42 protein-coding genes and 1 riboswitch (1 of these 43 only partly in view) are annotated in these 57,671 nt (G+C 42.5%); of the genes, 26 read left to right on the forward strand and 16 right to left on the reverse strand.

Translation table 11 applies throughout. The features are described 5' to 3' along the window. From BLU80_RS12590 to BLU80_RS12655, 14 genes are all read left to right on the forward strand, one after another. Nucleotides 1-850 carry the 3' portion of a glycosyltransferase family 4 protein gene (locus tag BLU80_RS12590; RefSeq protein ID WP_091398919.1) on the forward strand. Its footprint begins 206 nt before the window's first position, so 850 of the gene's 1,056 nt are visible here — the last part of the coding sequence; the start codon falls outside the window, past its left edge; its stop codon occupies nucleotides 848-850. A gap of 165 nt (nucleotides 851-1,015) precedes the next feature. Continuing rightward, nucleotides 1,016-1,789, forward strand: coding sequence for a polysaccharide lyase family 20 protein (locus tag BLU80_RS12595; protein WP_091398920.1), 774 nt, complete (start codon nucleotides 1,016-1,018; stop codon nucleotides 1,787-1,789). A 1,258-nt stretch (nucleotides 1,790-3,047) separates the two neighbouring features. Further along, the gene (locus BLU80_RS12600) at nucleotides 3,048-4,883 is read left to right on the forward strand and encodes an exopolysaccharide biosynthesis polyprenyl glycosylphosphotransferase (protein ID WP_091398925.1); all 1,836 of its coding nucleotides are present in this window, start codon (nucleotides 3,048-3,050) and stop codon (nucleotides 4,881-4,883) included. Nucleotides 4,884-5,205: 322 nt separating this feature from the next. After that, complete coding sequence (locus tag BLU80_RS12605) at nucleotides 5,206-5,973, forward strand: polysaccharide biosynthesis/export family protein (RefSeq protein WP_170831232.1); 768 nt, start codon at nucleotides 5,206-5,208, stop codon at nucleotides 5,971-5,973. A 157-nt stretch (nucleotides 5,974-6,130) separates the two neighbouring features. Next, nucleotides 6,131-8,476, forward strand: coding sequence for a GumC family protein (locus BLU80_RS12610; RefSeq protein WP_091398929.1), 2,346 nt, complete (start codon nucleotides 6,131-6,133; stop codon nucleotides 8,474-8,476). Nucleotides 8,477-8,566: 90 nt separating this feature from the next. After that, nucleotides 8,567-9,853, forward strand: coding sequence for a glycosyltransferase (locus tag BLU80_RS12615; protein WP_091398932.1), 1,287 nt, complete (start codon nucleotides 8,567-8,569; stop codon nucleotides 9,851-9,853). Between the two features lie 6 nt (nucleotides 9,854-9,859). Then, nucleotides 9,860-11,155, forward strand: a complete 1,296-nt coding sequence (locus BLU80_RS12620) for a phenylacetate--CoA ligase family protein (RefSeq protein ID WP_091398935.1) — start codon at nucleotides 9,860-9,862, stop codon at nucleotides 11,153-11,155. Next, nucleotides 11,142-12,368 carry a delta-aminolevulinic acid dehydratase gene (locus tag BLU80_RS12625; RefSeq protein ID WP_091398938.1) on the forward strand — a complete coding sequence of 409 codons (1,227 nt, stop codon included), beginning with the start codon at nucleotides 11,142-11,144 and terminating at the stop codon, nucleotides 12,366-12,368. Before BLU80_RS12620 ends, BLU80_RS12625 begins: the two co-directional genes overlap by 14 nt. Before the next feature lie 53 nt (nucleotides 12,369-12,421). Beyond that, nucleotides 12,422-13,183, forward strand: a complete 762-nt coding sequence (locus tag BLU80_RS12630) for a WecB/TagA/CpsF family glycosyltransferase (protein ID WP_091398942.1) — start codon at nucleotides 12,422-12,424, stop codon at nucleotides 13,181-13,183. A gap of 435 nt (nucleotides 13,184-13,618) precedes the next feature. Further along, the gene (wecB, locus tag BLU80_RS12635) at nucleotides 13,619-14,782 is read left to right on the forward strand and encodes a non-hydrolyzing UDP-N-acetylglucosamine 2-epimerase (RefSeq protein ID WP_091399085.1); all 1,164 of its coding nucleotides are present in this window, start codon (nucleotides 13,619-13,621) and stop codon (nucleotides 14,780-14,782) included. Between the two features lie 112 nt (nucleotides 14,783-14,894). Then, nucleotides 14,895-16,097 (forward strand): UDP-N-acetyl-D-mannosamine dehydrogenase, encoded by a 1,203-nt coding sequence (gene wecC, locus BLU80_RS12640; RefSeq protein ID WP_091398947.1) that lies wholly within the window; start codon nucleotides 14,895-14,897, stop codon nucleotides 16,095-16,097. Nucleotides 16,098-16,120: 23 nt separating this feature from the next. Further along, entirely contained in the window at nucleotides 16,121-16,573 is a 453-nt protein-coding gene (locus tag BLU80_RS12645) for a VanZ family protein (RefSeq protein WP_091398971.1), read from the forward strand. Nucleotides 16,574-16,696: 123 nt separating this feature from the next. Beyond that, nucleotides 16,697-16,900 carry a hypothetical protein gene (locus BLU80_RS12650; RefSeq protein WP_091398974.1) on the forward strand — a complete coding sequence of 68 codons (204 nt, stop codon included), beginning with the start codon at nucleotides 16,697-16,699 and terminating at the stop codon, nucleotides 16,898-16,900. Nucleotides 16,901-17,007: 107 nt separating this feature from the next. Beyond that, nucleotides 17,008-18,729 carry a tetratricopeptide repeat protein gene (locus tag BLU80_RS12655; protein WP_091398976.1) on the forward strand — a complete coding sequence of 574 codons (1,722 nt, stop codon included), beginning with the start codon at nucleotides 17,008-17,010 and terminating at the stop codon, nucleotides 18,727-18,729. A gap of 5 nt (nucleotides 18,730-18,734) precedes the next feature. On the opposite strand, the gene BLU80_RS12660 is transcribed toward BLU80_RS12655, so the two are convergent. Further along, nucleotides 18,735-19,718: an energy transducer TonB gene (locus BLU80_RS12660; protein ID WP_091398979.1), complete on the reverse strand. Its 984-nt coding sequence runs from the start codon at nucleotides 19,716-19,718 to the stop codon at nucleotides 18,735-18,737. A 729-nt stretch (nucleotides 19,719-20,447) separates the two neighbouring features. Here BLU80_RS12660 and BLU80_RS12670 point away from each other — a divergent pair. After that, entirely contained in the window at nucleotides 20,448-21,275 is an 828-nt protein-coding gene (locus tag BLU80_RS12670; protein WP_091398984.1) for an SCO family protein, read from the forward strand. A 45-nt stretch (nucleotides 21,276-21,320) separates the two neighbouring features. Then, a complete protein-coding gene (locus BLU80_RS12675) occupies nucleotides 21,321-21,890 on the forward strand; it encodes a DUF420 domain-containing protein (RefSeq protein WP_091398988.1) in 570 nt (189 codons plus the stop codon). Here the strand turns inward: BLU80_RS12675 and BLU80_RS12680 are convergent. From BLU80_RS12680 to BLU80_RS12690, 3 genes are all read right to left on the reverse strand, one after another. Beyond that, on the reverse strand, nucleotides 21,881-23,812 hold the full coding sequence (locus BLU80_RS12680; protein WP_091398991.1) for a TlpA family protein disulfide reductase: 1,932 nt from the start codon (nucleotides 23,810-23,812) through the stop codon (nucleotides 21,881-21,883). The genes BLU80_RS12675 and BLU80_RS12680 overlap by 10 nt on opposite strands. 274 nt (nucleotides 23,813-24,086) lie before the next feature. Further along, nucleotides 24,087-24,842 (reverse strand): polyprenol monophosphomannose synthase, encoded by a 756-nt coding sequence (locus tag BLU80_RS12685; protein WP_091398994.1) that lies wholly within the window; start codon nucleotides 24,840-24,842, stop codon nucleotides 24,087-24,089. 72 nt (nucleotides 24,843-24,914) lie between these two features. Beyond that, a complete protein-coding gene (locus tag BLU80_RS12690; protein ID WP_091398997.1) occupies nucleotides 24,915-25,685 on the reverse strand; it encodes a 3'-5' exonuclease in 771 nt (256 codons plus the stop codon). 16 nt (nucleotides 25,686-25,701) lie between these two features. Here BLU80_RS12690 and BLU80_RS19565 point away from each other — a divergent pair, with 16 nt between their 5' ends. Next, on the forward strand, nucleotides 25,702-25,848 hold the full coding sequence (locus tag BLU80_RS19565) for a hypothetical protein (protein ID WP_170831233.1): 147 nt from the start codon (nucleotides 25,702-25,704) through the stop codon (nucleotides 25,846-25,848). Here BLU80_RS19565 and BLU80_RS12695 read toward each other — a convergent pair. Continuing rightward, nucleotides 25,845-27,206 (reverse strand): UDP-N-acetylmuramate--L-alanine ligase, encoded by a 1,362-nt coding sequence (locus BLU80_RS12695; protein WP_091399000.1) that lies wholly within the window; start codon nucleotides 27,204-27,206, stop codon nucleotides 25,845-25,847. The genes BLU80_RS19565 and BLU80_RS12695 overlap by 4 nt on opposite strands. Before the next feature lie 160 nt (nucleotides 27,207-27,366). Continuing rightward, on the reverse strand, nucleotides 27,367-28,674 hold the full coding sequence (dctA, locus tag BLU80_RS12700) for a C4-dicarboxylate transporter DctA (protein ID WP_091399003.1): 1,308 nt from the start codon (nucleotides 28,672-28,674) through the stop codon (nucleotides 27,367-27,369). A gap of 420 nt (nucleotides 28,675-29,094) precedes the next feature. On the opposite strand from dctA, the gene ytxJ reads away from it, so the two are divergent. Next, nucleotides 29,095-29,451: a bacillithiol system redox-active protein YtxJ gene (ytxJ, locus tag BLU80_RS12705; protein WP_091399008.1), complete on the forward strand. Its 357-nt coding sequence runs from the start codon at nucleotides 29,095-29,097 to the stop codon at nucleotides 29,449-29,451. Here the strand turns inward: ytxJ and dnaG are convergent. The 3 genes from dnaG to BLU80_RS12720 all read right to left on the reverse strand — a co-directional run bounded on the left by dnaG (nucleotide 29,444) and on the right by BLU80_RS12720 (nucleotide 32,492). Continuing rightward, nucleotides 29,444-31,417: a DNA primase gene (gene dnaG, locus BLU80_RS12710; RefSeq protein ID WP_091399011.1), complete on the reverse strand. Its 1,974-nt coding sequence runs from the start codon at nucleotides 31,415-31,417 to the stop codon at nucleotides 29,444-29,446. The two genes, ytxJ and dnaG, sit on opposite strands and share 8 nt — an antisense overlap. Nucleotides 31,418-31,474: 57 nt before the next feature. Then, nucleotides 31,475-31,891, reverse strand: a complete 417-nt coding sequence (locus BLU80_RS12715) for a DUF423 domain-containing protein (RefSeq protein ID WP_244518900.1) — start codon at nucleotides 31,889-31,891, stop codon at nucleotides 31,475-31,477. A 91-nt stretch (nucleotides 31,892-31,982) separates the two neighbouring features. After that, nucleotides 31,983-32,492: a shikimate kinase gene (locus BLU80_RS12720; protein WP_091399015.1), complete on the reverse strand. Its 510-nt coding sequence runs from the start codon at nucleotides 32,490-32,492 to the stop codon at nucleotides 31,983-31,985. Between the two features lie 351 nt (nucleotides 32,493-32,843). On the opposite strand from BLU80_RS12720, the gene BLU80_RS12725 reads away from it, so the two are divergent. The 3 genes from BLU80_RS12725 to BLU80_RS12735 all read left to right on the forward strand — a co-directional run bounded on the left by BLU80_RS12725 (nucleotide 32,844) and on the right by BLU80_RS12735 (nucleotide 38,871). Next, entirely contained in the window at nucleotides 32,844-34,655 is a 1,812-nt protein-coding gene (locus BLU80_RS12725; protein ID WP_170831234.1) for a beta-N-acetylhexosaminidase, read from the forward strand. A 115-nt stretch (nucleotides 34,656-34,770) separates the two neighbouring features. After that, the gene (gene alaS / locus BLU80_RS12730) at nucleotides 34,771-37,404 is read left to right on the forward strand and encodes an alanine--tRNA ligase (RefSeq protein WP_091399021.1); all 2,634 of its coding nucleotides are present in this window, start codon (nucleotides 34,771-34,773) and stop codon (nucleotides 37,402-37,404) included. A 465-nt stretch (nucleotides 37,405-37,869) separates the two neighbouring features. Beyond that, nucleotides 37,870-38,871: a hypothetical protein gene (locus BLU80_RS12735; RefSeq protein ID WP_091399024.1), complete on the forward strand. Its 1,002-nt coding sequence runs from the start codon at nucleotides 37,870-37,872 to the stop codon at nucleotides 38,869-38,871. Between the two features lie 285 nt (nucleotides 38,872-39,156). On the opposite strand, the gene BLU80_RS12740 is transcribed toward BLU80_RS12735, so the two are convergent. Together BLU80_RS12740 and BLU80_RS12745 are read right to left on the reverse strand one after the other, a co-directional pair. Continuing rightward, nucleotides 39,157-39,921, reverse strand: coding sequence for a class I SAM-dependent methyltransferase (locus BLU80_RS12740; protein ID WP_091399028.1), 765 nt, complete (start codon nucleotides 39,919-39,921; stop codon nucleotides 39,157-39,159). Nucleotides 39,922-40,195: 274 nt separating this feature from the next. After that, nucleotides 40,196-40,414, reverse strand: coding sequence for a type II toxin-antitoxin system Y4mF family antitoxin (locus BLU80_RS12745; RefSeq protein WP_091399031.1), 219 nt, complete (start codon nucleotides 40,412-40,414; stop codon nucleotides 40,196-40,198). A gap of 539 nt (nucleotides 40,415-40,953) precedes the next feature. On the opposite strand from BLU80_RS12745, the gene recN reads away from it, so the two are divergent. Further along, on the forward strand, nucleotides 40,954-42,618 hold the full coding sequence (recN, locus tag BLU80_RS12750) for a DNA repair protein RecN (RefSeq protein ID WP_091399034.1): 1,665 nt from the start codon (nucleotides 40,954-40,956) through the stop codon (nucleotides 42,616-42,618). Nucleotides 42,619-42,716: 98 nt separating this feature from the next. Here the strand turns inward: recN and BLU80_RS12755 are convergent, their stop codons facing one another. The 4 genes from BLU80_RS12755 to BLU80_RS12770 all read right to left on the reverse strand — a co-directional run bounded on the left by BLU80_RS12755 (nucleotide 42,717) and on the right by BLU80_RS12770 (nucleotide 47,492). Beyond that, entirely contained in the window at nucleotides 42,717-44,111 is a 1,395-nt protein-coding gene (locus BLU80_RS12755; RefSeq protein ID WP_091399037.1) for a sialate O-acetylesterase, read from the reverse strand. Nucleotides 44,112-44,217: 106 nt separating this feature from the next. Next, nucleotides 44,218-44,838, reverse strand: a complete 621-nt coding sequence (gene pnuC / locus BLU80_RS12760; protein WP_091399041.1) for a nicotinamide riboside transporter PnuC — start codon at nucleotides 44,836-44,838, stop codon at nucleotides 44,218-44,220. Nucleotides 44,839-44,992: 154 nt separating this feature from the next. Continuing rightward, nucleotides 44,993-45,091: riboswitch (TPP riboswitch) on the reverse strand. 362 nt (nucleotides 45,092-45,453) lie between these two features. Then, nucleotides 45,454-46,593 (reverse strand): T9SS type A sorting domain-containing protein, encoded by a 1,140-nt coding sequence (locus BLU80_RS12765; RefSeq protein WP_091399044.1) that lies wholly within the window; start codon nucleotides 46,591-46,593, stop codon nucleotides 45,454-45,456. 125 nt (nucleotides 46,594-46,718) lie between these two features. Beyond that, the gene (locus BLU80_RS12770; protein ID WP_170831235.1) at nucleotides 46,719-47,492 is read right to left on the reverse strand and encodes a polysaccharide lyase family 20 protein; all 774 of its coding nucleotides are present in this window, start codon (nucleotides 47,490-47,492) and stop codon (nucleotides 46,719-46,721) included. Between the two features lie 1,508 nt (nucleotides 47,493-49,000). On the opposite strand from BLU80_RS12770, the gene BLU80_RS12780 reads away from it, so the two are divergent. Then, complete coding sequence (locus tag BLU80_RS12780; RefSeq protein WP_091399057.1) at nucleotides 49,001-49,816, forward strand: enoyl-ACP reductase FabI; 816 nt, start codon at nucleotides 49,001-49,003, stop codon at nucleotides 49,814-49,816. Nucleotides 49,817-50,018: 202 nt separating this feature from the next. On the opposite strand, the gene asnS is transcribed toward BLU80_RS12780, so the two are convergent. Further along, on the reverse strand, nucleotides 50,019-51,455 hold the full coding sequence (gene asnS / locus BLU80_RS12785; RefSeq protein ID WP_091399059.1) for an asparagine--tRNA ligase: 1,437 nt from the start codon (nucleotides 51,453-51,455) through the stop codon (nucleotides 50,019-50,021). Between the two features lie 333 nt (nucleotides 51,456-51,788). On the opposite strand from asnS, the gene BLU80_RS12790 reads away from it, so the two are divergent. From BLU80_RS12790 to BLU80_RS12800, 3 genes are all read left to right on the forward strand, one after another. Next, nucleotides 51,789-54,845, forward strand: a complete 3,057-nt coding sequence (locus tag BLU80_RS12790) for a glycoside hydrolase domain-containing protein (protein WP_244518902.1) — start codon at nucleotides 51,789-51,791, stop codon at nucleotides 54,843-54,845. A 253-nt stretch (nucleotides 54,846-55,098) separates the two neighbouring features. Continuing rightward, a complete protein-coding gene (locus BLU80_RS12795) occupies nucleotides 55,099-56,016 on the forward strand; it encodes a helix-turn-helix domain-containing protein (protein ID WP_091399062.1) in 918 nt (305 codons plus the stop codon). Nucleotides 56,017-56,094: 78 nt separating this feature from the next. Continuing rightward, on the forward strand, nucleotides 56,095-57,309 hold the full coding sequence (locus tag BLU80_RS12800) for an MFS transporter (RefSeq protein WP_091399066.1): 1,215 nt from the start codon (nucleotides 56,095-56,097) through the stop codon (nucleotides 57,307-57,309). Nucleotides 57,310-57,671 lie beyond the last annotated feature (362 nt).

Consider the following 57,671-nt stretch of genomic DNA (forward strand, 5'->3'; position numbering starts at 1 on the left):
AATTAAGATTGTACATATTCACGGTTCCACCAAAGGCAGCTTTTATCGTAAATATCTTCTATTTTTAATGGCAAAATATATTTTTGGAAAAAAGGTTGCCTACCATATGCATGGTGGTTCATTTGACCGATTTTATGAACGGTCTAATAAAGCACAAAGAAGGTTTATAGAACATTTTGTCAATAGGGCGGATGCCCTGATTTGCTTATCCAATAGCTGGGAGGCCTATTTTAAAAGTCATTTTAATGCTAAACGCCTATTGGTGCTTAATAATCCCATCGAACAAAACAAGAATATTAAAATTGAAAAAATTATTACCGTTGAATTTTTATTCTTAGGAAAAATATGTGATGCTAAAGGTGTATTTGATTTGTTAGAAGTAATAAGAGATAACCGGGAACTGTACAAACAAAAAGCTAAGTTCAGGTTTGGTGGTAATGGAGAAACGATTCGGCTGGAGTCTTTTATAAAAGAGAACCAATTAAGTTCCTTTGTCTTTTTTGAAGGTTGGGTTTCTGGATTAAAGAAACATCAGCTTTTGTTAGAGGCGAATGTATATTTACTGCCTTCTTACATAGAAGGATTGCCAATGTCTATTTTGGAGGCGATGAATTATTGTTTACCTGTAATCTCGACTAATATTGGAGGGATTCCAGAAATTCTTGCTACAGACGTAAATGGGTTCTTAATAGAGCCAGGTGATAAATCTGCCCTAAAAAGAGGTATTGACCATTTTATTGACTCTCCAAGTGATATTCTTAAAATGGGACATAGGGGAAAGGTAAGAAGCACAGCTTTTGATATTCAAAGTATTTTGCCCAAGCTAAATGCATTGTATGAATCTTTGTAGGAATTGCGGAAGATGTATTTGGCTGGAGTATTTTGACTATCTGAAATTCTACGGATAAACAATAAGTCAGTAGGCGCCACATTAGTTATAAGAATGTATTTCATCGTGAGTCCTTTAAACGTATTGAATAAAAATTATTTGTATTTCCTTTAAGTTCAATGACTGATGCTGAAGATTGTTGCAGTTATGGTTTTGTTTTATTGCGGGGTAATGTGTGTTCAGGCACAGGTGTACTCATTTGAGCTACATGATAAAAATAGTTCTATTCAGGCTCCTTCCAGTAGATCAATAGAACTTTCAAATGATGTAAAATTTAAGGGAAAGCCATCCATTCGTTTTGAATTACAAAGATTTGATACCGCTGTCGCAAATGGCAAAAGAGCGGAAATTATGTTTCGCCCGGAGAAAAGCCTACCTGTGGATAGGTGGTATGTCTTTAGTATCTGGCTGCCTAAAGATTACGCAGTTGATTCCTTACCGGAAATTGTAGCACAATGGCATGCGGTTCCGGATTTTTCTTTAGGAGAAACCTGGCGCTCTCCGCCTATTGCGCTTACCATTCAAAATGGGATGTGGCTCTTAGTGACAAGGTGGGCTTCAGAGGCCGTCAATTCAAATAATACCCTTTCTGGCCTGGAAACTGTCTGTTTAGGTAATGCGGTTGATATGAGATGGACAGACTGGGTTTTTCATATAAAATTTAATTATAAGAATACGGGTATTCTGGAAGTCTGGAGAGATGGCGTTAAATGCTATTACAGACGAGGACCCAATTATTATAATGATCAGACGGGGCCATTTTTTAAATTCGGCATTTATAAATGGGATTGGAATAATAATCAAATCCAGACTTCAATTGATAAACGCGTTCTTTATTTCGGAGGGGTAAAACTGGGTGAAAGTAATATGAAAATCGGTGATTTTTTGAAAGAAAAATGACGTGTTGCACCAAATTCTACATTGATGTTGTGGTACTATAGATTTTTTATGTGAATGAGTTTGTTTTGCATTATTAATAGGGTGTTGAAATTCAAGTTTGTAGATAGAATAAAAAAGATTATGCGATATAAATTGTAAGAGATGAAAAATAAATTGAATAAAAATGCATAAAAACTTGTTTATTATTAAAACCTGACTTAAATTTGCTCTAACATACAGGACGTGATAATTGAACTGTTGAAAACTAATATGAGGATTTAATTATTTACAGATAATTAAAGAAAGATGGATTTATGAAACTTATCTCGTTTATTTTAGAGATATGAACCAAAACAATTAATTGCAATAGCCCCCATAAGATTTAATAGCGGAAATAAACAAAGGCAAGCGCAATGAGAAGAATAATTTTCAATGATGAACGGGTTCATATCGCCCGGTTTGAAAGTATAAGTTATTTTTCCTTTTATAGACCAAGTAAGACTATAAGGCTCTTAATGATTCGTGGAACAGTTAAGATGATAACGTGCTTATATTGAATAGTTTTAAGGCCTGGGTGTAATGGCCCTTAGGAAGTCATCGGGATACCAAAAACCTGATTTTCAAAATGGTAATTATTGGAATTAGAAGAATACTGCAATTTGTGAAGCGTGATATAGAAGGACTATTACATTAAATATTTCTAGATTTTGTTTGATTGGTATTTCTGCTTGTGGATTTAGGTATTTGTACACTGAGACTGATGGTTGACAAAGGGTCTGCTGTTTTTGTTTCTAAATCTGAAACAAACCTTTATGATTCTACGGGAATTGTTGTTTAGGCTGAGGCTTAGATTTTGTTTGTGAAAAAATTAGCCGATAACATGACCGTTACTTTAATTGTAAACCATTGGTAGTTGATGTGTAAAGTGAACATCAATTTGAGTAAGGTTATTATACCAATCAAGGATTTATTTTACCGAGATAAGAATAAAGAATATGCGTGTCCCTATAATTTAAAAATTTAATGTCTTGACGATTAACGAGTCAGACGAATATAATGCTGAAATTATAATCGTTGGAAAGTTCAACCTATATGAGGGGTTTGACTTACCGGCTTTCAACAGTGGCTGCAACCAAAACTAACAACTTATCCGTAATGAGAAACGGGTGAGGGATCATTCACAAATGGAGTGCTTTAACCGAAACATTTGAAATTAAGGAACTAAGAATTTTTATAGCAACTATTTCAAATAATTGCATTTCATTCAAAGTCGTATGCTATGAGTATAGGTGTAAAAAATATTGAACAAACTGCCTCCTTTGACTTTTCTTCAAAAATAGAGTCGCGGGTAATAGTTGAAAGATTATTTACGAGCCTGCTTGGGTACGGAAAAATAGTCATGCTTCTTTTAGATCTAGCATTATTGAATATTTGCCTATGTATTACCGGATTGCTTTTAATGGGCATGGATCTGACTTTCTCCGAGACCTATTTATCAGGCATGGTATATTTTTCTGTTCTCTGGATTTTTTTAAGTTATTTAAGAGGGATCCATAAAAATTTATTGCTTATTGACACAGTTGAAATCTTCCAGACATTAGCTAAGGTCTTCTTTGTTTTTGTCGTCTGTTCCTGGTTTTTTATCCTTATTTTATTAGATGGATTTAAAAACATTGATTTGTTTGTCTATTTTATTTGTATGTTTTATCTCTTATATGGAGCTGCTCTAGCCGGGAATCGAGTTCTGCTTTTAAGCATCAGAAAACACTTTAAAGATAAAATCCGCAAGAAAAAGAACGTATTTATTATAGGAGACAGTTCCAGTTGTGAATTGCTGGAAAGTTATATAGAAGAAAATCAATGTGATTTAAGGTTATGTGGGTTTTTTTATGATGGGTTTAATCAACCCTCCGATTTAGAACAGTTTGCTGCTGAAGTTGGAAAAGGGATTTCTGTTTCAAAGGTGATAGACGAACCCATCTCATTGGGTTCACATATAGAAAATATGAATGGTAAGCAAACAGAGGCAGTTGAAGAAATGATAGGGGAAATTCCCGAGGTTGGTGCAGAATTCAGGGTTTACCAGGGGGCAGGCTCTTCCCCGGTCAAAAAAAGGAACGATTTGGCAAATTGGCCACCGGCTGGTGTTCCGGATTCCGTTTCAAATGGAACGACTAACAAGGATATTAATGCGTCTACAATTAATGCTATTCTAAAGGGCCAATTAAAGCCCGTAGCTAAGGCAGCTTTTAATACAAGCGCCTGGAGTAAAGTTATTCGTGGCCGAATAATGGATTGCGTTAAATACTTTGGGAAAATGCCTATTGATGAAATTTACTGCTCTATGCAAAGTATGGAGGAAAAGACGGTCAGATTGCTAATTAAAGAGGCTGACAATCATATGATCAGAATTAAATTTTTGCCTGATTTTTACCAGATCTTAAGAAGACGTTCTACCATTCATTATATGGGAACTGTTCCGGTTCTTTCAATTAGGCAAGAACCTTTGACTGTGGATAGCAATATTATCATAAAACGTGTTTTCGATTTTTGTTTTTCTGTTTTGGTGGTGATTTTAATTCTAAGTTGGCTTGCCCCCATTATCGGATTACTTATTAAGTTAGAATCAAAAGGTCCGGTATTTTTTAAACAAGAGCGTTCCGGGATTAATAATAAACCTTTTAAAGTCTATAAGTTCAGAAGTATGCGGACGGTAAAAGGCATAGGTGAGGATCGTCAGGCAGTTAAAGATGATGTCCGTCTGACTAAACTAGGTGCCTTTTTGCGCAGGACGAGCTTAGACGAGTTGCCACAGTTTTTTAATGTGTTATTGGGCAATATGACAGTCGTAGGACCTCGGCCTCATATGGTGTCTCATACAGATAAGTTTAGCAAAGAAGTGGATGCTTATATGGTGCGTCATTTTGCCAAGCCAGGCATTACCGGTTGGGCTCAGGTAAATGGCTGCAGGGGTGAGACAAAAACAAGAGAGGCTATTGAAGAGAGGGTATTACACGACGTATGGTATATTGAAAACTGGTCACTTATGCTGGATTTGAAAATTATATTTTTAACCGTATGGAATATCCTGCGTGGCGAAGAAAATGCTTATTGATCCGGCAAATTATTATTCCATTATATATGCTATTACTTTATTTATATAATATGGATTTTCAATTGAAAATTATTGTATTACAACTCAACTTTTGATTTTTTAACTGCTTTCAAACCGAATTTTTATGGATAAGAGACGTTATCTTGGAACTTCTAAGGGTACTAAAACTAACTGCAAATTTTTGTTATCCTTCTGTCACAACCTGCGTGACAATTGCTCTGATTGGAGCAAATTTATTATGCGTTGCATAAATTTCTTCGCCTGCTGCAAAGGGCAGATTAGAGGCTCACATACCTTGATTGGTATAACCACAATATGTTGTGTGTTATCTGTGGGCCTCTTTTCCTGTTCTAGCTATAAACAGATTAGCTATTTTAAAGATCTGGATGATAGTAGTAAAATGTATACTCAGGGGCGTAGCATTCAAACTGCAGTTTACCATCCAATTACCATTCAGCCAGATGATATACTTCAGGTAGTAGTTTCTACAATTGATCCTCAGACCAATGAAGCTTTTAATGTTAGTCAGGATGATAAAACAACAACTACTTCCGATGTATTAAATGCGCCCAAAAATTTGAACGGTTATCTGGTGGATAAGAATGGTGATATTGAGTTACCCGTTCTTGGGCGCTTTCATGTTGAAGGCCAAACGACAGAGCAAATTAAGGATTCGGTCACTGCTGCAGCGTCCAAGCTGTTACGTCAACCCGTTGTGAATGTTCGATTGGCGAACTTTACGGTTAATGTATTAGGGGAAGTTACCCATCCGGGCTCTTATAATATAGCCGGGGAGAAGGCAAGTGTGTTGGATGCGCTTTCTCTAGCCGGAGATATGACTATTTATGGTAAAAGAGATAATGTAATACTTATGCGTTCGGACAATGGCATTCAGAAAAAGGTTGCTCGTTTTAACTTAAACAATACACAGATGATGAGCTCGCCTTATTTTTATTTAAGACAAGGTGATGTTATATATGTGGAACCAACCAAATCTAAAGCTGCTTCGACCGATAATAGAGCTACAAGGACTTACGCTATTGCCGGATCTGTTCTCTCGGTCATTCTTATTGTGATCAGCAGATTATAGATTTATATGAACCGTTCTGCTGCGAGTTGAGAATACTTTACAAAGGGATGGCTAACTCTTTTCTCTCTGCTCAAATAATATTCATTCATTTTTAATAATACGTCACAGTCTTTATTTGATTTTTCTTCCAATACTTCATCTCTAATTTCTTTAAAATATGCAAACGACTACTTTAGATCAACTGGTTCCGGTAAAGGAGACCAAATTTGATTTTACCAAAATCTTCCACCGTATTAGAGCAAACTGGTATTATTGTGTGATTTGTGCCATTGTAATGGTGGGACTCGCCGGGATTTATCTGTATGTGGCCAATCCGACCTATAAGGCTATGGCCACCGTTCTTATTAAGGATAATACAGGGCAAAACAACTCGCCACAAAGTAATGGTATTTCCTCCTTGCAAAGTTTAGGACTTTTTCCAGGAGCTAGTAACGTGGATAATGAGAGAGATATTCTTGTAAGTTATCCCCTGATCCACCAAGTAGTATCGGATTTACAGTTATATTTAAACTTCAGTACTTATAAGGACTTTAGAAGTAAGCCGCTGTACAAAAAGAGCCTTCCATTTACTACTTCAATAACGGGATTCTCGACAGATAATCTGGATCCTAGTCAACTCAGTTATGAATTTACTTTAAATGGAAAAAGTGGATTCACCGTTTCTTCCGACAAGCATGTATGGAAAGGTAAATGGTCTGTACCTGTCGTTTTGCCTATCGGTCAGCTCACCTTAGAGAAAAATGAATTAACCAATGACTGGGACGGTTCTCAGAATATAAAAATGGATGTTTCTAGTATTAATGCGGTGGCTGATGGATTTAAGGAAAATATTAATGCAGAGATTTCTGATAAACAGACGAGTATTATCAATTTGTCTTTGAATACAACTATTCCTGAACAAGGGATAGATATCATGAATGGGCTTATTCATGTGTACCAGTTGTCTAACATTGAAGATAACAACCGTATTACTGATAGCACCATTGAATTTTTAAATAACAGGCTGTTTACAGTAGGTGCAGAACTCGATTCGATAGAAGGTAACATTCAGCACTTTAAACAACATAATGAATTGGCTGATCTGCCTACCCAGTCCCAGTCTTTGATTGCGAATGCAGGAGAGAATGCAAAGGAGCTGGCTGCGCAGCAGGTGCAGTTAAGTATAACAAATTCTTTAATAGAATACATGCATTCGCAAAATGGCAATGATCGGGTGGTTCCAGCGTCACTGACCATTAACGATGGTTCCTTATCCGCCATAATTGATAATTATAATAAGCTTTTACTGCAAAAGGAAAGAGTGTTATTAAGCGCAACTCCTGATCATCCTGTGGTTAAAAACCTGGATAATCAAATTAAAGGACTCAGAAGCGATATGCTCTCTGGCTTAAATTCTATCAAGTATTCTTTGGAAGCGGGCATCGGCAGCATGCAGCAAAATGAAGGGGCCCTAAATAATAAGATAAGAAGAGTGCCTGCCCAGGAGAGGACTTTTACAGAGTACAGTCGTCAACAGGCCATTAAACAAGAACTTTTTTTATTCCTGCTTCAAAAGCGTGAGGAATCATTAATCGCCAAGTCCTCTACTGTATCCAATGCAAGGATCATTGTCCCTGGTCGTGTGGCGACCCAACCTGTTGCGCCCAATAAAAAGTTAGTATTGTCCTTTGCTATGGTCCTGGGGCTAATTTTTCCATTTATCATTTCCTTTTTTCGGAACCTGACCAATCTAAAAGTTGAAACAAAAGAGGATATTGCAAATAATACGCAAACACCTGTACTGGCTGAGATTTTGCATAATGGCAAGCCGGCAGATGGAGCCATCGTAGTTACGCATAGCTCAAGGGATCCTGTTGCTGAACAGTTCAGAATATTAAGGACCGATTTAAGTTATTTGTTGCCATCCCAGCATCAAAAAGTAATATTGTTTACTTCCTCCATGCCGAATGAAGGGAAATCCTATGTAGCTCTGAACCTCAGCGCAATGCTGGCCTTTTCGGGTAAAAAAGTGGTGATTATTGATTTTGATCTGAGGAAACCTAAACTAGCGGAGAGATTAGGCCTCAATTATGAAAATGGCTTTAGTCAGTATGCAATTGGTAAAGCGACTTTGGATGATATTATCTATTGTGTAGACGGAATACCGAATCTTTCCTTTATTCCCAGTGGCGCAATTCCGCCAAATCCTGCAGAACTGTTAATAACTGATCGTACCACACATCTTTTCGATCAGCTCAAACAAAGGTTTGACTATATTCTCATTGACTCGGCTCCCTGCATTGTTACAGACGCTCGTTTATTGTCCAGATATGCTGATTTGACGCTGTTTTTAGTCCGATTAGGCACTACCTATAAAGAGTTGCTAAAACAAATTCAGGAATTCTACCAACAGGAGAAATTCCCCAATTTGAACCTGGTTATCAATGATTTGAATCGTAAAAGAGGCAAATATTATAATGGTTATCAAAACTATGGTGCAGACTATGGATATTTTGAAAATTAGTCTTGAGGATCAGAAAGATGATCAAGCAATCATTTGACACCGCCCTGTGAGTGTATATGAAATTTTTTCTAATCAACAAGATGACCATACATGTGTTTTAATCAAGTTTTATTTATCGGCCCTGCCTTTGCAATGCCACGTGATGCCGGTTCTGCCCCTGCTGCTGAGAACGGGGAAGGGGTGGACCATGTTATAAGTGATTATGCAAAGCATATACGTCCATTTAAATATGTTGGATGTATTCGGCAGGAAGGGAGTATTTTGAGACGCCTGTTTCTTTTTTTGATTGGATTCAGTAAGATGTTTTATACCCTGTTGATTGACCAGGAGGTTCGGGTAGTACATATTCTGGATGAGGTAAAATTGCAGACACGAAACAATGCTTTTCAAAGGTTTTTATTGGATGGACTTATTGAGAAAATACTGCTTTGCATACTAGCAAGAATTCTATTTAAGAAGAAACTGGTTTATCATATGAACAGCGATGATTTTGAACAGTATTTTTTAAGCCGGAACCGGCTCGGCCAAAATGTCATCAAATGGCTACTTTGTAGAATGGATATGCTTCTTTGCCCTTGCGAATCAGATCTGGCATTTTTTAAGAGCCATTTTAGTTGTAAGCTGGTTTTTATTGTTCCCGAAGGTATTGAACTGGTGGAGGATACTGCTGGTTCTTTTATTGATGGTGATCTGATTAAATTTTTGTACTGGGGGGATCAAAGCTTGTCGGAGGTGCAGCCATCTGGTGGCAAAACTGATGCTTGGAATGAGGCTCAAAACTACAGCGAGCAAACGCTTAAAGGGATTCTGGATTTAATGGAGCGTAACAGATCCGTTTATCAGGGAAAAGTAGTGCTTTTAATTGGAGGTATACAAAATGGAGTGGAGGCGTTTGCAGATAGTGGTAATCATGACAATACACCTGGTAAAGAGAGTAAAGCTCTTAGAGACAAAGGGTTGCAATTCTCAGGTTGTATTTCCAGGTTGATTCGCCAAAAACATCTGGAAGAGTTGGTGACTTATGTGGATTGTAGTAAACCAGGATTAAAGGCAAGGTTATTTAAAACAGCTAACGTGTGTTTACTGCCTGCCGTTGAAAGGCGGGATAATACCAGTTTTTTAGAAGCACTGAATTTTGGATTACCGATAATCGCGCCTTATAGGGGCAGAAGAGGTGACATGGTTTTAAATGGAATAAATGGGTTTTTGATTCAGCCTGAAGACCGGAAAGGAATGCAAAAAGCAATTCAACATTTCTTTTTACACCCGACAGATACAAAGGTTATGGGGGCTGCTTCCAAGGAGATTGTTCAAAAATTTGACATACAGAAGGTATTGATAAAGCTAAAATTCATTTATTCAAATCTTTTAAATTAAATAAAGATGCTGGACTATATAAGGTATAAGGCTAGGCATAATTTTTTACTGGACCAGAAAATTAGAGAGGTTCGTTCGTTCCATGAGATGGATTCACATCAATTGCGGGAGTATGAAAATAAAAAGTTCCTAAAGATCTTTAACCAGGCCTGTAAGCATAGCCCGTTTTATAAAAAGTATTACGCTGATTTTGGGGTGAATGTCAAATCAATACAATCGATGGATGATATGTACTTATTACCCCAGATTGACAGAAATATGGTTAGGAATTTTAAAAAAGATATTTTAACAGGATCGGCTTTTTATATGTTTAAAGGATGCACGAGCGGAACCAGCGGCTCGTCTTTAACTGTTTATCGTTCTTTTGATTCAATACTTACAGAGAATGCCTATATATGGAATTTTAGAAATATGCACGGGGTCCATCAAGGCGATAAGATTGTGATGCTCAGAGGGGATTTGAATCGTGATCAATTGTCAAGGTTTGATAAGAATAGCAATATCCTTTATTTATCCAGTTATAATATTAACAAGAATAATATATATAAATATATAAAATTATTACTTGACTTTAATCCCAAGTTTATTTCCGGGTATCCCAGTTCCCTGGAAATATTGTCAAATGAGCTTTGCAGAATAAATATCAATCTGAATATTCCTATAGCTATAACTTCTTCAGAAACCCTCTATGGGTTTCAAAGGGAGAAAATAAAAAATTATATAGGTGCGGACATCTATGACTGGTATGGGAATGCAGAACGCACAGTCGCAATTGAAGAATGCCCCGGCGGGCAATATCATTTTGCCCCTGGGTACTCCATAAACGAAGTATTTGACAACCACATGCTGACCACTAGCTTATTTAATGATTCTTTTCCTTTGATTCGGTACAGGGTGGATGATGTGATTGAGCTTTCCCCTTTTGATAAAGAATCGGCAGGTTCGGTTAAGGGTCCTGCTACTGCCAAAATTGAAAAAATACATGGTCGTGAAGATGATTATATTCATCTGCCAGATGGAACGAAGATTGGCCGGGTAAGCAAGGTGTTTAAAGGGGTAGATGATGTGCTGTTTGCCCAGGTTTTGCAGGATCATCCTGATTATATTTTCATAAATATAGTATCGGATAATCCAAGTTTTGATAATAGAGAGGTGTTAAAAAGAATGCGTTTGCTGGTGGGAGATCAGGTTGCGATTAAACTACAAATGGTCACTGAAGATAAAATAATAAAAACAGGTGCCGGAAAATATAGAATGGTCATTAATTCTCTAATTAAAAACAGAAATCATGATAAGCAGTAATGATATAATTATGGCTAGTTTTTTAAAACTAAAATCCTACTGCGAACGGGAGCAGTTTAAGGGTTGGGATCCATATGACGGTCTGAATAGCACTTTATTTGCCAAAATACCTTTCCTGTCTGAGAATAGAACAGCAAGATTATTCTGGATTCAGTTCTTCAAGCGAAGTCCTGTAAATTTTCGCTCCATAGCCAGGGTGGAAAAAGGACTAAACCCGAAGGGACTTGGTTTGTTTTTAAGTGGATATTGTAATCTTTATTACCAACACCCGGATGAAGCTACCTTAGAGAACATCAATTTTCTGGCTGAAGCTTTACTGTCTTTAAGATCAACGGGCTTTTCGGGTAATTGCTGGGGGTATAATTTTGACTGGCAGGCAAGAGCCTTTTTTCAGGCCAAGAATACGCCGACCGTTGTTGCCACCTGTTTTATTGCCAATGCTTTAATAGATGCTTACGAGGTTACAGGCACAGGTCATTTTCTGGATGCTGCTGTCGATAGTGCTAATTTTATCATGAAGGATCTGAACCGGACTTATAATAAATGTGGGGATTTTTGTTTTTCCTATTCACCAAAGGATTCTACCCAGGTTTTTAACGCTTCATTGTTGGGAAGTAAATTATTGGGACGTATCTATAAATATACCGGAAATACCAAACTTTTCTCAGCAGCTAAATCTTCGATTCGTTATTGTTGTGATGCCCAAAATGAGGACGGTTCCTGGTCATATGGAACACTTCCCTTTCATCAGTGGGTGGATAATTTTCATACAGGTTTTAATCTGGAAGCGTTAATGTCCTTTCAGCAAGATACAGGTGAGACCGCTTTTGAACCTTATATTAAAAAAGGCGTTGCTTACTATCTGGATAATTTTTTTACCAAGGAAGGCGCCCCCAAATATTTTGATGATAAATTATATCCGATTGATATACACTGCACGGCACAGCTAATTATAACCCTTTCTAAGTTAAATAAATTTAATGAGCAGAAGGTGCTAATAGATAAGGTGCTGAAATGGACTATAACCAATATGCAGGATAAAGAAGGTTTCTTTTATTATCAGCTCAGAAAGCATTTTAGTAATAAAATTCCTTATATGCGTTGGGCACAGGCCTGGATGTTCTTTGCCATGTCCGAGTATCTGACCTGCTCAGAATTGGGCAGGAATTCGAGCAAGATAAAAAAACTCTTTATTGAGAAAAGTAATTTTTAGATGTGACCTATTTGTGCTCATTATACAATTGTTCTATTTTTTAATATTTTTATATGTGTAACAATATAGCTTCTATTCAGTTATTAAATTGTCCGATTCATGCTATAACCATGGATGAAACGGTTAAGATTATAGATAATTCCATCAGGCGGCGTAAGCAGATTCACCACGTCGTTGTTAATGCGGCCAAATTAGTGAAAATGAAATCTGATCCCTCCCTAAGGGAGTCAGTAATCAATTGCGATATCATCAATGCAGATGGCCAGAGTCTGGTATGGGCTGCCAAATTGCTCGGCATGCATTTACCGGAAAGGGTAGCAGGGATTGATCTTATGGAAAGGCTGGTGATGCTTGCCTATTACAAGGGATATAAAATATTTTTTTTGGGTGCAAAGATGGATGTCGTCTCTGCTGTGGTAGAAAAATATGCGGGAGAATATGACGCTTCTATTATTGCGGGATTTAGAGACGGTTATTTTAAAAAGGATGAAGAGGCTGAGGTGGCTAAAGAAATTGCGGCTAGTAAGGCAGATATCTTATTTGTTGCCATGAGCTCACCTAAGAAAGAGATTTTTCTAAATGAATATAAAAATGTGATTAATACCTCTTTTATTATGGGGGTGGGCGGATCATTTGATGTTGTTTCGGGGAAAGTCAAAAGAGCCCCTCTTTGGATGCAAAAAAGTGGTCTTGAATGGTTTTACCGGGTAGTTCAGGAGCCCAAAAGAATGTGGAAACGTTATCTTATTACAAATACACTTTTTATAGCGCGAGTTTTAAATGCTGTTTTTAAAAAAAAAGTCGGCTTTTCTTAAAATATTTTACAGAATTAAATTATTGATATCTATTCATTTGTGTTTTTTAAGATGACTTTTTATTTTTTATTAAAAAAAATAAAACGATAAAAAATGCTTAGGTAATGTAAAATGTCTATATTTGTCCGAAGGAAAATTATTAGAGCCCTTACCAATTAAACTTAACTGCTCAAAGACCAACAACAGACTCAAGAATTCCTCAACACTACCAAACATTAACTATACATTGATTGAGAATTTCCGGGGTACGCTTTAATGATTTTTTAAAATAATATCGGATTAAATAGAATTAATGGATTTAGCGCGGAACTAAATTTATAATGTTGATCGTTTTTACGTCCCTATGGATGTGTCTTGATGCAGTACATCGGCATGCAAGTACTGGCAAGTAATGTCCATGTGCGACTATTTTTTTCCAATTTTATTTTGTTTATTATGAAACCAAAAATATTACTGGCTTTTGGGACACGCCCGGAAGCGATCAAAATGGCGCCGCTTGCCATAATGTTCCAAAACCTGCATGAAAGTTTTGAAATGCGGATTTGTGTTACGGGTCAACACCGGGAAATGCTGGATCAGATTATGCAGTTCTTCGAATTATCTGCCCATTACGATTTAAATGTAATGCGTCCAGGTCAGAATTTGTTTAGCCTTACCAGCAGGATAATTAATGATATGCGTCCGGTGCTGGAAGATTTTAAACCTGATTATGTTTTTGTCCATGGAGACACGACTACTTCAACTGCCGTTGCGCTCGCCGCATTTTACAGTGGATGCAAGGTGGCTCATGTAGAGGCCGGACTCAGAACTTTTGATAAATGGGCACCCTTCCCTGAAGAAATGAATCGAAATCTTACCAGTAAGCTGGCAGACATACATTTTGCACCAACCAGGCTTGCAAGAAAAAATCTTTTAAACGAAGCAATCAACCCTGCAAGTATAGCTGTGACTGGTAATACCGTCATTGATGCGCTTCATTTAGGTCTTGAAATTATTGACAATCGCCCTTCCGAGTATATCGATAAGCTTAAAGGGGTAATAGATCTCCAAAAACCTGTTATATTGGTAACCGGACATAGAAGAGAAAATCACGGAGATGGTTTTTTGCATATTTGCGCGGCATTAAGAGAAGTTGCCTTAACCGAAGATGTAAATATTATCTATCCTGTGCATCTAAATCCTAATGTTCAAAAACCAGTTTACGAGCTGCTTTCAGATTTGCCGAATGTACTTTTAATTGAGCCGCAGCCTTATGAGTCTTTTATCTGGCTGATGAGCATCGCCACCGTGATCATAACGGACAGTGGTGGCGTACAGGAAGAGGCACCGGCCCTTGGAAAGCCGGTGCTTGTGATGCGTGACACAACGGAAAGGCCAGAGGCAGTGGACGCCGGAACCGTGATTCTGGTGGGTACGCATCAGAAGAAAATCGTTGACTGTACGCGCGAACTTTTGCATGATAAAGAATTAAGATTAAGTTACAGTGCCATCTCCAATCCTTACGGGGACGGGCATGCTTCAGAGAAAATTATTCAATTTTTGTTTCCCGATGCGTACAATGCCTACTTGAAAAAGAAACTGACACGTATCGCGGATTGATATACTGACCAATTCTAAATAGATATATACCTTAAACAACTCAATAGATTTCTAATTTAAATTCTCCAACCAAACTCTCTTTATTTTTTCTAACAAAAAACTATTGTTTAAAATGAAAGCTGTATTTATGGGTCTGGGTTATATCGGTTTGCCAACTGCGGCCGTTGTAGCCAGTAATGGTATTGATGTTTTAGGCGTTGACACCAATGCACTAGTGGTAGACACGATTAATGACGGGAAAATTCATATTGTCGAACCTAACCTGGCGGCAGTGGTGAGTGACGTAGTCGCATGCGGGAAATTAAGGGCCTCTACGGTGCCTGAAGAGGCAGATGCCTTTTTTATTGTAGTTCCGACACCATTTAAGCAAAATCACAGAGCGGATATTTCCTTTGTGGAAGCGGCTACGCAAGCTGTTATCCCCTATTTAAAAGAAGGGTCCTTATTTGTTATAGAGAGTACATCTCCTGTTAGGACCACGGAAAGGATGGCGGATCTGATTTTTAAGACAAGGCCTGAACTGAAAGATAAAATCTATATCGCTTATTGCCCGGAAAGAGTCCTTCCGGGTAATGTCTTATATGAACTGGTCAATAATGACCGCGTTATCGGGGGTATAAACAGGGAAAGTACCTTAAAGGCAATGGAGTTTTATAGAATTTTCACGAATGGGGAACTGCATCCAACCAACGACCGCACCGCAGAAATGTGTAAGTTGACCGAAAACTCATCCAGAGATGCTCAAATCGCATTTGCCAATGAGCTATCTATGATTTGTGACAAGATGGATGTAAATGTATGGGAATTAATCCATCTGGCGAATAAACATCCCAGGGTCAATATTTTAAAGCCTGGTTGCGGCGTAGGGGGCCATTGTATCGCCGTGGATCCCTGGTTTATTGTTTCTGATTTTCCCGAACAGGCCATGCTTATAAAAAGGGTAAGGGAAACCAATGATTACAAATCGGACTGGTGTGCCAATAAAATCATTGAATCCTGTATGCAATTTGAGAAATTCCACCAAAAAGAACCTGTAGTAGCTTGTATGGGGCTCGCTTTTAAACCCAATATTGACGATCTCAGAGAATCTCCGGCTAAGTATATCACTTCCAGGGTAATCAGTGAATGTCGGGCGGAGGTACTGGTCGTAGAGCCTAATATTGATTCCCATGTCAGTTTTAATCTCGTAAAGACCCAAGATGCTTATAAAAAAGCAGATATCATTGTCTGGTTGGTAAAACATGACGCATTTTTGGATATTCAGGTAGACGTCTCAAAAATCGAACTTGATTTTTGCGGAATCCGTACAAACTAACTAGAAAATTCTAAATTGAAATAATGCTGGATAGAAATACCCTGCTTAAAAAGGCCTTTGGGGTGGGCTATTTTATGATGCTTTTTTTTGCGGTTCTGGGAATAAGGCTGTCTCCTGTATTTAATTTCAGGATTTCCCATGGTTATAATCTGGATGTATTTACCCATTTGAGTGATTTTGGGAAAATCAATTATAATATGAGTCTGTTCAGCCGTTTTGACTGGTGGATCAACATTGTTATGTTCCTGTTTTTCCCATTTGCTATCAGATCCCTTGTGGCCGGTACGAGGATTTATAAAATCATCATAATAGCTATATTTACGTCCATTTGTATTGAGTTGCTGCAATACATTTTAGATGTCGGCCTGGCTGATATTAATGATGTTATCGCCAATACAATCGGCGCCTCTCTGGGAAGTATGGTTATATGGATTTTTGATAAATTCAAAAAAGAACCTGAATTTCAGCCAGGATAACTGGTCTGTTATTCTGCCCGCTGGGATTGTATATATCTTAATCCCTTTACCTTCTGTAGACGATTGAATTACAGTGATGTACATTCTTTTGTCCTTATTACTCATTTCAAACTCTAATTGTTTATGAAAGATCTTCAAAAAAAATACGATTGTTTAAAAACACTGGTCATAAAAAAAATAGCGAATAATCATAATTGTACGACTTCCTTTGTAAGGCAGTGCATCAAAGAAAACAGTGATAAGCATAGTTTACTGGCTGACGATATCAGAAAGGAGTTTGAACTGACTTATATGAAAGCTACAGAAAATCTTTTTTCCGGAACTTAATCCTCTTTGACATGGTGCAGATTATTTTGCAATCTTTAAAAATATGAATTCTAAAACAATTTTAGCGCGGGAATTTGTAATTTAGCGGCCTATCATAAGGCCGCTGAATGACCAGACTAATTATTTGCCTGCTGCTTTTATTATTGCCGAGATTTATCTTCTCGCAATATGAGAACCTGTTACATAAAAGTTATGCAGAAAATATTAAGGGATACTCTAAGCTATACATTGAACTGATTAATCTGAAGGATTCTGCCATAATTCAGCATAAGATCCTTGATATTAAGCGGTTTGCAAAAACTCATGATGATACCCCGCTGGAGTTAGAGATGGATCTTTTTATGTGCTATCATAATATTGAATTTAAAAAGCACAGAAATCAGTCCTGCATAGATGATTTGAATACTTTGATTTTAAGCGCTGAAAAAGCCCAAGCAAGGTTTGTAAAAATAAGGGCGATTCGTGTATTAGCCAATTACTATTGGGTATATCAGAAAAATTACGAAAGGGCATTTGAGCAGTATCTGCTACTGGATAAGGAAGTGGATAAAGTAGATGCTGCAGATTATCCGGAAAAGCCGATGGATCTGGTAAAAATAGGAGAGGCTTATTATTTCTTCCAGGACTATAACCGGGCAGAGGTCTATTTTAAAAAGGCGATTGCTGTTCCGGAAAATGACTTTAATACCATGACGCTTAGCTCAGCGCGCAACACACTGGGGCTTTGCTATCAGAAACAGAAGAACTTTGCACTTTCTAATTATTATTTTAATCTGATTATTCAGACCACTTTTCAAAAGCCTAAAGAGGAATGGGTGAGGATTGCAACGGGTAACCTGGGTTATAATTATTATCTGCAAAAGCAATATAATAAGGCGCTGCCTTTTCTGGAAGAGGATTTTGTAGGGGCCGTCAGAATAGAGGATTATGGCCCGGCCGCCGGAGCCGCCATTCCCCTGGCAGATATTTATCTTAGTCGGGGAGAACCGCAAAAATCCTGGTATTATATCGAAGAAGCGAGGCGTAATATTGAAAAATGCCAGCAGACTGAAAGGCTTCAGTATCTATACCCGGTCATCAGCAAATGGTACGGACAAAAAGGCGACCAGTTGAATGCGGCCAGATACCTGGATCTGACCATAGCGTCGATCAATGCCTATCAAAAGCAGTTCAGTGCGCTTAAAATGATGCAGGCCAGCCAAAAGATCAGTTTAAGAGTAGAGGCTTTGAATAAAGCCAGGGCTGAACTGGAGCTGCAACGTAAAAATAGCGAGCGAAATCTGTGGATCCTGTTATCCACGGCGCTGGCGGTGATTATGCTGGTGGTTTACCGCAATCAGCACAATAAAAGATTACTGGCAGAAGCTTCCAGAACCAGGGCAGAAAATGAATTGAGTCGAGCTAAAGAAGAATTAGACCGTTTTATTCAAAAGGTAAATGAGCAGAACCTGCTTGCAGAAAGCATCCGCCAGGAACTGGATGAACTTAAAGAAGGGCATCCGGAAAAGAAACAAAGGCTGGAAAAGACGATTGCTGAGCTGCGTTCAGTCACGATCTTAACGGGGGATGACTGGCTTTATTTTCGCAAACATTTTGCAACCGTGTTCCCTGAATTTGAAGCGGTTCTGAAAAAGTCCTGCCCCGCTATTACGGAATCTGAATTACGATATCTGATGCTGGTAAAGCTACAGCTCTCTCATAAAGAGATGGCCCAGATGCTCGGTATTTCTACAGACGGAGTACGTGTTACCTGGAACCGGGTTCGTAAAAAATTGAACGGAAGCTTAGAGGATACCCCACAGACACTGCTGGAAAAAGCAGGTGTTTAAAGCTGTTATTGATCACTTTTGACTTGCCTGTCCACTCTGAAATTGATCCTTTGTTTTTCCCTGTAAAAGACTTTCTGCCCGTTTTTTTCTGCCGGGATCCAGCTCGGACTAAGCCGGATAACTCTTAGCGCCTCCTCAACACATCCAAAATCAGGATGAGGAGCGGAGACGCACTTAGCCTCTGTCACAGTTCCGTCTTTATTGATTAAAAAGGATATGACAATAGAATATTGGCCCGCAGGCGCTCCGTTGAGCTTGGGTATATCGGTTTTTAAATTTTTAACCAAAAACTGCTGCCAGGCCATGATGCCTCCCGGAAACTGCGCTTCTTTTTGGCTACTATATTGGTCGGGTGCTTCCTGCTCTGAGGCGTATCCATTCACGATAAAGTCTTTGTCCAACCGGCCGTAATTGATGGCTCTTTCGACGATAAATAAAGGTTTATTATTATAATAATCAATACGTCTGATCCAGTTGCCCTTAGCATCATAGTCGTAGCTATAGGTTCGGTTATAGGCCGAGTCGTTTTGCCCCTGCGGTGTAGGCTGTCTGTCTGAACCCAAATAAGAACGGCTCCTGGACTCAATATTATTTTTGTCGTCGTAAGTATAAAAATCGCTGTAAGCCAATTTATTATTCGGATAAAAGTTGCTTTCCTGAATGATGTTGCCCTTATTGTCGTATTTATATTTCATGCTGGCATAATGAAAGCCCGGTTTTCCTTTGTCCAGGGATTTGATTTCGGTTAGCATTCCTTTATCATCATACAAATATTTGAATTCACCGACGGGATGAACGGAATCCTGGAAAAACAGTTGTACATCCCTGCGCTTGCCAAGACTGTCATAAGCATAGTTACTGATTAGGCCGGAGTTCTCAATTTTTTGTAAGAGCTGACCCCTGGGGTTCAGTTTGAACCATTCTTTATGGTTGCCTTGGGAAAGGGTTACCTGACTATTGTTATATTCAAAAAAGGATTCTGATAGCAAGGCCGTGTCTTTTGAGTAGTTTCTTTGGATGAGCAGTTTGCCCGCGGTATTAAAAATGTAATCCGTAATGGAGTGCCGACTTCTTTGTCGGGACTAATTTTCCCTTTTTGGATGGTATCCTGGTTAATAATTGCCTCATAGCTTGTCATTCTAAAAGAAGAGATCCAGCCCTTCAGATGGAGGGATTTTAAGGTGGGCAGATTTTTTCCAAATATCTGCCCCTGGGCCTTTATCATAAGGCCACTAATCAGCCAAGAAATGATCAACAGAATAAAAGTTTTCTGAATTACTTTTCGGGAAAAGCGCTGCCCTGGCAAAATTTTGATCGTTTGGTTCATTTTTTTTAAACTTACATAAATCCCTGCAGGGGATTTATTGGATGAAGTGGATGTAAATATTTCGGAACTGCTTTAATTGGTCTTTTCTAATCCCTTTTCCAGCAGCCGGTAACCGGTATTAAAAGCTACAGTCTTTTTTATTATCAGTTTGGGTATTAACAGGTTATAAAATTAAGCGATTTTCCCTATGGGAACAACTTTGTGTCCAACTTTGTTAGGTTAACCCGTAAAGGCTTAGGGGGGTAATCCATGATAATACAGGGATTTTCAGCGGGTCGGCGTCATTTTCCCGTAAAATTTTGTCTTTTTAAACATTAAATAGCTGACCTTTGCCCAGCAAATTAAACGGCCCTGGCCGCTAATGATTATAAATTTTCGTCAACTGTAAGCAATGAGTAAAAAAGCACTCCTGGGGATTATTATCGCTCTGATTATTCCACTTACGGGTTATCTGATCCTTAAATACGCCAGTAATAAAAACATCCATATGCCCGGACACTATATTTTAGATAGTGTCGTTACCCAGGAGGTGAATGGTAAAATGGAGCGGGATTCTATCTGGCATACGGTACAGAATATCAAGCTGGTCAATCAGTTAGGGGATACGGTACATTTATATGATCTGAGCGGCAAAGTCATCGTGGCTGACTTTTTCTTCACCAGTTGCGGGTCCATCTGTCCTACACTGACTAAAAACATGGTCCATCTGCAGCGTTCCTTTGAAAAAGGAGGAGATAAAAGGGGCGACTTATTAGGCGTCAATAATGTACAGTTTTTATCTTTCTCCATTGACCCGGTCAGAGACTCCGTGAGCAGACTGAAGGCCTATGCGGATAAATACGGGGTCAATAGCGATAACTGGTGGTTTCTGACGGGTAACAGAGACTCCATTTATGATTTTATCTTCCAGCAGTTAAAAGTGGATAAATACGATAATGAAACGCCCATTGATCCTAATTTCGCCCATACAGGCAGGTTTGTCCTGCTGGACCGGGATTTTGGTATCAGAGGATATTACAACGGTCTGGATACCGTAAATGATCTGCCCAAAATGGCAGAAGATATCGGCAAACTAATGGTAGAAAGAGATGCGAAGCATCCCTCCAAGCTGCCATTTGATCCGGTAGAAATGGTGATCGCCTTTTTCATTACCATCGTAGTGGTACTATTTATCTACTACGGGGTATTAAGAAAAATGAAGGACCCAAAGACAAAATAAGCAAAGCAGCAATATAATAATTATCTGACCTATTACTCAAGCATAATGAGCCAGCCAACAAAGATCGCTCCGCTGGGAGCCTCCATTGCAAAAAACGATAAAAAGGCCAAACGCTATATCGGCCTGTTTTCGGTGATCGTATTTCTTGTGATCATCGCACTGGGTAAATATAAATTAACCCAGGTAGACTTAGGTTTTAATCCCCATGTATTCGGACTGATCAGCGCCGTGATTAATACGATCGTCACTTTTGTTTTGATTGCGGCCTTAATTGCGGTTAAAACAAAGCATTATCTGCTGCATAAAAAGCTGATGATTACAGCGCTTGTTTTATCGGTGCTGTTTCTTGTGGCTTATATCGGGCATAATTTATTTGCCGGAGAAACGAGATTCGGAGGCACGGGTGTCATCAGGACCGTCTATTTGACTTTACTGTCTACCCATATCTTACTGGCAGCGGTTATGTTGCCGGTGATTTTATTTACAGCCTACAGAGGGCTGACAGGAGAATGGACAAAACATAAAAAGATCGCCAGGATTACCTGGCCGCTCTGGCTTTATATCGCCATCAGCGGCCCGGTGATTTACTGGATGATCAGTCCTTATTATTCCTGATTTGCTTTTTTAGCGAGTTCAATCATAATGGAGAGCTCGGCGGCCAGCTTTTCTGAGTTGCCGTCAAATCCGATGGCCTTAAAACGGATTTTGCCTTCCTTATCCAGGACAAACTTTGTCGGGATACCACTGACTCCATAAGCAGAGACCGTTTTATAGTTCTGCTTTTCTTCCGTTGTGGGATCATCCAGCACTACGTGGAAGCTATAGCTGTTATCCGTCATTAACTGCTGGATTTCCTGCTTTCGTTGTTCCAGGGTGGGCTGGCGTTCCCAGGTATCAATAAACAGGAACACCACTTCCGGGTCATTTTTGTATTTATCCAGTGCCATCTGCATGCCGGGGAAAGACATTTTACAAGGGCCGCACCAGGTGGCCCAGAAATCTACAATCACGACCTTGCCTTTTAAAGAATCCAAAGACACAGTCTTGCCCTGCATATCTTTTAACGTAAAGGCGTGTCCCGGCTCATCCAGCATGGATTTTTTGATTTCCGCACTCTGGTGTTCAAAGGCAACCGCTTCTAATTTATCATAGTAAGCTGTAAAACCCGTGTCATTATTATTTACTTTTTGATAGGCCTGCTCCAGGAGCTGTTTTAAGTTCTGGTCTGCGTGGCCGGCTTTTATAAAATCAGATCCTTTTTCCAGCGCCGTCTCTGCGTCACTGTTGGCCAGCAGGTACTGGATATAGCGGCCGTTGACGTCGGCATCGGTGCTTAAGCCGTCCACCACTTTTTGCTGGATGTCCAGGGCATCTTTCACCTTGCCTTGTTGGAATAATAAGTATCCGTAGGTATCGGCCACCATGCTGTAATTAGACTGACAGATCTTATCCCATTCCGGCTGCGTATAATAAGTTGGACGGTCGTCTTTCATCTTCTGAGCGGCGTCCACAGATTTTTTTGCCAGCGTTACTCCTAAATCCAGACTGTCTTTGGCCTGGGCCTCGGCGATAGGCCAGGCGGCAGAATTATAAATAGAAGAACGCATATTGTTGATGCTCACTTTGTCTGCATACTGTTGGAACTTATCCGCATTTTTTTCTTCCCAGTATTTTTTGGCAACGATATAATAGAACTGTTGTGGGTTTAAGATGTCTTCGGGTTTCTGATCCTTGTACTCCTCCATCAGGTTGTTATAGGCCAGGACCATAGAGTCCGCGGTGGTCTTGTTAAAGATAGGACCTATTTTATCCCGGGCAGATAACAGACCGTGCGGATAAAGGGCCAGCACGCTATCCTTATAGCCCTGTACATTGCCTCTGTCAAAATTGGAGAGGATACCGTAGACTTTCAAAAGAGAATCTTCCGGTGCTTTACGGGCAATCATCTGTTCCCAATCGCTTTTAATGCCGCCAAGGACGGACACTCTATCTTTACTGTACAGGCCTGCTGTCAGATAGCTTTCTCTGTAAATATCTTTCTGGTCCGGATGCTGCGCAAATTCTTTTTCATAGAGGGTAACCGAGGTATCAAAGTTTCTGGTGATACCAAATAAGGAAGCCATATTGCCATAAAAGCTGGCCTCGGAAGCGTAGGTGCCTAAAGAGGGGAGGTTATCTGCTGTAAAGACATTATAGACATAACCCCTGCCATCATTTTTATCCGTGTTGTCGTCATCTTTGAATACCAGGGCGAAGGCCTGTGCAGAATCCGGAAGCGTAAAGCTGCCGATCAGCTTTTCACCCATCATGGCATGGGAGAGCGGCAATGCATAGATCCTGGTCTCCACGCTGTAATAAAGGGTACTTTTCAGATCCGGACTCTTGGACAGCTGCCCGTCATACTGAAACCCGATTCTACGATGTACTTTAGGATAGTTCATGGATAACTCCAGCTGTCCGGTCTGCTGGGCGGATACTCCCACCGGGGCAAGGAAAAACAGACCTGCAATAGCCCATAATAATTTTACCTTTTGCATAATACCTGATTTTGAATTTTAGTTAGTAGTCCAGCGCTACCTTCCGTGGTTAGAGAAAGCAGATGCTCTTGCACTTATGCTAGAGCAAGTTAAGGAATTAACGGGTTTTTATGAAAAAATAGGTAAAATCTATTTTCAAAGGAGGCTGAACGGTTGCTGAAAAGCAAGTTTAGGAGCTTCAGGGGACAGAAAAGCAAAAAGGAAGCGCATACGGCGGGTTTGTCAGAAAGCCCTCAGAAAGCCGTTATTCATCAGCAATATCAGCTAATCCGTCTTATTTAACCGTGGTCTCCATGGAAACAGATCCTTTATAATTCTTAAACAGGCTGTGCCACTGTAATTTAAGGACACCGATAATGCCTTCTTTGATAATACCCTTACTCATTTTACTGGCACCATGAGCGCGGTCTTTAAAGGTAATCGGCACTTCCGTAATCTTAAAGCCCAGTTTCCAGGAGGCAAATTTCATTTCGACCTGGAAGGCGTAGCCCACAAACTTGATGGCATCAAAATTTATGGCAGAGAGTACTTCATTTCTGTAACAGACAAACCCGGCCGTCGGATCTCCGACAGGCATCCAGGTGATAATCCGGGTATATAAGGCGCCCCCTTTAGAATAGATTCTTCGGTCTAAGGGCCAGTTCTGGATCGCGCCACCCTTGACATAGCGGCTGCCGATCGCCACATCGGCACCTGCTGTTTTACAGGCCAGGTATAATCTTTCCAGATCATCCGGGTTATGGGAAAAATCAGCGTCCATTTCAAAAATAAACTGGTAATCCCTGGCAATGGCCCATTTAAAACCATGGATATAGGCTGTGCCGAGCCCCAGTTTACCGGTTCTCTGCTCCAGGAATAGCTGATTGGGGAATTCTTTTATTAACTCCTTGACAATCATTGCAGTGCCGTCCGGGGAGCCGTCGTCAATAATTAAGATATGGTAGTTCAGGTGCATAGAGAATACATAACGAACAATCGCTTCTACATTCTCTTTTTCATTATAGGTGGGTATGATAACAAGTTTCTCCAAAAAAGGGTAATTTGATGCTGAAAATAAGGATTAAAAATATATAATTCTCAGGGTTTTTATGTTAAAGACATTTTATTTTTTACCTGGAAAAACCTGTTTAAAGATTTCAGAGACGACTTGTTTGGTGTGTAAGGGGAAATCGCCGCGCATCATCCAGTCATAATACTGCGGTTCTTCCCTGAATACAAGATGGGCTGCCTTGCCCTTATATTTTCCAAAATTAAAGATGATTTCTTCGTCCTTATAGACAAACCTGCGGGCCATATCCACAATTTTATCCTCTCCGGTAAACTGTAATATACTGTTGAGGTTATCTCCGATAATAGGATATTTATCTATCTGTGCCTGCAGCACTTCCCAGGTAGCCTCCACATCCGCAGTGGCGGTGTGCGCATCCTCGAGGTTTTTATGACAATAGAACTGATAGGCCGCACTCAGCGTTCTGGGTTCCATTTTATGGTAGATCTTCTGTACGTCCAGCAGCCTTCTGCCGGTGAGAGAAAAAGGCACACCGGTTCTTAAAAACTCTTCTACCAGAAGGGGGACATCAAAACGGTTTGAGTTATACCCTCCCAGGTCGCAGTTCTCTAAAAAATCCGCAACCTCCTGGGCAATCTGCTGAAAAACAGGAGCATCTCGTACCATCTCATCCGTAATGCCATGTATATCAGAGGACTCCTTGGGTATGGGCATCCCTGGGTTGACCAGCCGTCTGTAACGGACCTTTTCCGCTTCGGGGCTGATGCGAACAATCGCCAGTTCCACAATCCGGTCCGTGGCCGGATTTACACCGGTAGACTCAATATCAAAAAAGGCCAGGGGTCTGTTCAGCGTGATGTTCATGGTATATGGTATGATAATGAATTTGAATATTACTGATGTAGCCGCCAAAAATACCGGGGCCAAATCAGGCAGGAAAGGTAAGAAGGATTTACGTAAAAAGGTGGTTTTGATGAAAACCACCTTCTCTGAAAGCTTTTCTAAAGGGAATAAAGATACCGGCTAGCTCAGTGACGCTATCCAGCCCTGCAGGTCCAGACCGTCATAGTTCCCGCTGCTCATCAGTAAAATACTCAGGTTCTCAGGCGGCGTACTTTCCAGGATTTTTGCCAGCGCCTCCTTGTCATGGATGACCTGTAAGCCCGGTTTATCAAATCCGTCCTGAACGGCCTGCTCCGGTAAGGGGGCCATTTTTTTCATGGCCAGCGCATGCGGGGTATAAAATACAACCGCCAGGTCAGCGGCCTCCATCGCTCCTTTGTATTGCTGCATAAATTCAATATTTAAGCTGCTGTAGGTGTGCAACTCTAAAACAGCCAGTAGCCGGCGGTCGGTAAATTGTTGTTTTACCGCCTGAATGGTGGCTTTGACCTTACTGGGGGCATGGGCGAAGTCTCTGAAAACGCTGAGCTTTCTGCCCGGGTCCTGATAGAGCAGTTCCAGCCTTTTGGCAGCTCCTGTAAAGCTGGCTGCTGCCTGTAAGATCTGGGATGTCGTAAGCCCCAGGTTTTTACAGACCAGATAAGCGGCATTCAGATTTAAGAGGTTATGATCCCCGAAAACTTTCAGCGCCGTTTGTTCTCCTTCCAGGGTAACATAGGTTACGCCGTCTTGTATGTGATGCTCGGGTATCTGATAAGGCGCGTAGCGGATATCCTGGCGCCTGGCGGCCTCAACGAGGTCTTTTAAGACGGGATCGGACTGATTATAAATCAGCAGTCCGCCCGGTTCAATTTTCTGAATAAATATCCGGAACTGTTCCAGGTAAAAGTCAAAAGTGGGAAAAACATTGATATGGTCCCAGGCGATACCGGTGATCACGGCAATGTGCGGGAACAGGAAATGAAATTTAGGTACCGGTTTTAAAGCACTGGCGGGATACTCGTCAGCCTCCGCCACGAGTACCGGTGCATCCGTGATCTGCACGCTCTGGGAAAACCCTTCCAGGCGGGCACCGACCAGGTAGTCAAAACGCTGGCCTGCGTGGGATAAGATATGCATCACCATGGCGGTGGTAGAGGTCTTGCCATGGCTGCCGCCGATGGCAACCCTTGTTTTGCCCTTGCTCTCCTGATAGATATATTCGGGGAAAGAATAAATCTTAAGGCCCAGCTCCTGCGCTTTTAACAGCTCAGGGTTATCACTGCGGGCATGCATGCCGACAATAACCGCGTCCAGATCCGGGGTAATCAGGTTTGCATCCCAGCCTTCTTTATGAGGCAGCAGGCCTGCCACTTCAAGTACAGTTTTAGCCGGATCAAAAATCTCATCGTCTGAACCGGTAATCTGATAACCTTTATTATGTAAAGCAATGGCCAGCTGATGCATGACGCTGCCACCAATAGATATAAAATGGATCCGCATATATATTCGTTATGAATCAATGAAAAACCAAAGGTCACAAAAAATTGTGAGCTACCGGCTATCCACTCCCCAAATTAATGAAAAAACAAAAAGAAAGGTTTAAACAGGCCTTGTTAGGAGACCAACACTTAAGTTCACCAGGGCTTAAGCAGACCAGCTATCAAATGACTGGCGGGTCGGTTGACTGCTTAACCGCTACCGGCTCGTAACCGGCCGGCAGCGGCCGGTGCTCCACTACATGCTTAAACAAAGGTTCTTCAATGGCTTTCTCGCTTTTGGCGATCACTACGGTGGCCACACTATTGCCGATGACATTTACGATGGCCCGGCCTTCACTCATAAAGCGGTCCACACCGATTAAAAGTGCCAGCCCTTCAATAGGAATAATCTTCAGTGCCGCCAGGGTAGAAGTGAGCACTAAAAATCCGGAGCCGGTAACGCCGGCCGCCCCTTTACTGCTGATTAATAGGACGGCAATGATCCCCAGCTCATGGCCAAGGGTCAGCGGTACATGAAAGACCTGGGCCAGAAATATCACAGACATGCTCAGATAAATACTGGTGCCATCCAGGTTAAAGCTATAGCCTGCCGGGATCACCAGACCCACTACGCCTTTATCCAGTCCTGCTTTTTGCAGTTTTTCCATGAGGTTGGGCAAGACGACCTCACTGCTGCTGGTGCCCAGCACAATTAAAATCTCTTCTTTGATATAGCCCAGGAGTTTCCAGAGACTGAATTTATAACAGTAAGCAATCAGGTTCAGGGCCACAAATATAAACAGCAGACCGGTCAGGTAGAAGGTACAGAGCAGTTTACCCAGGGCCACCAGACTGCCAAAACCAAACTGCCCGATGGTATAGGCCATACCGCCAAAGGCGCCGATGGGGCTTACCTTTACCACCAGGTGTAAAATATTAAACAATACCTGGTTGAGTTTTTCAAAAAAATGAATCACGCTTTGTCTGCCAGACCCCATTTTGGATAAGCCGATACTAAAGAGGATGCCAAATAGTAAAATCTGCAGGATATCTCCCTTGGCAAAGGCGTCCACGATATTGGCAGGCACCAGATTGGAGATAAAATGGCCCCAATCCATAGACGTGGAAGCGGTGTCCATCTTTTGCATACCGGCCGCTGCGGCCGGCAGGTGCGCTTTGGGGATACCCGTGCCGGGTTGAATAAAATGAGTGACAACAAGGCCTATTATAAGGGCAAAAGTCGTGATGATCTCAAAATACAAAATGGCCTTGCCGCCGATTCTGCCTACTTTTTTCATCTCTCCTGCGCCTGACATCCCCAGCACCAGGCAGGCGAAGATGACAGGGGCAATCACCATACGGATTAAATTGATATACATGTCGGCGATAATCTTTGCTGCTCCTGAAAAGGACGGCACCAGATAGCCGACTAAGATCCCAAGGACAATTCCTATTAAGACCTGTACATACAGAATTTTCAGATACTTCATGTGTTAGATAAAAAGAGTGACTGCAATATGGACCACCTTTAAAAAAATCAGGACGGCTCCCTATTAAATGCGCCTTTAACCGAACATTAACGCTACAGTGAATGTATGATTTTTCGTCGGATAATGAATATAAAGCGGTAGGATTTATAACAGGTCGAGTCTGTCAATCAGATAGATTCAGGGTTTTGCCCAAAGCCATTATTACAGCTGCTTAATAAAAATCATCGTTAAGCCTGTAAGTTTTAACGGGTGACCGTAAAAGTATAGTGGTTGAAAGCTGGCTTCTGCCAGTCCATGCGCAGCAGGTATGCAACAATGATGTACCTTTGTTCAAATAATCTTCACTTCCCAGTTTGGGCTAATGACGGATTATGGATAATTCAAAGATTAGAAAACTTAAAATCAGGATTTATTACCCTTATGTTGAATGTAAACGCTGGCGTTGACTGGCAACCCTTAGACAGTGCTGAAGTGTTAGAAAAGCTTATCCAGGACTCTTTTCATAAACCGCAGATTATTTTCAAGCACAGTATCTCTTGTCCTACGAGTGCTATGGCTAAAAGCAGACTGGACCGTTCCTGCGTCATTGAGCAGGCAGATTATTATCTGCTGGACCTGTGGAACTACCGGGATATGTCTAATATGGTGGCACATAAATTTGGTGTGGAACATCAGTCGCCCCAGATTTTAATTATCTCCGCAGGTAAATGCGTGTATAACGAAAGCCATTACGGGATCACCCAGGAACGTATCCAGGCAGAGGTAGCCGCTATCTGAAAATAACGGTACCTAACTGATCGGTGAGGTTTTTTTCCTCCTGTTTTAAATGCTTTTGTATGGAGAGCTGTTTTAGCTGCTCCTCAAAATCAGTGCAGTCCATGATTTCCTTTTGGGTGATCTCCAGCATTTGCTTGATCTTTCTGAGCTTAAAATAAATGACACTGTTTTGTGCATCCTGCCTGGAAAGATCCCGGTTGACGATGCTGTCTGATTTTTTACCCGGAATCTTCTCATCCCAGCGTCTGCTGATCTCATATGGGGTGAGGGTGATGGACACGACCAGTTCCTGTAAGCTTTTATCCTCTATATACTGAAAGGAAGCCACATCCGGCTCTCTGCCTTCATTGTATTCTTTTCTGTAATACTCCAGCAGCTTTTCGTTGAGTTCATTTTCAAAGGGGAACCCCTGGATCTCATCAAAGATATAATCCGCGATGGTCCATTTCTCCTTCCAGGGCCTGAGGCCAAAATCTAATAAGACCCGAAGCAGGTTCTTCTCCTGGATATTACCGGTATCCAGTGTCGCTAATTCCTGGGCGGCTGCCGACTGGTGAATATCTTCAGGCTGTCCCTCAGCATACTCCGGCGGCAGTCCCGGCTCATCCGGTTGGTAGCGCTGATCCTGGTTTTGTTTTTTCTCCAGCTTGGTCAGCTGATCTCTTCTGTATTTATTGACCAGTGTGGTAAGACCGTGTTCATCGATTTTTAAAACATCGGAGCACTGGCGGATATATTCCTGCTGCTTGGTAAAGTCCTCGGCCTTACTGATCTTACTTAAGGATTCTGCAATCCGGTTAACGGCGTCGTTTTTCTTGGTAATATCTGTTCCCGCGTCCTTGAGTAAGATCTCCAGCTGGAACAGGATAAAATCCTTTTTATTGTCCTGGATAAAGTTCCGGAACTTTTCTGCACCCAGACTACGGACATAGCTGTCAGGGTCTTCCCCGTCCGGTATCAGTACCAGCCGGACGTTGAGTCCTTCCTCCAGCGCCATGTCCAGACCTCTGAGGGCCGCCTTGATGCCGGCATTATCCCCGTCATAGATAATGGTCAGGTTCTGGGTATATTTTTTAATCAGCCGGAGCTGTTCGATGGTAAGGGAAGTCCCGCCGCTGGCCACCACGTTTTCTATGCCGGCCTGCGCCAGCCCCAGCACATCGGTATATCCTTCTACGAGCAGGCATTCATTTTCTTTATCAATAGCGTGCCTGGCAAAATAGCTGCCGTATAAAATCCGGCTTTTGACATAGATCTCGTTTTCCGGCGTATTGATATACTTGGGCGCTTTGTCTTTTTTGCCGATGATTCTGGCGCCGAACCCGATGACTTTCCCGGAATTATTATGAATGGGGAAAATAATCCGGCCCCGGTAATTATCCTGCAGCCGGTCCTGATAGCTGCGTACCAGACCTGATTTTAACAGGATGTCCCGGCTAAATTGTTGCTTTACCGCTTCCTTACTCAGGCTGTCTGACTGGTCCGGGTTATACCCCAGGCCGAACTTTTCAATAATCGGCCGGTTAAAGCCTCTTTCTTTCAGATAGCTCAGGGCGATATGTTCACCTTCTTCAGAGTGCACCAGCTGTTCATGGAAAAACTGCTGGGCAAAACCGTTGACAATATACAGGCTTTCGGCAGCCTGCATCTGTTCTCTGGCCTGATCGCTCATGGCGGTCTCTTCTACAGCAATGCCGTAGCGCCTGGCCAGCCATTTAATGGCTTCCACGTAGCTGTATTTCTCATGCTCCATGACAAAAGTGATGGCATTGCCGCTTTTGCCACAGCCAAAGCATTTAAAAATACCCTTGCTCTGTGAGACATTAAAGGAGGGGGTTTTCTCCCCGTGAAAAGGGCAGAGCCCCAGATAATTAGATCCCCGCCGTCTGAGTTTTACGAACTCGCCTACCACATCGACAATGTCGATGCGGTCAGTGACTTCTCGTATGGTTTCCGGGGCGATCATGGGTCAGGGGACTTTAAAAGTAGCTGAATAATATAAAAATGCCGCAAACAAAGGGTTTTAAGCCTTTTTACGAATAAAAGAAACGATGAGCAAAATCCATGCGGCAATAAAACAAAATCCGCCAATAGGAGTAATCACACCATATTTAAACAGGTCGGGATTAGCCGTGCCCATGGCATAGGTCAACAGGTATAAGGAACCGCTGAATAGCAGGATACCTGCAATAAAAAGACAACCGGCCCATTTCAGGCAGTTAGGTCGCGGGCTGAAAGCCCATAAAATACCCACAGCCAGCAGGGCAAAAACATGATACATCTGATAGCGGACGCCGGTCTCGAAGATCTCAAAGGCTTCCGTCGTTACCCGGCCTTTGATGCCGTGCGCCCCAAAGGCGCCCAGGATAATGCTCAGAAGACCGATAAAGGCCGCTGCTTGTATAAAACAGGTATTGATTTTTAGGGGTTGATGTTGCATGTGTTCAGAAATTTATAAAATGGTAGTGCTGCATAATGTGTACCGTGTATTGACTCGTATGTCTTATAAAATCAATAGGCTATCCTACGGCTCAGCTTTGTTGCTGTAAAATGTTTTCAAAGAGCTGGATGGATATACTCCCTTCACCCAGTCGGTATCTGGCCTGGCTGTAAAAGGGTGTCCGCTCACGGAGTTTCTGCTCGATAAAAGTCCGCAGTTCATGGTCAGCCAGCCTTGCCACCAGGGGCCGCTCGTGCTTCCCTTGTTTTAGCCTTCCGATGACAATGCCAATCGGCTCGTCCAGCCAGATGGTAATCCCCATACGGTTCATATATTCCATATTGCCCAGATGGCAGGGGGCGCCGCCGCCGGTGGCCATTACAAAATCACCGGCTTCGCTGTATTTGCGTAAGGTCTGAGACTCAATTTCTCTAAAACCCTGTTCTCCTTTCTGCTCAAAGATTTCGGCAATGGTGCAGCCCTGTTCTTTTTCAATCACCTCATCCAGGTCCAGATGCGGAAGCGCCAGCCTGCGGGCCAGTTTGGCAGCCCAGTGGGATTTTCCCACGCCCATCATTCCTACTAAATAGATTTTTGCCATAAATACGTATCAAATGCGCCAAAAGTACAAATTTATAGATAGACTATCTCTTAAAAAAATAAGAGAACCAGCGGTAAATGTCTTAAATTTACCGCTGTAAATTCTCTTGATATGTCATACATTTTTTAAGAGAATTCCGGTGGCGCGAAACGGCAGGATATACTTGCCGCCTTGATAATGTTGAACTTAGATACCAAATGTTTTAAATATTCTATTCATTCATATACTAAAAGATTACAATTGAAGCAGTCACTTATTAGACCTGGTAAAAATTATTTGTTTTCAAAAAGGGGGCACTTAAACATTAACAGACCCGGTCAGGCTCTCAGGGCTGGCATGCTCTGTATCCTTATGGCAGTACTCGGTCCACAAAGTATCACCAGTCTGTTTGCGGCACCCGGGGTAGATACTGCCGCGGGCAGCGTTATAACGCAGGAGGCGCCAAGAATTATACCGGAACCGGCTTATCTTTCCATGCCGGGTAATAATGGCAGTGCGTCTTACCGGCTGGATCCGGCAGCTACGGTTCATTTTCAGATGACTAAAAGCCTCAAAAAATTATCAAAACAAGAAGCGGCTTCGCTGAAAGACCGGTTAAGGGTCATGCAGCAGGAGTTACAAACAGCGCTGGGCACTGCTGCCGGCGCTGCAGGAGAGAGCAGGCTGCGTAAGCAGGCCGCTAAAACCGCTCAGGTTCGCCAGGCAGCCGTGCTTTTGGAACTAAACCCGGATCTGGACTTTAAACAGCTGACGGCTGTAAATAATGAAGCCCCAAAAGCGTCCCTGCTAAGTGAAGCGTATCGGCTCCATATTGATCCTCAGGGTGTTAAGATCTCGGCCCGCTCCTCAACAGGACTGTATTACGGCCTGCAGTCTTTATTGCAACTCATTGATCAATATAAATATACACAAGCGGCCGGGAGAACTGCTGCCACCTCAGTTGAGCAAAGTACAGATATTGTACTGCCACTGCTGGAAGTGCAGGATGCGCCTGCCTATAGCTGGCGGGGTTTTATGCTGGATGTCAGCCGGCATTTTTATACTGCGGCCGAGATCAAAAAGCTGCTGGATGTCATGAGTCGCTATAAACTGAACATATTTCACTGGCATTTAACCGATGACCAGGGCTGGCGTCTTCAGATCAGGCGCTATCCTAAGCTCACTTCTGTGGGCGCCTGGCGGGAAGAGATCCCGGGTTCGGTCTTTTTTAATAAAAGACCCGACACCCTGACAGGAACCCCGTACCGCTACGGCGGCTTTTACACGCAAAAGGAGGCCCGGGAGATTGTGCGATATGCGGCACTCAGAGGCATAACGGTGATCCCGGAAATCGAACTACCGGGACATGCCGCCGCCGCACTGGCTGCTTATCCTGCCTACAGCTCCAGCGGCAAAGCCCAAAGCGTACCCAATTCCATGGGGTATCAAAAGGGCGCCGTCAGTGAATACAATCCCGGCAACCCGGCTACTTTTACCTTTCTGGAAAATATCCTGACGGAAATCATGGATATCTTCCCTTCTACTTATATCCATATAGGCGGGGATGAAGTGGATAAGACCAACTGGAAGCAAAATGCCAGCTGTAAGCGCCTGATGCAAAAAGAAGGGCTGAAGGATTATGAAGCCCTGCAGAGCTATTTTATCAATAAGATCGGCCGGTTTTTAGAACAGCATGGCCGCAAAATAATCGGGTGGGATGAAGCGCTGGAAGGCAATCTCCTGCCTTCTGCTACCATTACCTACTGGCGCAGCTATGCCAAAAAAGCGCCTTTAAAGGCCGTTAGTGAAGGTCATGGTTTTATTAATGTCTGCTCGGACCCCTTGTATTTTAACCGTTATCAGGCAGGCCCTGCGGGCGAGCCGCTGGCGGCTCCGCACTCCATGAATACATTGGAGAAGGTCTATCAGTACCAGATCATGCCTGACGGGCTGACCAAAGAACAGCAAAGTCTGGTCAAAGGCGGCCAGGCAGCCATCTGGACGGAGTTTTTCAGTGATCCCGAGGGTATGGAATATATGCTGCTGCCAAGGCTTCTTGCACTCTCGGAAAACCTGTGGACGCAAGAGAAAAATAAGGATTATCCCGCTTTTTACCAGGCGCTGCCCAGAGAATTAACCCTGCTTGGAAGACTAGGTTATCATTACAGGAAGCTAGATAAATAATCCGGCTAAGGAAGGTCTAAACGTTCATATTTAGCGAATACCCATGACAGGTGGCAGACCCGCTTATTTTTTTGGTCAATTAACTTTAACTTTGCCACCTTAAATACAAAAAATAATGACTTCTGCAGCGATCAGGCAACAGTTTCTGGACTTTTTTAAAGAAAAGCAGCATACCATCGTTCCATCGGCACCTATTGTTATAAAAAATGATCCCACGCTTTTATTCACCAATGCGGGGATGAACCAGTTCAAGGATTATTTTCTGGGCAATAAAGTACCGGCCCACCGCCGGGTGGCCGATACCCAAAAATGTCTCAGGGTCAGCGGTAAACACAATGACCTGGAAGAAGTAGGGGTGGATACCTATCATCATACCATGTTTGAGATGCTGGGTAACTGGAGCTTTGGTGACTATTTTAAAAAAGAGGCCATCGCCTGGAGCTGGGAACTGCTGACCGGTATATTTAAAATCAATCCCGGACAGATCTATGTGACTGTTTTTGAAGGAGATGAGTCAGAGGGGCTGCCTTTTGACCAGGAGGCTTACGATGAGTGGGCTAAATGGGTGGACCCTGCCCATATCTTAAAAGGCAATAAAAAGGATAATTTCTGGGAAATGGGCGATACAGGGCCCTGCGGCCCCTGTTCGGAGATCCATATGGATTGCCGCACGGAAGCCGAAAGAGCTGGCGTTTCCGGAGCCAGCCTCGTGAATGCGGATCATCCCCAGGTCATTGAAATCTGGAATAACGTATTTATGCAGTTTAACCGGGGCAAAGACGGCAGTCTGACCCCGCTTCCGGAAAAACATGTCGATACGGGAATGGGCTTTGAAAGACTGGTTCGGGTACTGCAGCAAAAGACCTCTAACTATGATACGGATGTATTTACCGGTACCATTCAGGTGATCAGTCAACTGACCGGTAAAAAATACAGTGCGGCAGACAGCAGGCAGGACATCGCCTTCAGGGTACTGGCGGACCATATCCGGGCCATCGCCTTTAGTATTGCCGACGGACAGCTGCCCTCTAATACCGGTGCGGGGTATGTGATCCGCCGCATCTTAAGAAGAGCGGTCCGGTATTACTACTCTTATCTGGATTATAAAACGCCATTACTGTTCCAGCTGGTGCCGGTGATTGCAAAGCAGTTTGATGGCGTATTCCCGGAACTGGTGCAGCAGCAGGACTTTGTGACCAAGGTTATTAAAGAGGAAGAAGAAGCCTTTTTAAGAACGCTGGAAAAAGGACTTAAAAAAATAGATGAGCTGATTCAGACGGCTAAAACGTCCGGCTTGTCGACGCTGGACGGCGCGCAGGCTTTTGAACTCTACGATACTTTCGGATTCCCGATTGATTTAACCAGGCTGATTGCTTCAGAAAACGAACTGAGTGTTGATGAAGCGGGCTTTGCTGAACAAATGCAGCAGCAGAAAAACCGTTCCAGAGCAGCTACTGCACTGGATACGGAAGACTGGGTGCCGGTGCATCCTACGGATAAAACCGGTTTTGTGGGTTATGACGATTTACTGGTACCGACGGAGGTCGTTAAATACAGAAAGGTTAAAAGTAAAAATAAAGAAACCTATCAGCTGGTGCTGAAGCAAACACCGTTTTATGCGGAGAGTGGCGGTCAGGTAGGAGATACCGGAGTGCTCGTTTTTGGAGATGAAAAAATACCGGTTGAAAACACCAAAAAGGAAAACGGGGAGTTTATTCATTTTGTACAAAAACTGCCTGCAGCCATTGACGGGGAAGTGATTGCCAAAGTGGACGGGGAGAGACGTTTAAATACGACTTATAATCATACGGCGACCCATCTGCTGCATGCTGCCTTAAAGCAGGTCTTGGGCACGCATGTCAATCAGAAAGGCTCTCTGGTCAGCCCTGAAGTGCTCCGTTTTGACGTATCGCATTTTGCCAAAATTACCGACGAAGAGCTGATGCAGGTGGAAGCGATCGTTAATGAAAAGATCAGAGCAAATATTGAGGTAAACATAGAGGAGCTGCCAAAAGAAGAAGCGCTGAAAAAAGGCGCCATGGCGCTTTTCGGGGAAAAATACGGTGACCTGGTTCGTGTGGTGACCATTGATCCCGCTTTCTCAATTGAGTTATGCGGCGGTACACATGTCCCTAGAACAGGTATGATTGGACTGATGGTGATCACCGCTGAATCTGCTGTTGCTGCAGGGGTGAGACGTATAGAAGCCCTTACCGGTGGTGCAGCCATCCGTTATTTTGCGGATAAAGTACAGCAGAATAAGGCCGTGGCAGAAATCTTAAAAACCAACCAGCCGATCAAAGCCATCGAAAAACTCCTGGAAGAAAAAGCAGCCCTGGAAAGTAAACTGGCTTCTTTGGAGGCAAAAGAAATAACGCAGCTGGCCACTCAGCTGCTGGCAAAGACGCAAACGGTAAACGGCGTACAGTTTATCGGCGAAAAGGTGGAAGTAAGCAGTGCGGATAATCTGAAAAAGCTGGCTTTTGCATTAAAAAGCGAGTTGAAGGATTATGTGGTGGTGCTAACGGCTTCGGTGCAGGGCAAAGCCAGCGTGGTAATCATCACAGACCCTGCTTTACAGGAAAATAAAGGACTGGATATAAACGCCGGTCAGCTGATTAAAAAAACCATTGCCCCGATTATTAAAGGCGGCGGTGGCGGTAGCAAGGACCTGGCCACGGCAGGCGGCCAGGATGCGAGCAATCTGGATCAGGTGATTGCGGCGGTCAGCGCCGTGATAGCGGGATAGTTCCCTTGTCATCATAAATACGTAAATAAGCGTAGTTATTATTTAGCTAAATATTTAGATAAGATACCATTTACAAACGGCCGGCAGTATGGACTTTTTTATCCTTACTGCCGGCTGATTGTTTTTTTATGGATGACCGGTCAGGTCGCAATGATATATCAGCCGGATTTTTAATAAACTAAATGAGTCATTTTAAGGCAAAGGGATAAATCAGTGATTTATAGGGGGGATATGCAGGGTAAAACTGATCAGGATAACAGATGCGCACGGGGAAAACAGGGAGGGATCCTTTTTTATTTAGTCTGGCATTATTTTAGCTATTTACATCCAACATTGAAAGTGGGCAGGCAGGCTAGCGACTGAGTGACTTGACTTTTGATGTTCGTTTTAAACAGCTGTGGATGATTTAAAATGCTTTTGTTCAGGCTGTTTACAATTAAAAAATAAAAAAATGCTCAAATAATCATGGAAAGTTCAAATTATCCATCAGCCAACCCACAACCATCTGCCCCGCAGCCGACGCCTAATCCCAAGGACAGAAATAAGAAAATTATTTTAGGGATTTCTATTGCCTTACTGCTGGCCACCTGGGCGTATATCATTTATGACCATAGTCATAAAAACCAGGAAATCGCCGGTCTCCAGTATCAGACGCAGGCTTCTGACTCAGCTAAATCTGCTATTCAGGCAGAATATAATGATGCCTTAAAAAGAATGGACTCCCTGACAGGATCCAATACCCAGTTACAGGGTTCTTTAGCACAACAAAAAAATGAAATTGATTCTCTGAGAAAGAGAATTGAGGATATCAAAGAACAAAATAACGGTGATCTGACTAAAGCCAGAGCTTTAATTGATGAACTCAAAGGAAAGGTCAATGGTTTATATGCCCAGATAGCAGCCCTGCAAAAGGAAAATGCTAATTTAACGGTATCCAATCAGGTCCTGGCTTCAGAAAGAGATACGATTGCTGCACAGAAGCAAATGGTAGCAGACAGTCTGAACGCCGTCAGCCAGGCTAAAAACAAGATCATGGATGAAGCATCTACGCTGCATGCTTCTAATATCAGCATCGAAGCCATTAAGCTGAAAGGAGATAAGGAAACAGAAACCAGCAAGGCTAAAAAAGCGGATCTGCTGCGTGTAAAGTTTACCATTGATGCCAACAGGGTAGCTCCCAGCGGTCCGAAAGATCTTTATATTATCGTCGTAGCTCCTGACGGAAGAGTGGTTTCCATACCGTCTCAGGGCAGCGGTACTTTCCAGACCAGAGAAGAGGGGCAGAAAGTCTATACCAATATGCAAAATATCAGCTATGCCACCGGACAGAGTAAAGAAGTTTCCTTTGACTGGGATCAGGGTGGCCGTTATCAGACAGGGCAGTATAAAATTGAAATCTATAACAATGGGTATAAGATCGGAGAAGGCATTAAGACTCTGAAAAAATCCGGATTCCTGGGTTTATAATCAGACTTTAGGTCTAACCTGGTCAGCGCATCTGCCAATAAGATACTTTTCGTTAGAACGACCTATATAAAAACACCTATACACTGAAAAGGGTAGTAGAACCAGCATACGGTTTTGCTACCCTTTTTTACATGGGGTAGCAGGTTTTTTTGCCATAGCTGAATGGATAGGGGAGCTTTTGTTGTTTTTTATAACTTTTTGTCTTCTTGTTGGCTCCAATAGATAAACAACACAAAAAAACAATCATGAAGACTCAATAACAAATTTTTTTACAGGGTTTGAGGCTCAAAACTGACCGATATAAACATTCGTATCATAATCAATTTGAATAAAACCTTCCTGCTGATAGGTGTTAAATAAAGTTTGCAGATCACTTACCATGGCAGCGTATCCGGGATCCGTTTGGGTGGGCATATAAGAGGAAGACAAGAGCCTTCCTTTCAGGCCTTCAAAATCAAAACGCTGATAGTTTGTAAAAGTAGATAGGCTGACTGTGCCCGGATGGAAAAATGCCTGAATATCTTCCAGGTGGATATTTCTGTGATCTACTTTTAAATAATTTCTCCCATGAAGCCGGATAAGGTCTTCATAGTCTTTTTCAAAGGACGAGCGGGTGAGTCTTTCGTTCCAGATAAGTAATACGTATCCATTTTCCTTTAAAATGCGTTTGAATTCCGGTTTTGTTAGCGCCTTGTCAAACCAGTGAAAGGCCTGTCCAGCAATTATCACGTCTGCAAAGTGGTCGGCCAGGCCCGTGGCTTCCGCAGTGCCCTCCACTGCATGGAACTTTTCGTATGTGCCCAGCAGCTCAAGTGATTTTTCCCGCATTTCCTTATTGGGCTCCACGCCCGTGACATTAAAATCTGCACTTAGGAAAAGCTCGGCTGAAATACCGGTACCTGACCCGATATCGGCTACGACAGGCGTGTGAATCGGATCTATCTGAAAGCGGGTTTGTAGAAATGGCAGTATTTCCTTTGGATAATGAGGCCTGAATTTTACATAATCTCCCACTCGGTTACTGAATCTTTCGGTGTTTTTCTCTGACATCTTTCGGTCTTTTACACAAAACTAAATAGAAATAAGCAGTGGGGTGTTCTTTATGAATTTAAAAATCCAAAGCTTACGGCTTTTTATTTATGATTGCTGTAATAAATTTGGGTGGTACACGGGGAGCTGCTCTGCGCCGCTCTAAGTCGTTCTTCGCCAATTCCGCCATTTCAGCCAGCGAATGTTTGAACACCTGCTGTTGCCTACCGCCGAAAAAACAAGCGACTACACGCCTCGTGAAAAATACCCGGTATATGCTCTGCTTTTCTCAACTTTACTGTTTTGAGGTTACTAGCTCTCTTGCATTTACAGGAGCCAAAATATGCCCGAACATTTTGAGTACTTGGTTAACTTTTTCGAGATTCAGGTTTTCTTTACCCTGTTCTATTTTTCGGATTACCGTAAGTGCCACACCAGCCCGTTCAGCAAACGCTGCCTGTGTAAGATTTGCTTCCTTTCTTCTTTGCTTTACAAAATCTGCAAGTTTTATCATTATTATATGCTTTTGCAACGAATTTGAACAAATTTTACTAATTTATATTTAAAAGCATATAATTATGTTCTTTTTTGATAGATGATATGCATTCGGATATAATTTAACTTGAATAATTTAAAATTTGTGGATGGGGCACCGCATAAAAAAGTAGCAGTTTTACCGCAACCGATTTTCGCAAGGCAGGGGTGGTATTCACCCAGGTTGATGTAACTTGGGCAGCTGGTATATAAATTAAGGGTAACTTAGTTGATAACCGGACAGGTATTCATCCTCAATCAGCAGGTCTTTATTTTATCTGAACCCACAAGAGGGCAAAAATAGAAATCATAAAAAGTGAACGGGTCTAGGATTACAAACTTCTGATAAAAACTGCGGTTATATGTGTAATTGCCTGATTGCTATTTAGTTAATATATATTTATTTGCCTTCGTTGCTAAATATTTATTTTGTCATCAACAGCTATGTGCAAATAAATTGGGGGCAATCAGTGATTGTTATAAATTCGCAATTGAAACATTGAAATTTTAATATTTACTGTGATACGGCAACTCCAAATCAGCAATTACGCCATTATTGACCATATAGAGGTTAATTTCCAGGCAGGTCTAAATATCATTACCGGTGAAACAGGTGCCGGTAAGAGTATCCTGATGGGTGCGCTCAGCCTGATCCTGGGTGCCCGGGCAGATACATCTGTATTAAAATCAGCAGATAAAAAATGCGTGGTGGAATGCTCCTTTGGGGTCAGTGGCCAAAAAACCATTGACCAGTATTTGGAAGCGGCAGAATTAAAAGAACCGGGAGAGCTGATTGTGCGCAGGGAAATTGCCGCCTCCGGCAAGTCCCGCGCTTTTATCAACGATACGCCTGTCACCTTGCAACAGTTAAAGGAACTGGCTGTATTATTAGTAGACCAGCATCAGCAATTTGATACCCTGCAACTGGGAGAAAGTGATTTTCAGCGGCAGGTGGTGGATGCGCTGGCCGGTAATAAAACAAAGATTGCCGGATTTCAGGAAACCTTTAAAAATTTACAGGCTGTCCGGACAAAACTAGTCCGGCTGGAACAGGAAAAAGCCAGTTTTGATAAGGAAGCCGATTTTAATCAGTATTTATTTGATGAGCTCACAGAGCTGAATCTGCAAAAAGGAGAACTGGAAGAGCTGGACAGTGAACTGAACCTGCTCTCCAATGCGGAAGAAATTAAGCGCGCACTTGCAGAGACCACAGGCATGCTGTCGGAAGGAGAGCAGCCGGTGGTGCAGACCCTCAGGCAGCTGTGCAGCAAGCTGGATCATTACAGGTCTTACCATGAGGCGCTCTCGGAGTTATCAGGCAGATTAAAGAGTACGCAGATTGAACTTCAGGATATTGCCCAGGAACTGGAAAGCTTAAGTGATCATTTTAACCCCGATCAGGAAAGAATAAGTGTTATTCAGGAAAGACTGGATAAAGGATATAAACTCTTTAAAAAGCATAACGTATCCACTACGGATGAGCTACTGGATATTCAGGCTGACCTGCAAAGTAAACTAGACGGCGTGCTGGACACGCAGTCGCAGATTGAAGCTTTAAGGGAAGAAGAAAAGAAATTACTGGCAGAAGCGCTTAAACAGGCTCAGGCCATCACTAAGGCCAGGCAGGCAGAGGTTGAACCTTTACAGGAAGCGGTGAATAAAAGACTGGCCAGTGTAGGTATGCCCGCCGCCAGAATACAGGTGAATATCATCCAGGAAGCCGACTTAAATGCATTTGGTCAGGACCTGGTAGAGTTTTTATTTGATGCGAATAAAAGCGGCAAGTTTGAACCTATCAGAAAAGTAGCCAGTGGCGGGGAATTAAGTCGTCTCATGCTCTGTATCAAGTCTCTGGTAGCGCAATCGGTGGAGCTACCCACCCTGATCTTTGATGAGATCGACACGGGTATTTCCGGAGAAGCGGCTAAACAGGTCGGTATTATTATGAAAGAGCTTTCTGAGAAAATACAGGTAATCGCCATTACTCATCAACCGCAGATTGCGGCCAGGGCAGCCCACCACCTGTATGTCTTTAAGCGTCCTGAACCGGACGCCTCCATCAGAACGGATGTCCGTTCTTTAGCAAAAGATGAAAGAATACTCACCATTGCACAGATGCTGGGCGGAGAAAAACCAAGTACTGCCGCTATGCAGAGTGCCCGGGAGATGATAGAGTCTTATTAGTTCAGCCGGACCGGTAGTCTTATATAACGAAGCGTCCCTTTGAGTTATCCAATGGATACATCATAGGGACGCTTTTATTGTACAAGGTCATTATATAGCTATAGCTGAATCCGGAAAGGCGCTACCGGTAAACCCTGCCCCGACACAAGATTACCCAGCCTTGTGTTGGTAAAACCATATTCTACCAGTTTAGGCGCGGACACGTCCTTACTAGAAACAGTGATGCTGCCATCCTTTTCAATTTTAAGATTGGCCGGATATAGGTGGCCGTCGCTGCCTGCAATAAAGAGCTGCTGCACGTCACCGGACTTTACCTTTAAGCCGCCGGCCGCATCTGAAAACCGGATCTGAACCCTGGCGCCGTTCAGGGTATATCCCGCCAAAACAGGAGATTTTGGAAAATCACCTGTTAATTGATAATGGTCGCTGAGTGCCATATTGGCCAGGCGCGCTCCTACATCGTATTTATCATGGGGATGGATATCATTCGTGTCGCTGACCAGGTCCGCAGTTACGACCATGCCGGTATGAGGCAGCTGAAGTGCCTGGGCCTGCTGATCTCTGAGTTCTGCTCCATTATTTGCGCCGTAATGATAAGGAGCGATCTGTACAAAGTAAAAGGGGAAGTCCTGATTCCAGCGGGCCCTCCAGGAACGAATCATGGTTTTAAAGAGCTGTCCGTAGCTTTGATAGGTCTCCACATTAGACTCTCCCTGATACCAGATGGTGCCGGCAATGGCAAAATTAGTCAGGGGATAAATCATGCCATTATAGGCCCTGCCTGCGAGAATAGGCCAGCCCACGGAAGGTTTAAGTTTCTCCTGCCAGCTGTGTAAAAACGGGTTTTCATTAACGAGCTCAGCCGGTGTCCAGACTTCGGCCGGGGTGCCGCCCCAGTTGGAAGAGATCAGTCCGATGGGGACATGTAGATTTTTATTTAGTTTCTTCCCGAAAAAATAAGCGACAGCACTAAAATCTTTTACAGTATTGGAATCGCAGGACGACCAGCTGCCCGGCAGGTCTTCCTGCGGGGTAACGCCTGTTGTTTTAGGAACCTGGAAAAAATGGAGATTATACTGCTGGCAGCTGTCAAAATCAATTTGAATATCTTTTGTCTTGCGCCAGTTATAGGTGAATTCCATATTAGACTGTCCGGAACATACCCAGACTTCCCCTAACCAGACGTCGCTGAGCCGAATATGATTATGCGCATCAAAATCAATGGTATAAGGTCCGCCTGCAGCAGGCGTATGCAGGGTGATCAACCATTTTCCATCAGGATTTGCTCTTACCTGGATGCTGTCCTTTTGCCAGGAGGGCCAGATAGATAGTTTTTCATTTGGGGAGGCCCAGCCCCAAAGCTGGATATCTGATTTTTGTTGTAAAACGACGCCGCTGGATAATATATTGGGTAAACGGATCGCTGCGTTTGCACAGCTAAAAAGACCAAGGAGCAGGAAGGTGGCTAATAATCCTTTAAGACTATATCGCATAGTAAAAGGGGTGTTTAATGAGTAAATTAATTTATAAATGGCTACCTGTCATTGCATTCATGCAAAAACAGGTAGCTAAATTACAAAAAAATAAGGGCGTTAGGGGTTAAGATCGCAGAACTTTATCAGGGTTGGATAATTTTGTATAACTCTTTTTCCAATCCATATAACCTTTGATACATAGCAGGGTGGTGACAGCCGATAAAATAGCGTAACCAGGCATGCTTCTATCCAGCATTAGAATAATGGAAGCACCATTGATAAAGAACCAGTAGACCCAGGCGGACAGGACTTTTCTGGCTTCCATATAGGTTGCACTAAAACTAAAAACGGTAATAACGGCGTCAAAATAAGGTCTGGGAGAATCAGTCAGGTGCTGAGAGATCCTGCCAAGTATGGCTATACAAATAAGGCAGATGACTATATTGATAAGATGAGACTTCCGGGGCCAGGTGGAAACGGGGAGCTCCGCCTTCTGGGTAGAGGGCTGCCCTGGCAGCTGCTTTTTGGCATGTATCCAGTGATACCAGCCATAAAATCCCATGATGACGTAATAGAAGTTAAGCCCGGCTTCCAGATAGATCTTCGCATGGATACAGGAGCAGATATACAGCGCACTGCCAATAATGCCGCAGATCCAACACAGAATATGCTGTCGGATGATAAAAATGACATATAAAAGCCCGAAGGCTACGGAGGTATATTCAATCCATTGAAACAAGTCCATATTGTCTATTAATAAGCCTTATTTTAAAATAGACATCTCTTTATTAGGGTGAGAAGGTGAGAAACGGTATAAATAAACTAAATCAGGATAAGGTAATACTGGGGGGAACCGGAAGAGGGAGCTTAGTGTATGTTTTCATGGAACAATTCCATTAAAACGCTCTTTACATCGATTCCTACGCAGATATTATCCTGATCAGGTTTTGCGGGTTTGATTCTCAGCCGTTTTATCCACAGCTCCCCGAGATGTTCTGGCTGCAAGATAGGCAAATATTGCGGAGTTCAGTTATACAAGTTGATGGCAGGTTATAGGTTATATTGTATTCCGATTCCAAATTTTTGACCATAAACGATTTTTAGAGTCAAAATCTTGAAATCAAAAATGGACAATAAACTACAGTTATTGTCCATTTTTGGTATAGAGATTTTGGTTTTCCGGATATTTTAGGATACTCCATTACCGTGTAACCGGCTATGATGGCATCTTAACCATGGGCATTTGTTGTCTACATAGAATCTAAACCAACCTGTTTATAAGTGCCTTTATTGAAAATTAATTATAACACAGTGATGGGATCCTTACTAATTTATCCGATCAGTGAGGAACCCATGAGTACTATAATTTAATCATTTTTAATTTGCTGATTACCAAATTATTTTGGTGGAGGTTTAAGAAATATATCCCTTTAGCCAGGTAAGATAGGTTGATCTGCCATTGTTGTTTTCCTCCGGATAAAGTAACAGATTTCACCTTTTGACCGCTGGCACTTATAATATCCAGGGTGATGAGGTTTTGAACCACCTTGGGAGCGGATATATTAAGTTGGTTTTGAATAGGGTTTGGATACAGGCGCCAGGCCTCAGTTGCATCTGTATTTGTTTTTTTAGCCTGAATAATCTGGCTATAATCATCCGTACCGCCGATCGACTTTTCAAGCTTTAACCGGTAGTAATTGATGCCTGTTTGCGCCCCTTGATCCAGATAGGTATAATTTAGCTGATCAGCCGATTGGGACAAGGCTACAGAGCCAATGTCTGTAAAGGTCTTTCCGTCCTGACTGCGTTGTACGGTAAATGATTTTACAGCGTCTTTGATACCCAGCTGCCAACTCAGCTGAATGCCCTGCGTTACAACCTCAGCTTTGAATACCGGGAAGGTAACCGGCAGGGTAATGGCAGTGGCAGGCGCTACTGTTATATCATCCAGGAAAAAGTATATATCAGCTTCCCCGTTTTTCTGCTCAATTCTGAATTCGTCAATGTTTTGCCATTTTGAGTCCGTCAGATTGACCTTCATGGGCGTAAGGTTCGTTGTCGTAAATGACTGGGTGACCACCTGAGCACCATCTAAGTAGCCTTCAGCCAGCCAGGTCGTTGATCCCGCATCGATGGAAAAGGAAGATAGGGCAAAGTGCACAGTGGTAGCATCCGTATTTTTCATCACGAAGGTTTTGCCTACATTATATGCCCCATATACATTAAGCGCATGATCTTTTCCACCATTTGCCAAATCCGTTCCTCCGTTTGCCAGCGTATTATTGGTGACATCCAGAAAGTTGGTCGTCGCGTCGGCGTACGCTCCGTTATTGTCTAAAATGCCCATGCTCCAATTGCCAATTATTCGGGGGTTAGTGGAGCCTTGATTATATCCATTGGAATTTACGGTTATTTCATCAAAATTTTCGGAGGACTGTGCCTGTGTCAGGACTGGTATACTGCAAATGACAATGAGATATAACCACATTAAGTGTTTCATCGGTTAAAATTTCCTTGGTTCTTTATAAAATGAAATGATTGAATTATTTGATAGAAGCGTCATTTTAATAGGGAGGTTGTTCTTCTAATAGGTACGGTTATTTAATCTAAGATTATGATTAATATTTAATTATTATTTAGAAAGTCACCAATTTTTGCATTATTATCCCCAAATTTTATATCTGAAAAATATAAGATTCGTTTATTAACGGTGGTAGAAATGTCAGTTTTCAACCAATCCCATTTATAAATACCAAATTTAAAGTAAGGGCCTGTCTGGTCATTATAATAATTGGGGCCGGCTTTGGTGTAAAATTTACTTCCGTCTTTCCAGACTTCAATCAAGCCATCATTTTTATAGGAGAATATAATATGAAAGATCCACTGTGTCCATTTCCCATTCTCCACGTTCCCGAAATTAACGGACGATTTACCTGTTACATTGTCATTGTCATTCACCGCCTGGGTGGCCCAACGTGTAGCTAATTGATACTTGCCGTTTTGGATCTCCAGGGCAATGGGTGGAGACCGGTAGTCTTCGCCCAGAGAAAAATCCGGGGTGGCATGCCATTGGGCTACGATTTCGGGTAAAGAATCCGCTACAAATGAGGCGGGAAGCCAGATATTAAAGGCATACCATCTTTCAACGGGTACACTTTTCTCTGCACGAAAAAAAACTTCTGCTCTTTTACCATTTTCAACCGTTGGATCCGTTTTCTGTAAGGTAAAGCAAATAGAAGGTCTTCCATTAAATGGAACAAATCTGGAATATACCACGGATTGATCCGTCGCTGCCTGTATACCACTTCCGGCGTCATACAGTCTGAAATTAGACACCTGTCCATTTACTGCATTATAACCGGGAATGAATAAGACCAATAATAATAACCACTTAAGCATACTTAACTTTTTAAATAAAAATTCTAAAACCATAACAACTTTATATCTGTCAATAAATAAGAATACATTTTTTCGTATAGGTCTGCCCCCGGTCATCATAACGAGTAACCATAAAGCGATATCGCCCCAATGTTCACAGGTAAGCTGATAACCAGGGATATCCGTTTTCAGGCCAATATTACGACGCCTCTTATTGCCTTTTTTTCAGGCAAAGCCTTGCCTCTGCTACTTATTGTAAAAATTACATTTAAAATAAGTAGCAACTGATTGATAATCCAATTTATCTTTGGACGCTTTAAATATCGTCCTCTGAAACTTTAACCTTGTCCGCAAAACCCGGTGCTTAAGATATTATGTACCCGCAAAATAAACGGCCGATTGAATATGAATCGTCTCACAGATAGGCAAATCCCTATCCGCGGGATAAGTCATATTGTAAAATCATCTCCCGATTTATTGCCATAAAATCTCCTACCCAAAGGCTAATCCTATATTTGTCATCTAATTTTCTAAAGGGTTTTTTAGTCAGCATACGAATTAACTAAGGATTAATTCGGCTTAACTTCTTCATATATCCATTTTGGATTTTAGCTATGCTCAACAGATTTTTCCAAACGAGATATATTCCCTCTGCGTTTAACATACATCATGCCATCTTCTATAAAAAACCTGCGATTATTACTATTTGCAGCCAGCAAGTTTTGTGTTGAGCCAATCAGATTTTCATATCTGATTAATTATAAACAGTCTTTAATGAAAAATTAAATCGTTATTTTTTTTAAAAAAATATCTGAGAAAAATAAAAAAATAAATGGGCTCAATTTTTTTGTTACGTGCAAGGCAAATCCCACGGATTACGTACTTTTCAAGCATTTTGAAATTTTCTTTTTTACTTTTTGTTCGGAAAAAAAACCTGTTGAAAGTGGGTAACCTTCCTAATGCCTTATCAGTTAGCCAACTAGGTTTTCGGTCTCGTCTATTTGACAAGACACTGGTCATTTTTGCCAAAAAAGGCACCTCATTTTCCCTTCTGAGGCGCTACCTGAAAGAGGTCAATTCATAAGCATTGAAAATCAATTTAAAATAGGAGAGATAAATCGCTCAGTTGCCTTTTCTGAATAAAAACCGGAACATTTGATCCGGTTTTAAGTAGTTGCCCTGACTCCTTTATAGTTGTACTGAGGTCGGTCGCGCCGTGCACTGGCATTTTTCTTTTTGCAGAACCCCGGCCGGGCACTGGCAAAAGATCGCTTTGCAATAGTCCGTTCAGCGTTTTTATAAGCGGTTGATTATTCATTAAATATTTATTTTTTTATCATTTTTGACTGGTGGAATGGCCAGAAATCGCCGTTTTACGCTGCTCCAGCTTCCGGTTCAGGAATAAAACTCACACATAAGTCCGACAAATTAGGCCCGATTGACGCCTTATATATGTAAAATTCTTTACTTTGTGGTTTCAATAATAGCTATCTTTAAAAGAAGTCATACTAATATTTAAATTTTAACCCATGTCGCATAACCTATTAAAAGGAAAGAAAGGAATCATTTTCGGTGCTTTAAATGAACAGTCATTAGCCTGGCAGACTGCTTTAAAGTGTCATGAGGAAGGAGCACAAATCGTACTTACCAATGCACCCATAGCACTTAGAATGGGAGAGATCAATAAACTGGCTGAAGCTATTAATGCCCCGATTATCGGAGCTGACGTGACTAAAATGGAAGATTTGGCTGCACTTATTGATCAGTCAATGGAGCATTTTGGCGGTAAGATTGATTTTATCTTACACAGTGTCGGCATGAGTATGAATATCCGTAAAGGCAATCCATATACCCATCTGAACCATGAATGGGAGCTGAAGACCCTGGATATTTCCGCAGTAAGTTTCCACCGGGTGTTACAGGTGGCTTATGAAAAAGATGCGCTGAATGAGTGGGCCAGTGTTGTGGCGCTGACTTATATTGCCGCACAAAGAGTATTCCCGGATTATAATGAAATGGCAGATGCCAAGTCCCTTTTGGAGAGCATTGCCAGAAGCTTTGGATACCACTATGGAATCAAAAACAAGGTACGCGTAAATACCATTTCTCAGTCTCCGACCAGAACAACGGCCGGTAGCGGCGTAAAAGGTTTTGACGGCTTTATTAACTTCTCTGAAGCCATGAGCCCACTGGGCAATGCTTCTGCTGAAGCCTTTGCCGGTTATTGCGTGACCTTATTTAGTGACCTGACTAAATACGTGACCATGCAGAACCTGTATCATGACGGAGGCTATAGTTCAACAGGTGTCACTCAGCCAGTTGTAGATAAAATGGCCAGCGAATAAAAAAATAAGCGCCTGACTAATCCATAAAATGGTCAGGTAGTCAGATAACAATGCCGGAGCATATTTAATCAGGTCCTGGGCCTGATTAAATGTATTCCGGCATTGCCCTTTGTATGGGGCTTATAACATTAGTCAAAAAAAAACATGCACTGTGATTATTCAATGCATGCTTTGATCTTTTTACTATAGTCCGCTGATTCTCTTAGAACTCACAGTTCTTAGGCGTTCTGGCAAAAGGTATCACGTCACGGATATTACTCATGCCGGTAACAAACAGCACCATTCTTTCAAAACCCAGACCGAAGCCGGCGTGCGGAACAGACCCAAAGCGTCTGGTATCTAAATACCATTCCATTTCTTTGACCGGTACATTCATTTCCTGCATCCTGGTTTGCAGCTTATCTAAGCGTTCTTCTCTTTGAGAACCACCTACGATTTCCCCGATACCGGGAGCCAGGATATCCATAGCGGCGACGGTTTTGCCATCGTCGTTCTGGCGCATATAGAAGGCCTTGATATCCTTAGGGTAATTGGTAACGATAACCGGTCTTTTATAATGCTTTTCTACCAGGTAGCGTTCATGTTCACTCTGCAGATCAATGCCCCACTTAACCTCATATTTGAATTTCTTCTTTTTATAGGCAGGGGAGGCCAGCAGCACCTCGATGGCTTCTGTATAGGTAATTCTTTCAAAACGATTGTCCAGGACAAACTGCAGCTTTTCAAGCAGACCCTGTTCAGAGCGCTGCGCCTGAGGAAGCGCTTTTTCTTCCTCTTTCAGGCGGTTGTCTAAAAATGCCAGATCCTCGGCATTATGATCCATGACGTAACGGATCAGGTATTGTATAAATGCTTCGGCCAGATCCATATTGTCCTGAATGTCATAGAAGGCCATTTCCGGTTCAATCATCCAGAACTCCGCTAAGTGACGGGTGGTGTTGGAGTTTTCTGCTCTGAAGGTCGGTCCGAAAGTGTAGATGTCTCCCAGGGCGGTGGCGGCGAGCTCTCCTTCCAGCTGACCGGATACCGTCAGATTGGTGCTCTTGCCGAAAAAATCCTGGCTAAAATCGATGTTTCCGTTTTCAGTCCTGGGCAGGTTTTCCAGCGGTAGAGTGCTGACCTGGAACATTTCACCTGCGCCCTCTGCATCACTGGAGGTAATGATAGGGGTGTGCAGATACACAAAGCCTTTTTCATTAAAAAACTGGTGTATGGCAAAGGCCAGGGAATGACGGATTCTGAATACCGCGCTGAAGGTGCTGGTTCTGAATCTTAAATGAGCGATTTCCCTTAAAAATTCCAAACTGTGCTTTTTGGGTTGCAGCGGATATTTCTCGCTGTCGCTGTCGCCCAGTATCTCAATGGCCGATGCCTTGACTTCTGCCTTTTGGCCTTTACCCAGTGAAGGCACAAGAGTGCCCGTTACCTTAAGAGCAGCGCCAGTGGTGATGCGTTTTAAGGTGGCTTCATCCAGTAATCCGAGTTCAACAACGATTTGCAGATTATTAATAGAGCTACCGTCATTAAGGGCTATAAACTGATTATTGCGGAAGGTACGTACCCATCCCATTACAATTACCTCTTGTCCAGTAGGCTCGGTTGAAAGTAGAGCCTTGATCTTTGTTCTGTTGTTAAACATCTGAATATTTAAATTAATACGGTTTAAGGCTGCAAAGATAACTTAATTCTGCGCTTTGTCGGTGAGATTAAACGGATTCACCTAATCTTTGCCATAAAATAAGGAGCATAGATTAGTTTCTTTTGTAGATCAATGACTTGTAAGCTTTCTTGCTGGTGTTGTCCGGGTTATGACAACTGCTGCGCTAACTGATAAAGTCCCCGGAAGCCGTAGGCTTCCGGGGACTTTATCAGCGGCCAGGTAATCGGCCCTTGCTTTAGGGCAACCGTTTGCATGGGACAGTTTTATAGATTTGACGTAACTTCCCACTTATTAATCATTCCTAAAATAAGTATGCAAAAACTGGTTTTGGCAGGTGCGTTTAGCCTTCTGGCCACTATGGCCATGGGACAATATGCGAATAGCGGTAGTCAAAAGCTTAAAAAAGCAGGTTCAGAAATTGGAAATCCCGGAGCCGTGATGGATTACCGGGTCAGTAAATCTTCCTGGAATCCCGATAGTCTGGGCAACCATAGAATCCTCGTTCAGGTGAGCCGCCAGGGCGCGGTAGCCAGGGTGGATATACCCTGGAGAAGAAGAGATGAGGACCCGGCCGCTAAAGGTATAATCGTAGTAGATGGTCAAACCGGCCAGGTCATTCAAAACAATCTGGCAGCAGATTTTACCAGAAGCAGCGGCACGGTATATTTTGAGCCGGTATCAGGTCCCGGTTCCTATTATATTTATTATATGCCTTATCATTTAAAAGGCACCTATTATCCAAGTACCCAGTATTTAGCCGCCGGCAATCAGGCGGATGCCGCCTGGCTTCAGCAGGCGCAGCGTAATAAGGACATGATTAAAGCTACAGCCGTCAGCATCGAATCGGTGGACGCATTTAATCAGTATGGTCCCATGGAAGTCATATCGACGCCTAAGGAAGCAGCTGCGTTGATTGCTAAAAATCAGGGGGAAGCCTTTTTGGTTTTCCCGGAAGACAGAATGCATCCTATTCGTATGACCAGGGATTTGCCGTACCGCTGGATTCAAAAAGGCCCTTCTTCTACGTTTAAAGACACAGCGGACAGAGCAGAGAACTTTGCCTATCAGTTAGGGATATATGCCCATAAACAGGATTTAGCCGACGTAAAAGTGCAGTTTTCAGATCTTACCACCAGTAACGGTAAGACTATAGCCCGTTCTGCTATTACCTGCATTAATAATACCGGCGTGAACTGGATCGGGCAGCGGGAGTCTTTTACGGTAAACGTTCCTAGAGGGCGGGTGCAGTCCCTTTGGTGTACAGTAGCTGTACCGGAAAATGCAGCGCCCGGACTTTATAAAGGAACAGCGAAGATCCTGACGGCAGACGCCGGCAGTAAAACGATTCAGATTCAGTTGGAAGTAAAAGCAAGGCTGGCTAAGGATCATGGGGTGGATGAGCCCTGGAAGCAAACAAGGCTCGCCTGGCTGAACTCTACCCTGGCAGAGAAAAATACCGTGATTGCCCCTTATACGCCTTTAAAAAAGACAGGTAACAGTATTGATCTTTTAGGCAGGGAACTGGATGTGGCCAGGACTGGTTTTCCGGCCCAGATCAAAAGCTTCTTTGACTCCAGAATGACCTCCATTGTGGATTCCGGCAGGAACTTATTTACAGAGCCTGTTCATTTTCATTTTAATAAGGCAGACGGTAAAGAGGTAAAGTTCTCCTCCGGCGCTATTGATTATACGGAAAATTCAGAAGGGACGGTTGCCTGGCAGGTGGATAACAGCTCCAGTGAGCTGGATATGCTGGTCAAAGGTGCTTTGGAGTTTGACGGTTTTGTAAACTATACGGTCAAAGTGACGGCGCTTAAGGATGTGGACTTTAAAAATATCTCGCTGCATTTACCCATGGTGCCTGCTGCCACTAAATATATACTGGGACTCGGATTTGAAGGGCAGAAGACTCCTGGTGAAGTAGACTGGAAATGGCAGGTAGCCACCAAAAACCAGGATGGCGCCTGGCTGGGAGATGTAAATGCAGGGTTGCAATACTCTTTAAGGGATGAGCATTATGTAAGACCGCTCAATACCAATTTTTATCTGCAAAAGCCTTTACTGTTGCCGGTCTCCTGGGGCAATGAAGGGAAAGGGGGTGTTAAAATGGGTATGAAAGGAGCCGCTTACCTGGTAGATAACTATACCGGGGCCAGAAGCCTTAAAAAAGGGGATACACTCTATTTTAATTTCAGGCTGTTGATTACTCCTTTTCATACATTGGATACCAAAGATCATTTTGCCAACAGGTATATCCATAAGTATTTAAACACGGACACCGCAAAAGCACTCGGTGCAACGGTGATCAATATACATCAGGGAACGCCGATCAATCCCTATATCAACTATCCATTTATCCGGACCCGTGAAATGAAGGCTTATATTGACAGCGCACATAAGGACGGTATGAAAGTAAAGATCTATAATACGGTCAGAGAGCTATCCAATAGGGCTTATGAGCTGCCTGCCTTGTTCAGCCTGGGCCATGAGATTTATTCAGCCGGCAAAGGCGGCGGTTATTCCTGGCTCAGGGAGCATCTGGATCAGGATTATATAGCCGCCTGGTATACGCCGGAAGAGAAAGACGCCGCTATCGTTAACAGCGGCATGAGCCGCTGGCATAACTACTATGTGGAAGGCATGAACTGGCTGACCAAAAATATCGGCATTGACGGGGTGTATCTGGATGATGTGGCCTTTGACAGGGATATCATGAAAAGAATCAAAAGAGTCCTGACCAGTGATAACCACCCGGGCTTAATTGATCTGCACTCCGCCAGCCAATATGATAAAGCAGACGGATATATTAACAGCGCCATGTTGTACATGGAGCTCTTTCCTTATCTGAACAGACTCTGGTTCGGAGAGAAATTTGATTATGAAAACACTTCCAGTGATTATTACCTGACTGAGATGTCCGGTATCCCTTTTGGTCTGATGGGTGAGATGCTGGAACATGACGGTAACCCATGGCGCGGTATGGTATACGGGATGACAGACCGCCTGTTATGGTCCGAGTCAGCCGATCCCAGACCTTTATGGAAGGAGTGGGATGAATTTGGCATTAAAGACGCCGCAATGATTGGTTACTGGGCTACGGATAATCCGGTGACGACGGATAATGATAAGGTCCTGGCTACCGTTTATCAGAAAAAAGGTAAAGTACTGATTTCTATTGCCAGCTGGGCTCCTGAGTCAACGGATATTCATCTGAAAATCGACTGGAAGGCATTAGGTCTCAATCCGTCAAGTGCCATTCTTAAAGCACCTGCTATTGATAAGTTTCAGCAGGAACGCAGTTTTGATGTAAATGGAGCGATTCCGGTCGCACCTAGTAAAGGCTGGCTGTTGGAACTGTCCGCCGAGTAGCGGGTTTTGGTTGATGGATGAGTCCATACTTGTAAGATTAAAAAGCGCCGGTTCTTAGCTCAGGCAAGAGACCGGCGCTTTTTCTTTGGCGTTACTGGGCTGGTTAAAAAAGAAAAGGAGCTAAAGGCCTGAGGGTCAAGAAAAGATAAGTGGATATCAGGCCGCTTCACCCGGACCTTACCTTTCCAGGGAGATAGTAGGTGTAGTGTACTTGGTGGCAGGGGTAATCTTTGAATTGTTTAACTTTGCCACTATGGAAAGCTTAGAAACAATACAAGAGTATTATGAGGCAACCTGCAGGAGTATGCCCCTGGATTTGCAAAGAGGCAGCGGGCTCACGCGGCATTTTAATGTGTTTTTGCGTAATAATTGCTTCAAGACCCTGCCTTTTATCCGAAGAGATTATTATAAAATATGCCTCTGTAAAGGCAATGCCATTCTGTTTACAGAGAAGGGTGAGGTCGAAGTAAAAACGCCCACTTTATTTTTTTCAAGCCCAAGGGTCAGGTTTGGCTGGCGAAATATCTCTGAGGAACAACAAGGCTATGTCTGTGTTTTTAATGAAGTCTTTGTGACACCCGGTATAAGAGCGGATCTTAAAAGGCTGCATCAGGTTTTTGAAAAGGATATTTACCCGCTGGTGCCGCTTACAGAAGCGCAATATGAACAATTAGCTGGCTATTTTGGTTCAATGGCCAGTGAATATAAAGAGTGCTATGCCTTTAAGGATGAGCTTATCAGGCATCTGTTGAAGGTGATCATCCTCACAGGGATTAAAATCAGGGGAGAACTGGCGCCTGTGGATAATCAGGAAAGAAAAGATTTTCAGGTAGGCAGATTTTTGGATTTGCTGGATAGTCAGTTCCCAATTGATTCTCCCCGTAATACCATTGATCTTAAAACGCCGGCAGATTTTGCCGGCCGGCTTAATATTCATATCAATCATTTAAATCATCTCATTAAGTTGCACACGGGTAAGACAACGGGGCAGTTGATTGCTGAAAAGAAAATAGCGGAGGCCTTATCCCTGCTTAAAAATACCGACTGGACGGTTCAGGAGATCAGCGCCAGTCTGGGTTTTGAATACCCTCAGTATTTTAATCTGTTTTTCAAACGCCAGACCGGGAAAAACCCTAAAGCTTACAGGTCGCGCTTGGTCGCTCACATTTGATTTGTATAATAATTACTTTGATTTCCTTATTTTTTACTATGCAAAGGCTGTTTAATTTTGCCTTTTAATTTAATTAGTATGAGGCAGATTGTTGAAAGTAACAGTAAGGCGAGCACGATTATCGCATTTTCCCTGATTCCACTCTCGGGACTGGCCACAGATATTTATATCCCGTCACTTCCGGATATGGCTACCGCGTTTCAGGTTGGATCTGTCAGTATCCAACAGACCCTGATTCTTTTTTTGATCAGTTACGGGGTGATTCAGTTTTTTGCAGGCAGTGTTCTGGATAGTTTTGGCCGGTACAGAATCGGTTTAATCTCTTTGTTTGTGTTTGCAATCAGTAACCTGTTTATCATTCATACCAGGAGCCTGGAGATGATTTATGCCATGCGTATTGTCCAAGGGGCATCTACGGCGTTTATCGTTGTGGGTAAACGCGCCTTCTTTGTAGATGTCTTTACAGGGGAAAAACAAAAGCACTATACGAGTCTGCTTACCATCGTATGGGCGACGGCGCCCATTACAGCACCCTTCCTGGGCGGGTTTCTGCAAACCAGTTTTGGATGGACCTCCAATTTTTATCTGCTGGGCGCTTACGGGGCGGTGATGCTGGTGCTGGAACTTATTTACGGCGGAGAAACACTGCGTTATCCGGTGGCCTTCAAAGGGAAAAAGATTGTAGAAGTCTATAAAAAACTTATCGGCACCTTTGATTTTAGTTTGGGCATCTTAGTGCTGGGTATCTGTTATTCCATGGTGATGGTTTTCGGGATGTCTGTCCCCTTTATTGTGGAACATAAATATCATCTTTCACCGGTTATCACCGGTTATTGTGCACTGCTGTCCGGGTTGGCCATGTTTTTTGGTGGCATTATCGGAAAAATGCTTAAAAAAGGATCGATTCCTGTAAATGCCAGCAGGGCTAACGGGCTTCAGGTGACTCTGATATTATTATTTATGGTTTCCTCTTCCCTGTTTAATCAGCTGCCACTCATGATGGTATTTGTGGTACTGATCCATATGATGGTCGGTTTGATTTATAACCTGTTTTTTACCTATTGCGTGACAAGGTTCCCTAAAAATGCCGGGATGGCCAGTGGGATTACAAGTGGAGGATCCTATATGGTGACTTCTGTTGTCAGCACTGCAGTGCTGGCTATTATCCATGTTACCGGTGAAGCTACACTGGCCATTGGATATTTAATACTTGGGGTGCTGGCCGCACTGGTATTGCTGTCGATCCGTATCAATGCTAAAAGTGGACAGAAGAAATTGGCGATTCAGGCTTAAGGCCAGCGGATTTATCAAGGCAAATCAGGAAGGAAAAGGCAATTATATAAAATATATTACCTTTTAATAATATACATGATATTGTAAATTATGACTAATCCGGCCAATATTTATAATATGTAAAGTGAAACGCTCATAATATGTAAAGTGAAATACTCATAATATGTAAAGTTGTAGTTTAATAAATTTACTAGTAATTTATTATATATATTTATAATTTATTATGTCTTAGTCCTAAAATTTGATTAGAGTCCTCGGGATTCATATTAAGAAGAGGCTTGAAGGCACGCCGTAAAAAAGAATGCTTCGTTATAATTTTCAGAAAGCTGGCTGTGGGGGGATAAAGATCAATAGGGTGCCAT

The sequence above is a fragment of the Arachidicoccus rhizosphaerae genome, from assembly GCF_900107765.1.
GTDB lineage: Bacteria > Bacteroidota > Bacteroidia > Chitinophagales > Chitinophagaceae > Arachidicoccus > Arachidicoccus rhizosphaerae.

What these genes read in the sequence shown, in the direction of transcription:
- BLU80_RS19565 (WP_170831233.1), top strand. Translation starts at nt 25,702, where the DNA reads ATGAATTTGAATATTACTGATGTAGCCGCCAAAAATACCGGGGCCAAA.
- BLU80_RS12800 (WP_091399066.1), top strand. Translation starts at nt 56,095, where the DNA reads ATGAGGCAGATTGTTGAAAGTAACAGTAAGGCGAGCACGATTATCGCA.
- BLU80_RS12765 (WP_091399044.1), bottom strand. Translation starts at nt 46,593, where the DNA reads ATGAAACACTTAATGTGGTTATATCTCATTGTCATTTGCAGTATACCA.
- pnuC (WP_091399041.1), bottom strand. Translation starts at nt 44,838, where the DNA reads ATGGACTTGTTTCAATGGATTGAATATACCTCCGTAGCCTTCGGGCTT.
- BLU80_RS12595 (WP_091398920.1), top strand. Translation starts at nt 1,016, where the DNA reads ATGCTGAAGATTGTTGCAGTTATGGTTTTGTTTTATTGCGGGGTAATG.
- BLU80_RS12715 (WP_244518900.1), bottom strand. Translation starts at nt 31,891, where the DNA reads ATGCAACATCAACCCCTAAAAATCAATACCTGTTTTATACAAGCAGCG.
- BLU80_RS12650 (WP_091398974.1), top strand. Translation starts at nt 16,697, where the DNA reads ATGAAAGATCTTCAAAAAAAATACGATTGTTTAAAAACACTGGTCATA.
- BLU80_RS12630 (WP_091398942.1), top strand. Translation starts at nt 12,422, where the DNA reads ATGTGTAACAATATAGCTTCTATTCAGTTATTAAATTGTCCGATTCAT.
- BLU80_RS12670 (WP_091398984.1), top strand. Translation starts at nt 20,448, where the DNA reads ATGAGTAAAAAAGCACTCCTGGGGATTATTATCGCTCTGATTATTCCA.
- dctA (WP_091399003.1), bottom strand. Translation starts at nt 28,674, where the DNA reads ATGAAGTATCTGAAAATTCTGTATGTACAGGTCTTAATAGGAATTGTC.
- asnS (WP_091399059.1), bottom strand. Translation starts at nt 51,455, where the DNA reads ATGTTTAACAACAGAACAAAGATCAAGGCTCTACTTTCAACCGAGCCT.
- BLU80_RS12690 (WP_091398997.1), bottom strand. Translation starts at nt 25,685, where the DNA reads ATGAACATCACGCTGAACAGACCCCTGGCCTTTTTTGATATTGAGTCT.
- BLU80_RS12695 (WP_091399000.1), bottom strand. Translation starts at nt 27,206, where the DNA reads ATGCGGATCCATTTTATATCTATTGGTGGCAGCGTCATGCATCAGCTG.
- BLU80_RS12615 (WP_091398932.1), top strand. Translation starts at nt 8,567, where the DNA reads ATGTGTTTTAATCAAGTTTTATTTATCGGCCCTGCCTTTGCAATGCCA.
- BLU80_RS12790 (WP_244518902.1), top strand. Translation starts at nt 51,789, where the DNA reads ATGCAAAAACTGGTTTTGGCAGGTGCGTTTAGCCTTCTGGCCACTATG.
- BLU80_RS12740 (WP_091399028.1), bottom strand. Translation starts at nt 39,921, where the DNA reads ATGTCAGAGAAAAACACCGAAAGATTCAGTAACCGAGTGGGAGATTAT.
- BLU80_RS12725 (WP_170831234.1), top strand. Translation starts at nt 32,844, where the DNA reads ATGGCAGTACTCGGTCCACAAAGTATCACCAGTCTGTTTGCGGCACCC.
- BLU80_RS12735 (WP_091399024.1), top strand. Translation starts at nt 37,870, where the DNA reads ATGGAAAGTTCAAATTATCCATCAGCCAACCCACAACCATCTGCCCCG.
- BLU80_RS12600 (WP_091398925.1), top strand. Translation starts at nt 3,048, where the DNA reads ATGAGTATAGGTGTAAAAAATATTGAACAAACTGCCTCCTTTGACTTT.
- BLU80_RS12620 (WP_091398935.1), top strand. Translation starts at nt 9,860, where the DNA reads ATGCTGGACTATATAAGGTATAAGGCTAGGCATAATTTTTTACTGGAC.
- BLU80_RS12655 (WP_091398976.1), top strand. Translation starts at nt 17,008, where the DNA reads ATGACCAGACTAATTATTTGCCTGCTGCTTTTATTATTGCCGAGATTT.
- BLU80_RS12625 (WP_091398938.1), top strand. Translation starts at nt 11,142, where the DNA reads ATGATAAGCAGTAATGATATAATTATGGCTAGTTTTTTAAAACTAAAA.
- wecC (WP_091398947.1), top strand. Translation starts at nt 14,895, where the DNA reads ATGAAAGCTGTATTTATGGGTCTGGGTTATATCGGTTTGCCAACTGCG.
- wecB (WP_091399085.1), top strand. Translation starts at nt 13,619, where the DNA reads ATGAAACCAAAAATATTACTGGCTTTTGGGACACGCCCGGAAGCGATC.
- BLU80_RS12720 (WP_091399015.1), bottom strand. Translation starts at nt 32,492, where the DNA reads ATGGCAAAAATCTATTTAGTAGGAATGATGGGCGTGGGAAAATCCCAC.
- BLU80_RS12680 (WP_091398991.1), bottom strand. Translation starts at nt 23,812, where the DNA reads ATGCAAAAGGTAAAATTATTATGGGCTATTGCAGGTCTGTTTTTCCTT.
- BLU80_RS12610 (WP_091398929.1), top strand. Translation starts at nt 6,131, where the DNA reads ATGCAAACGACTACTTTAGATCAACTGGTTCCGGTAAAGGAGACCAAA.
- alaS (WP_091399021.1), top strand. Translation starts at nt 34,771, where the DNA reads ATGACTTCTGCAGCGATCAGGCAACAGTTTCTGGACTTTTTTAAAGAA.
- BLU80_RS12755 (WP_091399037.1), bottom strand. Translation starts at nt 44,111, where the DNA reads ATGCGATATAGTCTTAAAGGATTATTAGCCACCTTCCTGCTCCTTGGT.
- BLU80_RS12745 (WP_091399031.1), bottom strand. Translation starts at nt 40,414, where the DNA reads ATGATAAAACTTGCAGATTTTGTAAAGCAAAGAAGAAAGGAAGCAAAT.
- dnaG (WP_091399011.1), bottom strand. Translation starts at nt 31,417, where the DNA reads ATGATCGCCCCGGAAACCATACGAGAAGTCACTGACCGCATCGACATT.
- ytxJ (WP_091399008.1), top strand. Translation starts at nt 29,095, where the DNA reads ATGTTGAATGTAAACGCTGGCGTTGACTGGCAACCCTTAGACAGTGCT.
- BLU80_RS12795 (WP_091399062.1), top strand. Translation starts at nt 55,099, where the DNA reads ATGGAAAGCTTAGAAACAATACAAGAGTATTATGAGGCAACCTGCAGG.
- BLU80_RS12645 (WP_091398971.1), top strand. Translation starts at nt 16,121, where the DNA reads ATGCTGGATAGAAATACCCTGCTTAAAAAGGCCTTTGGGGTGGGCTAT.
- BLU80_RS12770 (WP_170831235.1), bottom strand. Translation starts at nt 47,492, where the DNA reads ATGCTTAAGTGGTTATTATTATTGGTCTTATTCATTCCCGGTTATAAT.
- BLU80_RS12780 (WP_091399057.1), top strand. Translation starts at nt 49,001, where the DNA reads ATGTCGCATAACCTATTAAAAGGAAAGAAAGGAATCATTTTCGGTGCT.
- BLU80_RS12675 (WP_091398988.1), top strand. Translation starts at nt 21,321, where the DNA reads ATGAGCCAGCCAACAAAGATCGCTCCGCTGGGAGCCTCCATTGCAAAA.